At 43.8% G+C, this 57,671-nt stretch carries 49 protein-coding genes (2 of these 49 cut by a window edge); 35 read left to right on the forward strand and 14 right to left on the reverse strand.

Annotated elements, in window-relative coordinates; translation table 11 throughout:
• Together CZ794_RS07570 and CZ794_RS07575 are read left to right on the forward strand one after the other, a co-directional pair.
• Positions 1-423 carry the end of a hypothetical protein gene (locus CZ794_RS07570; RefSeq protein ID WP_087041028.1) on the forward strand. The gene continues 792 nt to the left of window position 1, outside the view, so the window shows 423 of its 1,215 coding nt (coding positions 793-1,215); the start codon falls outside the window, past its left edge; it ends in the stop codon at positions 421-423.
• A 31-nt stretch (positions 424-454) separates the two neighbouring features.
• On the forward strand, positions 455-1,699 hold the full coding sequence (locus CZ794_RS07575; protein WP_087041029.1) for a hypothetical protein: 1,245 nt from the start codon (positions 455-457) through the stop codon (positions 1,697-1,699).
• 3 nt (positions 1,700-1,702) lie between these two features.
• Here the strand turns inward: CZ794_RS07575 and CZ794_RS07580 are convergent, their stop codons facing one another.
• A complete protein-coding gene (locus CZ794_RS07580; protein WP_087041030.1) occupies positions 1,703-2,614 on the reverse strand; it encodes a lysine exporter LysO family protein in 912 nt (303 codons plus the stop codon).
• Positions 2,615-2,815: 201 nt separating this feature from the next.
• On the opposite strand from CZ794_RS07580, the gene CZ794_RS07585 reads away from it, so the two are divergent.
• From CZ794_RS07585 to CZ794_RS07595, 3 genes are all read left to right on the forward strand, one after another.
• The gene (locus CZ794_RS07585) at positions 2,816-5,599 is read left to right on the forward strand and encodes an alpha/beta fold hydrolase (protein ID WP_087041031.1); all 2,784 of its coding nucleotides are present in this window, start codon (positions 2,816-2,818) and stop codon (positions 5,597-5,599) included.
• Entirely contained in the window at positions 5,596-6,783 is a 1,188-nt protein-coding gene (locus tag CZ794_RS07590; RefSeq protein WP_087041032.1) for a patatin-like phospholipase family protein, read from the forward strand. Before CZ794_RS07585 ends, CZ794_RS07590 begins: the two co-directional genes overlap by 4 nt.
• Positions 6,784-6,959: 176 nt before the next feature.
• Entirely contained in the window at positions 6,960-7,799 is an 840-nt protein-coding gene (locus CZ794_RS07595) for an SDR family oxidoreductase (protein WP_087041033.1), read from the forward strand.
• A gap of 113 nt (positions 7,800-7,912) precedes the next feature.
• Here CZ794_RS07595 and CZ794_RS07600 read toward each other — a convergent pair whose 3' ends face one another.
• From CZ794_RS07600 to nadA, 3 genes are all read right to left on the reverse strand, one after another.
• Positions 7,913-8,803, reverse strand: coding sequence for a phosphatidate cytidylyltransferase (locus CZ794_RS07600; RefSeq protein ID WP_087041034.1), 891 nt, complete (start codon positions 8,801-8,803; stop codon positions 7,913-7,915).
• A 302-nt stretch (positions 8,804-9,105) separates the two neighbouring features.
• A complete protein-coding gene (locus CZ794_RS07605) occupies positions 9,106-11,070 on the reverse strand; it encodes an FAD-dependent oxidoreductase (RefSeq protein ID WP_256958948.1) in 1,965 nt (654 codons plus the stop codon).
• 40 nt (positions 11,071-11,110) lie between these two features.
• Complete coding sequence (gene nadA, locus CZ794_RS07610; RefSeq protein WP_087041036.1) at positions 11,111-12,250, reverse strand: quinolinate synthase NadA; 1,140 nt, start codon at positions 12,248-12,250, stop codon at positions 11,111-11,113.
• Between the two features lie 440 nt (positions 12,251-12,690).
• Here nadA and CZ794_RS07615 point away from each other — a divergent pair, with 440 nt between their 5' ends.
• The 3 genes from CZ794_RS07615 to CZ794_RS07625 all read left to right on the forward strand — a co-directional run bounded on the left by CZ794_RS07615 (position 12,691) and on the right by CZ794_RS07625 (position 15,640).
• Positions 12,691-13,728, forward strand: coding sequence for a hypothetical protein (locus tag CZ794_RS07615; protein ID WP_087041037.1), 1,038 nt, complete (start codon positions 12,691-12,693; stop codon positions 13,726-13,728).
• 153 nt (positions 13,729-13,881) lie between these two features.
• Positions 13,882-14,742, forward strand: coding sequence for a carboxylating nicotinate-nucleotide diphosphorylase (nadC, locus tag CZ794_RS07620; RefSeq protein WP_087041038.1), 861 nt, complete (start codon positions 13,882-13,884; stop codon positions 14,740-14,742).
• A gap of 256 nt (positions 14,743-14,998) precedes the next feature.
• Positions 14,999-15,640: a MarC family protein gene (locus CZ794_RS07625; protein ID WP_087041039.1), complete on the forward strand. Its 642-nt coding sequence runs from the start codon at positions 14,999-15,001 to the stop codon at positions 15,638-15,640.
• 110 nt (positions 15,641-15,750) lie between these two features.
• Here CZ794_RS07625 and CZ794_RS07630 read toward each other — a convergent pair whose 3' ends face one another.
• Positions 15,751-16,971, reverse strand: a complete 1,221-nt coding sequence (locus CZ794_RS07630) for an acetamidase/formamidase family protein (RefSeq protein WP_087041040.1) — start codon at positions 16,969-16,971, stop codon at positions 15,751-15,753.
• A gap of 209 nt (positions 16,972-17,180) precedes the next feature.
• Positions 17,181-17,783: a LysE/ArgO family amino acid transporter gene (locus tag CZ794_RS07635; protein WP_087041041.1), complete on the reverse strand. Its 603-nt coding sequence runs from the start codon at positions 17,781-17,783 to the stop codon at positions 17,181-17,183.
• Positions 17,784-17,918: 135 nt separating this feature from the next.
• Between CZ794_RS07635 and CZ794_RS07640 the strand changes: the two genes are divergently transcribed.
• The 3 genes from CZ794_RS07640 to CZ794_RS07650 all read left to right on the forward strand — a co-directional run bounded on the left by CZ794_RS07640 (position 17,919) and on the right by CZ794_RS07650 (position 20,044).
• Entirely contained in the window at positions 17,919-18,677 is a 759-nt protein-coding gene (locus CZ794_RS07640) for a hypothetical protein (protein WP_227681580.1), read from the forward strand.
• A gap of 30 nt (positions 18,678-18,707) precedes the next feature.
• Complete coding sequence (locus CZ794_RS07645; RefSeq protein ID WP_256958914.1) at positions 18,708-19,388, forward strand: hypothetical protein; 681 nt, start codon at positions 18,708-18,710, stop codon at positions 19,386-19,388.
• 98 nt (positions 19,389-19,486) lie between these two features.
• Positions 19,487-20,044 (forward strand): hypothetical protein, encoded by a 558-nt coding sequence (locus CZ794_RS07650; RefSeq protein WP_087041042.1) that lies wholly within the window; start codon positions 19,487-19,489, stop codon positions 20,042-20,044.
• Positions 20,045-20,231: 187 nt separating this feature from the next.
• On the opposite strand, the gene rluB is transcribed toward CZ794_RS07650, so the two are convergent.
• Positions 20,232-21,152 (reverse strand): 23S rRNA pseudouridine(2605) synthase RluB, encoded by a 921-nt coding sequence (rluB, locus tag CZ794_RS07655; RefSeq protein WP_087041043.1) that lies wholly within the window; start codon positions 21,150-21,152, stop codon positions 20,232-20,234.
• A gap of 366 nt (positions 21,153-21,518) precedes the next feature.
• Between rluB and folD the strand changes: the two genes are divergently transcribed.
• Positions 21,519-22,400, forward strand: coding sequence for a bifunctional methylenetetrahydrofolate dehydrogenase/methenyltetrahydrofolate cyclohydrolase FolD (folD, locus tag CZ794_RS07660; protein WP_087041044.1), 882 nt, complete (start codon positions 21,519-21,521; stop codon positions 22,398-22,400).
• Positions 22,401-22,580: 180 nt separating this feature from the next.
• On the opposite strand, the gene CZ794_RS07665 is transcribed toward folD, so the two are convergent.
• The 3 genes from CZ794_RS07665 to CZ794_RS07675 form a co-directional block, all read right to left on the reverse strand.
• On the reverse strand, positions 22,581-24,254 hold the full coding sequence (locus tag CZ794_RS07665) for a chromosome condensation regulator RCC1 (protein ID WP_087041045.1): 1,674 nt from the start codon (positions 24,252-24,254) through the stop codon (positions 22,581-22,583).
• Between the two features lie 228 nt (positions 24,255-24,482).
• Positions 24,483-25,697 carry a magnesium/cobalt transporter CorA gene (gene corA / locus CZ794_RS07670; RefSeq protein WP_087041046.1) on the reverse strand — a complete coding sequence of 405 codons (1,215 nt, stop codon included), beginning with the start codon at positions 25,695-25,697 and terminating at the stop codon, positions 24,483-24,485.
• Positions 25,698-25,755: 58 nt separating this feature from the next.
• Positions 25,756-26,145: a DUF2237 family protein gene (locus CZ794_RS07675; RefSeq protein WP_087041047.1), complete on the reverse strand. Its 390-nt coding sequence runs from the start codon at positions 26,143-26,145 to the stop codon at positions 25,756-25,758.
• A gap of 498 nt (positions 26,146-26,643) precedes the next feature.
• Between CZ794_RS07675 and CZ794_RS07680 the strand changes: the two genes are divergently transcribed.
• The 12 genes from CZ794_RS07680 (at position 26,644) to CZ794_RS07735 (ending at position 42,539) form a co-directional block, all read left to right on the forward strand.
• Positions 26,644-27,951, forward strand: coding sequence for an ATP phosphoribosyltransferase regulatory subunit (locus tag CZ794_RS07680; protein ID WP_087041048.1), 1,308 nt, complete (start codon positions 26,644-26,646; stop codon positions 27,949-27,951).
• A 184-nt stretch (positions 27,952-28,135) separates the two neighbouring features.
• Positions 28,136-29,425, forward strand: coding sequence for an adenylosuccinate synthase (locus tag CZ794_RS07685; RefSeq protein WP_087041049.1), 1,290 nt, complete (start codon positions 28,136-28,138; stop codon positions 29,423-29,425).
• 334 nt (positions 29,426-29,759) lie between these two features.
• On the forward strand, positions 29,760-30,191 hold the full coding sequence (gene ndk, locus CZ794_RS07690; RefSeq protein WP_062844064.1) for a nucleoside-diphosphate kinase: 432 nt from the start codon (positions 29,760-29,762) through the stop codon (positions 30,189-30,191).
• A 326-nt stretch (positions 30,192-30,517) separates the two neighbouring features.
• The gene (gene rlmN, locus CZ794_RS07695) at positions 30,518-31,747 is read left to right on the forward strand and encodes a 23S rRNA (adenine(2503)-C(2))-methyltransferase RlmN (protein ID WP_179207273.1); all 1,230 of its coding nucleotides are present in this window, start codon (positions 30,518-30,520) and stop codon (positions 31,745-31,747) included.
• Between the two features lie 244 nt (positions 31,748-31,991).
• A complete protein-coding gene (gene pilW / locus CZ794_RS07700; RefSeq protein WP_256958915.1) occupies positions 31,992-32,927 on the forward strand; it encodes a type IV pilus biogenesis/stability protein PilW in 936 nt (311 codons plus the stop codon).
• On the forward strand, positions 32,924-33,742 hold the full coding sequence (locus tag CZ794_RS07705; RefSeq protein ID WP_087041051.1) for a RodZ family helix-turn-helix domain-containing protein: 819 nt from the start codon (positions 32,924-32,926) through the stop codon (positions 33,740-33,742). Before pilW ends, CZ794_RS07705 begins: the two co-directional genes overlap by 4 nt.
• A gap of 101 nt (positions 33,743-33,843) precedes the next feature.
• The gene (gene ispG / locus CZ794_RS07710) at positions 33,844-34,959 is read left to right on the forward strand and encodes a flavodoxin-dependent (E)-4-hydroxy-3-methylbut-2-enyl-diphosphate synthase (protein WP_062844068.1); all 1,116 of its coding nucleotides are present in this window, start codon (positions 33,844-33,846) and stop codon (positions 34,957-34,959) included.
• A gap of 135 nt (positions 34,960-35,094) precedes the next feature.
• The gene (gene hisS, locus CZ794_RS07715; RefSeq protein ID WP_087041052.1) at positions 35,095-36,384 is read left to right on the forward strand and encodes a histidine--tRNA ligase; all 1,290 of its coding nucleotides are present in this window, start codon (positions 35,095-35,097) and stop codon (positions 36,382-36,384) included.
• A gap of 95 nt (positions 36,385-36,479) precedes the next feature.
• On the forward strand, positions 36,480-37,277 hold the full coding sequence (locus CZ794_RS07720) for a tetratricopeptide repeat protein (protein ID WP_087041053.1): 798 nt from the start codon (positions 36,480-36,482) through the stop codon (positions 37,275-37,277).
• Positions 37,278-37,362: 85 nt separating this feature from the next.
• On the forward strand, positions 37,363-38,571 hold the full coding sequence (gene bamB, locus CZ794_RS07725) for an outer membrane protein assembly factor BamB (RefSeq protein ID WP_087041054.1): 1,209 nt from the start codon (positions 37,363-37,365) through the stop codon (positions 38,569-38,571).
• 440 nt (positions 38,572-39,011) lie between these two features.
• Positions 39,012-40,433, forward strand: coding sequence for a ribosome biogenesis GTPase Der (gene der / locus CZ794_RS07730; RefSeq protein ID WP_087041055.1), 1,422 nt, complete (start codon positions 39,012-39,014; stop codon positions 40,431-40,433).
• A gap of 189 nt (positions 40,434-40,622) precedes the next feature.
• Entirely contained in the window at positions 40,623-42,539 is a 1,917-nt protein-coding gene (locus tag CZ794_RS07735) for a HAMP domain-containing sensor histidine kinase (protein WP_087041056.1), read from the forward strand.
• 102 nt (positions 42,540-42,641) lie between these two features.
• Here the strand turns inward: CZ794_RS07735 and CZ794_RS07740 are convergent, their stop codons facing one another.
• Together CZ794_RS07740 and CZ794_RS07745 are read right to left on the reverse strand one after the other, a co-directional pair.
• Complete coding sequence (locus CZ794_RS07740; protein WP_087041057.1) at positions 42,642-43,808, reverse strand: D-alanyl-D-alanine carboxypeptidase family protein; 1,167 nt, start codon at positions 43,806-43,808, stop codon at positions 42,642-42,644.
• 605 nt (positions 43,809-44,413) lie between these two features.
• The gene (locus tag CZ794_RS07745; RefSeq protein WP_087041058.1) at positions 44,414-44,851 is read right to left on the reverse strand and encodes an MCR_0457 family protein; all 438 of its coding nucleotides are present in this window, start codon (positions 44,849-44,851) and stop codon (positions 44,414-44,416) included.
• A 619-nt stretch (positions 44,852-45,470) separates the two neighbouring features.
• On the opposite strand from CZ794_RS07745, the gene surE reads away from it, so the two are divergent.
• From surE to modB, 11 genes are all read left to right on the forward strand, one after another.
• Complete coding sequence (surE, locus tag CZ794_RS07750) at positions 45,471-46,319, forward strand: 5'/3'-nucleotidase SurE (protein WP_087041059.1); 849 nt, start codon at positions 45,471-45,473, stop codon at positions 46,317-46,319.
• Between the two features lie 172 nt (positions 46,320-46,491).
• Entirely contained in the window at positions 46,492-47,316 is an 825-nt protein-coding gene (locus CZ794_RS07755; protein ID WP_087041060.1) for a peptidoglycan DD-metalloendopeptidase family protein, read from the forward strand.
• A gap of 124 nt (positions 47,317-47,440) precedes the next feature.
• Positions 47,441-48,748: a lytic murein transglycosylase gene (locus CZ794_RS07760; RefSeq protein ID WP_087041061.1), complete on the forward strand. Its 1,308-nt coding sequence runs from the start codon at positions 47,441-47,443 to the stop codon at positions 48,746-48,748.
• Between the two features lie 378 nt (positions 48,749-49,126).
• Positions 49,127-50,422 carry a gephyrin-like molybdotransferase Glp gene (gene glp, locus CZ794_RS07765; RefSeq protein ID WP_087041062.1) on the forward strand — a complete coding sequence of 432 codons (1,296 nt, stop codon included), beginning with the start codon at positions 49,127-49,129 and terminating at the stop codon, positions 50,420-50,422.
• A gap of 217 nt (positions 50,423-50,639) precedes the next feature.
• Positions 50,640-51,686, forward strand: a complete 1,047-nt coding sequence (moaA, locus tag CZ794_RS07770) for a GTP 3',8-cyclase MoaA (RefSeq protein WP_373407912.1) — start codon at positions 50,640-50,642, stop codon at positions 51,684-51,686.
• Positions 51,687-51,748: 62 nt separating this feature from the next.
• The gene (gene moaB, locus CZ794_RS07775; RefSeq protein ID WP_087041063.1) at positions 51,749-52,300 is read left to right on the forward strand and encodes a molybdenum cofactor biosynthesis protein B; all 552 of its coding nucleotides are present in this window, start codon (positions 51,749-51,751) and stop codon (positions 52,298-52,300) included.
• Positions 52,278-53,021 (forward strand): molybdenum cofactor guanylyltransferase, encoded by a 744-nt coding sequence (locus CZ794_RS07780; RefSeq protein ID WP_087041064.1) that lies wholly within the window; start codon positions 52,278-52,280, stop codon positions 53,019-53,021. Before moaB ends, CZ794_RS07780 begins: the two co-directional genes overlap by 23 nt.
• Positions 53,022-53,027: 6 nt before the next feature.
• Positions 53,028-53,558: a cyclic pyranopterin monophosphate synthase MoaC gene (gene moaC / locus CZ794_RS07785; RefSeq protein ID WP_087041645.1), complete on the forward strand. Its 531-nt coding sequence runs from the start codon at positions 53,028-53,030 to the stop codon at positions 53,556-53,558.
• A 236-nt stretch (positions 53,559-53,794) separates the two neighbouring features.
• The gene (locus CZ794_RS07790) at positions 53,795-54,076 is read left to right on the forward strand and encodes a MoaD/ThiS family protein (protein WP_087041065.1); all 282 of its coding nucleotides are present in this window, start codon (positions 53,795-53,797) and stop codon (positions 54,074-54,076) included.
• 82 nt (positions 54,077-54,158) lie between these two features.
• Positions 54,159-54,650 carry a molybdenum cofactor biosynthesis protein MoaE gene (locus CZ794_RS07795; RefSeq protein ID WP_087041066.1) on the forward strand — a complete coding sequence of 164 codons (492 nt, stop codon included), beginning with the start codon at positions 54,159-54,161 and terminating at the stop codon, positions 54,648-54,650.
• A 159-nt stretch (positions 54,651-54,809) separates the two neighbouring features.
• Positions 54,810-55,517 carry a molybdate ABC transporter permease subunit gene (gene modB, locus CZ794_RS07800; protein ID WP_087041646.1) on the forward strand — a complete coding sequence of 236 codons (708 nt, stop codon included), beginning with the start codon at positions 54,810-54,812 and terminating at the stop codon, positions 55,515-55,517.
• 91 nt (positions 55,518-55,608) lie between these two features.
• On the opposite strand, the gene CZ794_RS07805 is transcribed toward modB, so the two are convergent.
• Both CZ794_RS07805 and CZ794_RS07810 read right to left on the reverse strand, forming a co-directional pair.
• Entirely contained in the window at positions 55,609-56,295 is a 687-nt protein-coding gene (locus CZ794_RS07805; protein ID WP_087041067.1) for a response regulator, read from the reverse strand.
• Positions 56,292-57,671: the 3' portion of a DUF4118 domain-containing protein gene (locus CZ794_RS07810; RefSeq protein ID WP_256958916.1), read on the reverse strand. 1,443 nt of this gene lie beyond the right edge of the window; the window shows 1,380 of its 2,823 coding nt (coding positions 1,444-2,823); its start codon lies beyond the right edge, outside the window; it ends in the stop codon at positions 56,292-56,294. The genes CZ794_RS07805 and CZ794_RS07810 overlap by 4 nt, the downstream gene beginning before the upstream one ends.

Raw genomic sequence — 57,671 nt, forward strand, 5'->3', positions numbered from 1 at the left:
CCAAATGATGATCTGGTCACACAGTGGTTTGCGTGTTTCCATGCCGATGCTAATTATGTACGTCTTTGTCAGGCGCAGCAGTGCTTTCGAGCGCGGCTCACTGCCAAGCCATGGCGCATGAGTGAGGTTGAAAATAATAAGTTGGCTAAAGACATTCCCGCAAAAGACTTTTGGTTCGCTAATGATAACGCTGTTGATAATAAAGATTTGCAACAAAGCAAAGAGCTAGCGTTAGACAAAGAGTCACGCAAGCAATGGATTACCTATTACGATGAGTATGCCAAAAACTACCAAGCCTGTCGGTATATTGAGAGCTTTTCTGGTTTTGATGCGGATTATCAGTTAAAGCATAACGCCATACAGACGTTTATTGATTGGCATGATAAAGCTTGTCAGGCGAATGAAGAGCTACAGTTGGCTTGATGGATTTAAAATTGTGACTTAAGGACTATCTATGAGTGAAAGCAACTTTCAAGAAATTGTGAGAAATGTTGATAAAAGATCTATTACTCTAATAAAAATGGATATTGAAAAATCTATTGCTTTGAAAGAAACTGCAGGTAATCGAGAACATATAACTCTTGCCCTTCGCCATAATTTTTTTGAAAAAACAAGAAAAAATAGTATATGTATTTTAGAGCTAAACTATAAGAATGATTTAAGCGTGACAGAGTATCTATTGGGAGTAGTGACCAACAAGGCAGCAATTACAACCTTTGAAACAAGAGTATCTATTAGTAGTTTAAGTAGAATATACATGTCATCTTTTGTTGATTTATCTTTAAAATTTAAAGATGAAAAAATAGAAAAAACCTTTAGGAATAAGCTGTCTTCAGAGTTAGAAGTAATAAATCTCACTTCTGCCACTAGCAGGGCTACTATTCATGCATTACTTGAAGATAAAAATAATCACTATGCTCTAATTAAAATTTCTAAGATATTAAATATATCTAAGTCAAAAGATTATATAGATCTAGTTCAAGAAGATGCTGAAAATATGGCATTAAAAATCTTCGGGATTAATGTGAATAAAAAGACTAGATATGAAAGTAGACTATATGAAGATAATATAATTCAAACCGATCTTAATAATTTAGAAGGTTTCACTAAGGTTGCAGCAGATTATACAGGTAAAGTTTGTTATATTAAAAATCAAGAGCGGTTAACCATATATCATTCTAATAAATTGCCTTTAGAGAAAATGCTTGGTGTAGATTTAATTTACATCAATGAAACGATGGATTCTGTAGTAATGATTCAGTATAAAATGCTTGAGAGACAGTATGAAGACTGGGTTTTTAGACCTGATCTACAAATGACAAAAGAAATATCAAGAATGAAGCTGCCGGACTCTTCAGGAAATCACGAAGGCTATAGATTGAATAGCAACCCATTCTTTTTTAAATTTATAAAAAGAGAAGCCGAGGGGTTAGGTTCTTCGTTTGTGATTTCCTTACAGCATTATCAGCATTATATTTCTACAGAAAATGCTAAAGGTCCTAGAGGCGGCGAACGAATAGGGTTTGAAACACTTAAACGTAACTATTTAACTTCAAGTGACATTATAAATTTGATTCGTTCTGGTTATGTTGGTACTCATGTTCAAGAAACTAAAGCGATAAAAATTATTGTTGATGAAGTCGCAAAAGGAAATAAAGAAGTAATAATTGCATGGCAAGATAAACTTGAGCAAAGTTAATTCTCAACCCAACGCCGAAAAGAACACCATCAATACTGGCGATACGATGTTAATAATAAAGCCAAAACTGATGGCCAGCGGCACAACTTTGAGACCACCTGATTGCTGGATAATCGGCAAAGTAAAATCCAAGCTGGTCGCGCCCCCAAGCCCAACAGCAGCGGAAGGGTATTTGTGCATAAAAACAGGGATGAATAGTAACGCAAAAAACTCACGTACCAAATCATTAAATAGCGCGACACTACCCCAAACTGCGCCATAAGCATCCGTCATCACAATCGCTGAGAGCGAATACCAGCCAAATCCTGACGCCAACGCTAAGCCTTTCGTCCATGACACATCTGTGAACATTAATGCAAAAATCAGTCCGCCGACCAATACTGACAGCGTAAAGATAATGCTCATCTCCACACCGCGTCTATTCAGTAGCACTTCTTTTAGGGTAATGCCTGACCCTTTTAAACCAATACCGACCAATAAAATCAATATCATCAATAGCACAGTCATGGTGTTTTCAGGTGGCATATAGTCAGCGGGTAATAAATAGCCGATTATCATACCAATCGCCACACAAAACACTTGCGCTAAGCTGCCACGAATACTGACGCGATGCGCTTTTGATTTTACGCTGGGTTTTTTAGCATGCCACGGGCGCACGTGGTCAAACAACATAAGCGCGAGTAAACCCGTGCCAACCGTGAGTATGGATAAAACTGTCACATATAAAGTGATCTCACCAACCTGACTGCCTAAGCCTTCCACTTGTGACAGCTCAATACCAATCAGCCCTAATATCACAAACACCAAATAAGACAAGCCTTTATCTGCAAACTTGGTCATGGTTGGGTTAGAAGGAATGGCAAAACCAACAAACATTGGCATCAATACCAGAACAAGAGTGATTAAGCTTTGCATGGTGATAGGCTCGCAGCATTTTTAATAGGCGTTTTTGACAAGCCGACGATTGTAGCACAATGGGTCATCATGATGGCACATGCGTTAAAGGGTAATGCGCACGCCCCAGTTGATTGATAAAGGAAGAATATAATAATGACAAGCATTTACCTGACAAACATTTGTTGCTACATTAGAGCATTCAGATAGCTGATTTTGATTATGTCACTTTACCAACTCAAGTCTCAATTCCAGAATCAGCTGCGCCCCATTAGCGATATGCTGGTCGAGCATCACTGTACCGCAAATCAAGTGACGATCAGCGCGGTCGTATTAAGTGTGGGTACCGCTTATGTGATTGCGACGCGGGCAGGAGAGAGACCACGTTTATGGTTGTCACTGCCTTTGTCTTTGTTCATGCGTATGGCGCTAAATGCAATCGATGGCATGATGGCGCGTGAGCATGGACAGGCATCGACAATGGGTGCGGTACTCAATGAAGCAGGCGATCTGGTAGCAGATACGGCATTTTTTATCAGCATTTTGCCGCATCTGAATCAGACAACAATATCGACCAATCACACTCATGGCCCTTATCAGCAGCATATTGTCAGTTTATCTTTACTAAGCATCAGTACAGAACTGTTGGCAATCGCTAGCAATGTCAGCTTTCGAGAGCGAGCCAATCAAGGGCCACTAGGAAAAAGTGATCGTGCGTTATTGCTTGGGGTGCTTGGGACGGTAATAGGAATGAAGTTACCGCTCACGCGCTTGAATGCTTGTCTGTTCCCATTGTTCCTCATCTCAGAAGCGTTGCTCATCAAAACATGTCTAAACCGCTTACGGTTTATCGCTGAGCTTTATCTGCGAAGTAATCCACCACAACTTCGGTCAAACTCTTTGGGTCATACTAATGACAATGTATTCGAGCAACTGTCTGCTACAAGAATACAGTTACCTTTAAAGAATGCTTCATCAAGATCAGATAATCTCTCAGAGATAACTCACGCATCGACCCTCCATCATTTGGATATTCAAACCATGTCTAAGTCTTCAACACCTCACTCTTTTCAGCAGTCGGCATGTAATCAGGCGCTGCCTATTAGCGGCGAAAGCTGTTTTAATGCCTACGATGGTACGGCGATTTATTACCGTTATTGGTTGACCATGTCGATAGCTGACATAAAATCACAAGCAGCCACTCAGTCATTACGCCAAGTGATTTTATTACACCGTGGGCATGAACATTCGGGCCGATTGGCAGAGCTTGGTGTGCAGTTTGCAAAGGCAGGTTATCAGGTATTTGCATGGGATGCGCGTGGTAATGGGCGCTCAGGTGGTATCAAAGATCATGCTGATAGCGTCATAGAGCTTGAACGAGATTTGAATGATTTTGTGCAGTTGGTCAGAGCGCAAACGGGCATAGCTATCGAAGACACGTTGATTGTGGCCAGCAGCATAGGGGCTGTGTTAGCAGCAGCATGGGTACATGATTATGCGCCCAATATTCGCGGGATGATATTGGGCACACCTGCGCTCAATATTCGCTTGTATATGCCGTTTGCCATTCCGACGCTAAAAGTGGCACGAACCTTTGGAATGATGTCTCGCGTAAGCAGTTATGTCAAGGCGCAAGTGCTCACTCACGATAAGGACGCGCAGGAAGCATATAATGCCGATCCGCTAATATCGAGTAGTATCTCAACGGATTTATTGATTGACACTCACGCCACAGGGCAGCGTTTGCTCGACGATGCTGCTGCTATCACCGCACCTGTTTTTGTGTTGTGTGCTGGCAAAGATTACGTGGTAGATAAACAAGCTGAGCGTGATTTTTATGAAGCCATTAATACACCTATCAAGCGCTGGCAGCTATATCCAGACAGCTATCATGCGATTTTTCATGAAAACAATAAAGCGGATGTGTTTGCAGATTGTCTTGATTTTGCTGAGCAAGTATTTGCAACGTCAGTACAAATACCAGATTTAAATAATGCGCATCTTACCAGTGCCAGCAAGGACAAAGTCGATCGTTTAGCGATTAAGCCATTTAATCCAAGCTTTGCTATCACACGCTTTGCCATGCAAAAATTTGGTCATGTCAGTCAAGCCATCTCGGCAGGACTTGAACATGGCTTTGATTCTGGTAGCTCATTGGATCAAGTGTACAGTAATACCCCAAGCGGACGTGGTGGAGTTGGACGTGCCATAGATAAGTTCTATTTAAACAATATTGGTTGGCAAGGAATTCGAGTAAGACGCGAGCACTTATTAGAATTAGCAGGAGAGGCGATCATGCATCTACAAATGCAAAAAGAGGCTCAAGACGGTCAGCATGCCTTTATCTCTGAACAGCCAAACCATGTCCCAAGATCATACACCCCAAAACTATTAGATATTGCGAGTGGTCATGGCGCTTATGTATTTGATTTGCTAGAAAAGTTTGACAATTTACATGCTGAGCTGCGTGATTATGAAACCCATAATGTACAGGCACTACAATCCAAAGCAGAGCGTTTGAATATGGGCAATCGCGTGGTAACTTATCAAAAAGATGCGTTTGATAGCAGTAGTTATCATAACAGTGATGCTGATACACTTGCATTTGATATTGCGATTGCGTCAGGAGTGTTTGAGCTGTTTTCTGATAACACATTACTTGCGACGGCGTTGGCAGGGATGTACGCCAGTCTTCAGGCGGGTGGCTATCTTGTTTATACCAATCAACCTTGGCATCCTGAGCAAGAATTTATCAGTAAAACCCTAAACAATCATCGCGGCAGTAGTTGGGTGATGCGTTGCCGCTCACAGGCAGAAATGGATCAATTGGTTGAGCGTGCAGGTTTTGAGAAAGTATCTATGCGTATCGATAAGTTTGGTATTTTTACGGTGTCATTGGCAAAAAAACCGCTCTCTGCTGATACAAGTGCCGCTGACAAAGATAGCGGAGCATCCCTACAAGACGGTAAGACTGAGCCTACTAAGCCTAATGAGAGCCAGCAATGAAAACCGAGCACCCTTATGAGCGTGTTCAGCTTTTTTCTGGTGGTGGTTCGCGCTTTGGGTATTATTTGGGCAGCTATGCCGCGCTGGTTGAGCATGACCTCAAGCCGGACTTAATCATTGGAACTTGCGGTGGTAGTTTGTCCGCTCTTTTGGTACAGCTTGCGCCTGACCCTATTGCCCTCAAACAGCTTATTGAAAGTCAGGCGCTGTATAAAGTAATTGGCAATATCACCCATGTCCCTCCTAATGAGGTTAGCACTCGCCATAAATGGCGTTATGCCAGTCAGGCATTTAACCGTTGGCGTACTTCTCATCTAGGGGTGCGCCAGTCTGCCAATATGCATGCTGATCTTTTAGAAGAGTTACAGCAGCTGGCTATGTTTCGTATCGAAAACGATAATCAATGGCTTGATGCGTTGATACACTTGGCAAATGCAAATGAGCAGACAGCAATTACTCCAATGACGCCTGATATTGCGATTATTGCCAGTCGTCTTTATCAAGGGCAAACCGTACAGGCCGCCCTTGGCCAGCCGCAGCTACAAGAAGTTTTATTTGCGCCGCCACCTTTGGCTCATCGGTATCAGGCTCAGCTAATATCAAGTTCTACTACCGAGCCAACAGCAGGTTCTACGTTTGATAAGCTCATTTCTCCAGTCAATACACTGGCGCGTACGCGTATTCATCAAAAGGTGGCCGTACTACAAAAATGGGACATAGCCACCGCAGTTCGCGCTTCGATGTCGGACATGTATTATTTACCGCCCATTCATATTCAAGAGTTAGGTTGGTGCTTGGGCGGCGTGATTAATTTAACGCCTATCGAATTGGCAGCCGCTTCTGGAAAGATTGTTTTTGCAGAAACTAAAGCAGGGTATGATCGTTGGCTTGCCGCACCTGCTATTCGTCATGTTTTTGGGTTTGACCCAAATGAGCGCTTGGCACAGGTGCATCAGTATCAGCATAAAGATATGGCAAACGGTTTTGCCAGTCAAATACATTGGCTACCTTTTGCTGACAATGCAGCACAATTAGGAGGGCAGCAAGTGCGAAAACGCCTAAATATAAAAACAACCATGATGGAGCTGGTACACAGCTCTCACGATACGTTTGTTCGTCAAATGCACGCGCAGTGGGACTATGGGTACAAGCGTACAGTGAGCTACATTCAGCAGAATTTTTGATGCAATCAGTCCTCAATATAAAAGACTCACGAGCTATCGTGTGCTACTAAAATCAACGTTGCTTGCTGTGTTGCTTTTGATAGAAGCTACGTAAAATCCATTTTAGTAGCGCTGTCATTGTTTTATATGGGCTCAATTATTCTATTTTTAAACATGATGATTTATCGGTAGGCTCTATGATAGATGGTGTTGATTGTTCCTATGCTAATACCAGTAGCATCCCGCATTTGGTTGTGGTTGGTGGTACAAGTGGTATTGGCTTAGCATTAGCGCGTCGCCACCAAATGCATGGCTGGCGAGTGAGTGTGGTTGGTCACAATCCAGAAAAGATAAAAATGTTGAACCAGAGTCATCCTGATATAACCACTTATGCTTGTGATTTAACTGATGCAGTTGAGCTTGAAAAATTACTACAGCAGTTATCAGAAGTGTGTTTTCAGCGTTTGATCTATAGTGCAGGCAGTTATTTTAATGAGCGAATCCATACGCTTGGTCGCGTGCAAAGTGACCAAATGCTGGCGATTAATTTACAAGCGTTTGAGCATATATTTTGTTGGGCAAGTGCGCAGTTAAAGCGACAAGTAGAGAAGCAACCAGTGACTTGTCCTGCTACTTATACGGTGTCCGATGCTACACTCGGCCTTATTTGTATGGCGTCGATAGCGGGAGTGCTGGATTATCCTTATGCCAGTCTCTATGCCAAAAGTAAGCGCGCTATGATTGCCACTGCCAGCGCTTATCGCTGCGCTTTGCAGCCTTATGGTATACAAGTCACTTGCATTGCATCAGGCTATATTGACACACAAGCTTTGCGCGATTTAAATGAAGGTGATGCCAGTCATAAGCCGTTCATTATGTCCACTGAGCACGCAGTTGATCATATAATGCAAGCGATTAGCGAAGATACTGAGCTGGCAATATTCCCATGGACGATGCGTTACATCACTAGAATATTGAATCGACTGCCAAAACCTATATTACATCAAATACTACGCAATAAATTAGATAGGCAATAATGTTCTACTAGTAAGAGTTTTCCTTGCTTGCTGTTCGCAAGCGTGACAGAGGTTAAAAAAAATTCATCTTGGTAGAGCATTCATCTTTTTAAAAAGATAAATTATAGTCGGTCTTAGTAAAACCAATAAACTAAGGTGAATAGCGGTACACCAATCAGTAGGCTGTCAATTCTATCGAGTACACCGCCATGCCCTGCCAGCATAGTGCCCACATCTTTAATCCCATGTTGGCGCTTGAAAGCTGACTCTAGCAAATCCCCTGCAATGCCACCGATGACAAGTCCGTAAGCGGCAAAAAAACATACCCAGCTGCTAAATGGTGTCAACCAAATCCCAAATATCGTAGCCAGTACGGCAGCAGCGACTCCCCCAAATAGGGCACCTTCAATGCTTTTGTTAGGACTGATAGTTGGCGCAAGATTACGTTTGAATAGCTTGTTTTTGAGCCACTTTCCACATAAGTATTGAGCAATATCGTTAAATTGACTCGAAAATAACACGAACAATAATACGCCATACTCGCTACGTTGCCATGCCACATGTTGAAGAACAATAAGACTAACAGTCAAGCTGATAGTAGCGAGTGCTAAAGCGATATCAATGTCGTTAATTTGACGCGTATAGAAAAGCTTATTGGCAGAAGGTAAAGTGAGCGTAGGTTGGTTACTGGCAAGCAATATAGGCGGCTGTAGTCCGCGCTGCTGCAATTTATAGACTAGGCGTGCTTTGCTATGCGGTCGCCACAAACGAATGATTTCGTATAAGGCGCGCAAGCCTACTAACAAAAAAAAGACTGTCAGTAGCCATGCATAAGGATGCTGACCATGGAGGTCTATTTTTGCAATCACATAGCAGCTGCATAAGATGGCCAGCATCCACCACCATGAGCGGGCGATAAAATAAATCTTGGGTAAGCGGATGCGAATGGCTGGATAGGCCAATGCACCCCAGACCGTACTTACAGTCAACATCAGACCAGCCACAAACCAAGTATCAGCAGTCATCGTCCATCGTCTTAGTCATACATCACAAACAAAAGGTAAGAGTGAATTTGGCACATCATACCCAGTATCAATAGAGTACATGCTACTAAATGGAGACAATAGTATTGGGGCCATTTGACTCACTCTTTTGCGCTCTATGGGCTAGTCAAAGCAGATGCAGATATAGTCAGTTCGATATAAAATCGATACGTTGAGGGTTATGTGCGACTGGTATGAATTTTTCGTAGCCTCAGTGTTAGCAGCACGCAAGGAAAATTTATACCTGCCGCACTGTCTCGATTTTAAACTAAATCGGCTATATATTATCCTATGGCAGGCATTTTAGTTGCCACAACAGAGATATTTGCAGTCGAGATACCATGGTATCTGCTTGGCTTATCAATGCTATGACTATCCAAAGCAACGATTGGATAAACGACACTGGTTCGCGGTTTGCTGTCCGTGTCAGGATAATCTAGCCGCGCATGACCACCACGACTTTCACAGCGTTGATACGCAGACTGAATAATAAGAGAGGCTAAGGATAATTGCTGCTTTAACTGAAAATATGCTAGCGAATGAAGTATAGCAGATTCATCAACACAATTTGAGCAATTTAAGTCAGTCCTATTAGGACTATGACTCTCGGTTCTATCTTTTGAAAGAATAGAGGTTTTTTTATCAGACGGTGCGTGCAATGCTTGTTGCCATTGCTGTACTTGTAGGAGCGCTTGCTTTAGTTTGTCAGCATGACGCACGATACCCATGTTGTTTGTCATCAGCAGTTTTAAGGCAGCAGTTATTTCGACAACATCAACATCAACGTCAATATCAATGCCAACATTGCAACGCGTATTGGTTATATCTTCATTGGCATATAAACGAGAGCGAGAAGGCGACAAGGCCACAGACTGAGTGTTTGTAAGGCAGGGTAGTGCCCAAGCAGTAAACACTGGTTTCACTGAACTATTATCGCATAAAGGGCTATTATATTCTGTGACGGCTGTTAAATATTGAGGCAAATGCAGCGCAATATGACGACCGACGACCACGCATTCTAGTAAGGAATTACTGGCCAAGCGATTGGCGCCATGCAATCCAGTATAGGCAACTTCACCAGCCGCATAAAGCCCTATCACATCGGTCAAACCGTCCGCAGACGTCACCACGCCGCCGCAGCTATAATGGGCAATCGGCGCTACGGGAATAGGCTCAGCAGTCATATCAATGCCAAGTGTCTGCAATGTTTGGTAAATCTGCGGAAAATGCGCCTTTAAGAATGCTGCTGGCAAGTGGCTGACATCAAGATGTACGTAACCCAGACCATTACTATCAATTTGTTCAGCGATAGCCCGAGCCACGATATCGCGCGGCGCAAGCTCAGCGCGCGCGTCAATATCTAGCATAAATCGTGTACCAGTTCGTGGACAATATAACCGTCCACCTTCACCGCGCAATGCTTCGGATATCAAAAAGCGACTATCGCCAAGTGCCAAACCTGTCGGATGAAATTGAACAAACTCTAGATTGGCCAAGCGGCAACCTGCTTGCCATGCCATCATGACGCCATCACCCACGCAGACATCAGGCGCACTGGCGCGCTTAAACAGCTGCCCTAAGCCGCCACTGGCCAATACGACAGCGCTACTATGAAAGGTAAATCGGCGCTGATTAGTATGATCAAAAACATGCGCCCCATAACAGTGATTAATGACTGTATTATCCAAGTGACTACTGAATGGTGCGGTCAACAAGGCTAACGCTTCATGGTAGGGAAGGATAGTAATGTTGCTCGCTGCTTGAGCTTTAATAAGCAGCGCTTCCATAATATACCGACCAGTCGCATCATCTGCATGAGCGACGCGGCGACGACCATGACCGCCTTCTTTGGTTAAATGCAAGTTGCTGGTTTGAGCGTTACCGGGACGTAGAGCAGCGGTGTTTCGCTGAGTATCTGAGTCAGGTATTTGGGTAAAAGGCACACCTTGTTGGCATAGCCATTCAACTGCTTGTTGTCCTGCGCTTAAAATACGAGCGGTATTATCAACCTCACACAATCCTGCCCCAGCAACCAAGGTATCAGCGATATGATCGGCAACAGTATCCTCTTCATCTAAGCTTGCGGCGATACCCCCTTGCGCATAGTGACTGGAGCAAATCTCAAGTGCAGATTTGCTCAGTACGGTGATCGTAAGCGATTTTGGTAGAGAGAGCGCTGTGCTCAACCCCGCCAGACCCGCACCAATGATTAAGACATCCGTTTGTCTTATATCCTCTTTGCTATGCATATCACCAATGACGCTACCTAGGTTGATGGCGCTACTCATGTTAAGCAGCTCCTACATTGGCAAACAAAGAGCGGTCTTTTACAATATCGCCACTGCTTGCCACACGTTGTTTTTGTGATTCAGCAAAATCAAGCATACGTTGTAAGGGTTTTTTTGCGGCTGTTGCCAACTCAGGCGTCATCAGCACTTCACCGCTGTGATGGGTCAGGCAGTGCTCGATACCCTGCAAGCCATTCATTGCCATCCATGGACAAAAAGCACAGCTCTTGCAACTGGCGCTTTCACCAGCGGTTGGAGCGGCTAAGAAGCGCTTGGTCGGTGAGCGTTTTTGCATCTCATGCAAGATACCTAAGTCGGTAGCAACAATAAACGTATCGGCGTCCATCTCATGCGTCGATTGCAGCAGCTTACTGGTTGAACCAACCACATCAGCGAGCGCCACGACGCTATCAGGAGATTCAGGATGTACCAATACTTTCGCCTCTGGATAGGCTTCTTTTAACTGTATCAGCTCAGTGGCTTTAAACTCGTTATGTACCAAGCATGAGCCTTGCCACAGCAGCATATCTGCGCCAGTCTCACGCGCGATATATTTGCCCAAATGACGATCAGGCCCCCAAATGATAGGCTCGCCTTTTGCGTGCAGATAACGAACGATATCGATACCAACGGAGGAGGTCACTACCCAGTCTGCGCGCGCCTTTACAGCAGCGCTGGTATTGGCATAAACCACCACGGTACGCTCAGGATGAGCATCACAAAATGCAGCAAAGTCATCGGCAGGGCAGCCCAAATCAAGTGAACATTCCGCCTCCAAATCTGGCATGAGAACGGTTTTGTCCATGCTAAGTATTTTTGCTGACTCCCCCATAAAGCGCACACCCGCGACGACTAACGTCTGCGCACTATGCGCTTGACCAAAGCGCGCCATTTCAAGCGAGTCTCCGACACAGCCGCCCGTTGCCAATGCCAAATCTTGGATAAAGGGATCGACATAATAATGAGCGACCAATACCGCATTTTTATCTTTTAACAGCTGCTTGATGTTTTCTTCGATTATGATGCGTTCTGCGCGTGGCAGATCCTTTGGGATTTTGGCTTTGGCGTAGTCGATATTCATTTGAGTGGCAATGCGAGCATCAGTGCTCATTATTGGCGCATCGTATGGATAGCTTTTCATAATGACAACCCTTGATATTGTGACGACAATCGGTATGTCGTTAAAAGTGAATCGGTCAAATACTATTAAAAACAAGTTAATTTAATTATGCTCATTTTGAGTATAAATACAAGTGGTTTTTAGGGTTGATTATGAAAGGATACGATTCCTATAAACTTCGTTTTTATGTTTGAATAATAAAAGGTCGAGGTAATGGTAGGATAAGATTTTGATTTTAGAGAAATTCGCTTGCGATGGGGAGGAGCGTAAGTATATGTAATCGTAATTTTTTAATTTGAACCAATGCTTCTTTGTTCATTACTGTTTTGACACCGTTTTTAACTTTGTATCGTTACAACCGCAGGCTATGATAAGGGGACATTCAGGCTATACTAGCCATACTGTTTCCCATTCGTTTTATTACCTTTTGGCTCTAAAAATAAAGGATGACCTTTAACGTTATGACATTGTCTTACTCGCACGCCCATCAACAAGGTAGTGGCACAACCGAAGTAGTCGCAGTACTTGTGGCCATCACAGATCATACCGCTCGCGTCTTAACAGTCGATCAGGGTAAATTATTGCCCAATGGGCCACTCATGCCGCTGCATCGGTCTCTACAGGCGGGCGTTCGTCAATGGGTTGAGGAGCAAACGCAGCAGCCACTTGGATATTTAGAGCAGCTGTATACCTTTGTCGATACCAATAGGCGTAACATTGATGGTCATGCATTGGTTTATGTGAGTTATCTAGGATTGGTGCAAGAGACGCAAGCACAGCTACAAAGCCAAGCATCATGGCAAGATTGGTACGATTATTTTCCTTGGGAAAATCACTTACATGGTATGCCAAGCATGATTGTCGAATTTATCGTGCCAGCGTTACTAGATTGGGCAAATACCGCAGAGGATGATGTCAGTCGCCAGCGCCGAATACAACGCATTGGCTTGTGTTGGGGAGTAAGTCAGCCCGTTTTTGCAGATGATGTTCAAAATATAGGAGCGGAAAATCGATTAGATAAAGAGCCTACATACGAGAGTAAAGAGTGGGTAGCCGAGCATGTATTGCTGCGTTATGAGATGCTCTATGAAGCAGGGCTTATACCTGAAGCACCTACTTATCCGCCCACTTACGAGACAAAAATACTACCTGAACAATGGTCACAGCTCATAGGTGCGCCTATGTATTATGACCATCGCCGTGTGATTGCTACGGCTATCTCAAGGCTGCGTGCAAAAATCGAATATCGCCCCCTCATCTTTGGTCTCATGCCAGAAGTGTTTACGTTGTCACAGCTACAGCAAAGCGTAGAAGCATTGTCAGGCGTGCGTTTGCACAAACAAAACTTTCGCCGCCTGCTCGATTCACAGCACCTTGTAACAGAGACAGGAGACAGCAGTAGCGCTCAACGAGGCCGCCCTGCCAAGCTTTATCGCTTTCGTCATGATATTGAACTTCAAAGCTTGTTAATGGATAGCAAGTTGCCCAAGCGTAAATAAGAAGCTATTTTTGCAGTTGATGATGTCCACTTGGTTAAGCATGAAAACAGGTGCTTGGGTTGCGAGAGTGTTAGCTTTACGCTATATTTATGCTCATTTTGAGTTTAATTAAATCACGCTCATATTATCAGTGTATGTATATAAGGGTTAAAAATGACAGTCAAACAAGAACCAGCATTAGATGAAGTATTGCTTAAACCTTTGGTTGAATCCGCCCTAATTGAAGATTTGGGTAGACGCGGTGATGTGACGTCGCAAGCAACCATCCCAGCTGATCTGCAAGCGCAACTAGAGATTAAGACGCGGCAAGCAGGCGTGATATGTGGTATGGATTTGGCGCGTTTATCGTTTGCTTTGGTTGATGAGCAGATTGAATTTAGCGCTCATGTCAATGATGGCGAAACGGTGGCTGCTGGTACAGTGTTGGCGATCGTACGTGGGAATGCCCGTCATCTGTTGACCGCAGAGCGCACGGCACTCAATTTTATGACACATTTAAGTGGCATTGCGACCGCGACAAAAACGATCGTCGATAGTGTTGCTGCCTATCCTGCGCAAATTACTTGCACGCGCAAGACCATTCCAGGTTTGCGTGTGGTACAAAAGTACGCCGTACGCTGCGGCGGCGGGCGCAATCATCGCTTAGGTTTGGATGACGCTATTTTAATTAAAGACAATCATATTGCCATAGCAGGTGATATCAAAACAGCTATCCGCCATGCCCAAGAGTTTGCAGGTCATCTGATTCCAATCGAAGTGGAAGTCGATACATTAGAGCAATTAGAGCAGGCATTAGAGGCGGGAGTGAGCTTGGTCTTATTAGACAACATGTCACCTGACGTCTTATCGCAAGCAGTGGCTATGTGTAAAGGTCGCGCCAAAACAGAAGCGTCAGGGGGTATTACGCCTACCACCGTACAAGCAGTAGCGAAGACAGGTGTTGATTTTATTGCGATGGGATACCTCACGCACAGTACCACCGCCTTAGATATCGGTTTGGACTTTAGGGTATAGTCTGGCTTTTCGGTATTTTTATGGTAGTGGCTATCGCTTCGTACATGAATAGAGCATTGAATAAAAGTATTGTTACTCAATCAAAATCTGACATAAGGCATAAGGCAGATAAGAAGATTTAGGCAAAGTTAATGATTTTATTGGCTTATCTGCCTATGTTACAATGCCATTTTTTAATGCTTATTGGGTCATCTTTGCACTCGCACGATGGCCTTACTTTTTGTACAAGATAGATCAATAGACAAGCGAGCGCTCAGTGAATACTGAAATCATCAAAATAATCTTAGCCTTTATGGTATTGATTAACCCATTTAGCGCTCTGACGTTATTTTTGGATTTAACCCGCGGTTATTCAATGAATAACCGTCGTAAAGTGGCGCGTGTCGCTTGTATGACGATTTTTATTACCATTAGCTTTTTTACGTTAGCGGGCGAGGGGTTACTAAAAATATTGGGTATCTCGATAGGCTCGTTCCAGCTGGCAGGCGGGATACTGGTGTTTTTGATTGCGCTTAATATGATGAACGGTGAGGGCAACCCTGTTAAGCCTGATCAAGAAAACTTTGATGTCGATCATGTACAAGATGCACCGCCAACCATGGCCTCTGCTGTCGTTCCGCTTGCAATTCCGATGATGATTGGTCCAGGTGGTATCTCAACCGTCATTATCTACTCTTCACAAGTCTCGGGCGTGTTGCAAGTCTCTGCTATATTGATCGCTGGATTGTTTATCAGCTTGTTTTGTTATTTGGCCTTGATGGCAGCAGGTCGTATCAGTCGTTTATTGGGCGATACGGGTCTCAACATTATGAGCCGAATCATGGGTATGTTGCTTGCGGCCGTTTCTGTTGAAATTATCGTGAACGCATTACGTACATTGTTTCCAAGCCTGATATAACAACGGCTTCGATATTACAACAATGTGGTGAGCAAGCGCTTAGCATAAAATCTACCTGACATGCGTGTGCTAAGGGCTTGCTACGGTTTTATACAGAAGATTGGTTTGAGTTAGTCTTTACTAAACTCTTTAAAATCCGCCTTACGAATTTTTGCATGAATGCCTTTTGTTTTATCGACGACCTGTGACACTTCAAAATCTGTTGCCGCGCTCAGATAAGCATACGCCAATGCCTCATCAATACCATACTCTCTATTCAAAAAACCAATGGCTTCACGGGTCGATTTTTTCATGGCTTCGTCTAAGTCTTCATCCAATCCGGGCGTGATCCAAAACTCAGCATTTTCACCCAAAGGTTGCGACAGCGACTTGCCAGGGATTTTATCTTTACCCGCTTTTAACAATGTGAACTTAAAGGTTGCACGCGCTGATGCTTCGAGTGCGGTCAGAGCGACTTCACCATCTCCCTGAGCAAAATGACTGTCACCTGTGTAGAAGAGTGCGCCTGGTACTTGTACAGGATAATAGACCGTTGAGCCATCACCCAAATCATTGATGTCCATGTTGCCGCCATACATGGCAGGTGGAACAGAATGTACAGGCTCTGAGGTATTGGCAGCCACGCCCATCAGCCCCATGAATGGATTAAGTGGGAAGCGGATAGATTGACCAGATTTGGTTTTGATGACGCCTTCATAATCACCTTTGGCATTTTTTTCTATAGGCGTAAAGACGGAAACGTTGCCAAAGCGCTCAGGATGATCTTTCGAAGGATTGTTTTGTTGTGCTGTTTTTGGAAACTCTCCAACCAAGGTGCCTTTACCATGACGATTGGAGATAACACCATAAGGCACGCGAGGCTCGATTTTAATCACTTCTACTTTCAAAATATCGCCAGGCATAGCGCCTCGTATTTCAAGTGGTCCTGTCACAATATGTGGTCCATCTTTATGAAAATCATGTGCTAAGTCGGAGCCAGTAATCTTTTTGGCTTCATCCAAAACATAATCGGCTGAGACACCTTTTGATTTAAAGTACTTTTCTGCATCGCGTCCTTGATCTTCAAGTAAGCCTTCATGAGACACGGTATCAAACGTCACTGTACTTCCAGATGGCACGCTCAACACAGGCTTGGCATCTTTATTGGGTAAATAACCCCAGCTGATGGTTTGTAGGGTGGACGGCACGTAGTAGTTGCCTTTATATGGCCCTTGCTTTAGTTGGGTGGGTTTATTTGTGATTTCCTTTAAAACCTGAAAATCTTCTGCGTGAGCCAGTGATAAAGTGAGCGTACTTAAAACAAATAGTGACAAAGCCGTTTTTTTCAACATAGCGCATATCCTTAGTTTTTAAAAGCAATGGTTTTTAAGAGCGATAACTTTTTAACTGCGCTTTGATTAAGGCAAGTTCTATACCATGGTAAAAAAACGCTCATTCAGTCATAGAATCTATGGGTAAATGCTCGGATAAGTTCTAATTTGGTGCTATTAAACCATTTAAGAGCGATTTTGGTGCAGCATATCGCAATATCTTAGCAGTACTAACTGCGATATAAATGCCAAGCAAGGTATAGCATCAATATACCGACCAAGGCATCAAGGATGTTCCAAGCTTTTGGTTTGGCAAACAGCGGTCTAAGCAGACGCGCCCCATAACCCAATGCAAAAAAGAAAAAGAAGGATGCTGTGATGGCACCTGCGGCAAACACGAGCTTGCTACTGGCACCTGTTGAAACCATGCCAACGAGCACCAATGTATCTAGGTAGACGTGTGGATTTAGCCAAGTAAAGCCAAAGCATAGTAATAAGGCTTTTTTAAGACTGGTGACTACTTGTCCCTCAACGGTCATTGCATGTGACACTCGCGCGCTGGCATACAAGCTTTGTAAACCGTAGCATAGTAAGAACAGGACGCCCGCGATCTTTGCAATATTGACCACTTGAGGGTATCGTGCGGTGACTGCGCCAAAACCACCCACGCCTGCTGAGATTAAAAGCGCATCACTCACCGCACAAAAAAGACAGACAAAAAATATGTGCTCACGTTTGAGCCCTTGTTTAAGTACAAAGGCATTTTGTGAACCGATGGCGATAATGAGCGATAGCCCAAGGAAAAAACCAGAGAGATAATCAGGGGCATTCATAGTCGTGTGCTTATAGTTTTTGAGAGTAAGAAAGTTGACAGTTTGCTTACTGGCAGCGCCAAAAAAAGCTGTTAAGATACGCTATTGGATGTACGTATGCAATACAAGCACAATGAATGAGAGGCGAAGTGTGCCATGGTGGTAAGTTTGGCAAGAATGCTACAGTCGTTTGGACAAGCGCAGAATGACTTGCCAACGCTAGCGGCTGAAAATGCTCAAAGAGCGAGTATCAATCGGAATACTGAAGTCAAAGAGGCTGGAGTGACTGAAAAAAGCAATCAAGTAGGTCAGAAGTCCTCCACACTGACACCGCCTGAACGGGCGGATCGTATCTGTGATGCATTAGCACAAGTCACTGATATTGGAACACCCACGCCTTTGACGGATCGTTATTTGTCCAATCGCGCCCAAATGCGCCCCACAAATAGACCTCCTTTTGACCCAGATACGTTATGGTATCTAAGATATGGACGCTGTCCGATTATGACTGAACTGATTGATGTGGTTGATGAGGCCACCTTAAACGCCATGCCGATTGAAGCGGTTGCCATCCTCGATCGCATCAATGGTAAGCTAAAGCGCTATCGTGAGTGGAGCAGTGAGCTCAACGAACAGCAGCAACAGCAGCACAATGAGCGCCAGTTTGTCATCGATAAGCTGGTGTCAGAGAGTATTCCAGAAGCGTTGCATCATTATGAGCAGCTACAGCGCTTTAGCCCACATCGTACTAAGAACAGTACGGTTCAAGGTAAAATGACGGCAGGTGACATGCTGACCGATTTGTTTTTAGAAATTGACTATGAGCTTGATGAATTATTGGATGAGTTGCATCAAACCGTGATGAATCGTCTGGCATCGACGCATCGCTATGTCAAAAGTCGCACCCAAAGCTAGTTTATATAAGACCAATCCCATAAGGACGCTATGATGACCCAAATGACAGCGATGTTCGTGATGTTTGTTTTATACGGGCTGTTACCAGCAGCTGGGTTGTATCTGGGTTATCGCGGTATCAAAAAAGTCACAGCGCCCAAAATGCTGCAATACAAAGCCATGCCGCAACTGGGTTATATTCCCGAAAAAAGCTTGCCTAATGACGTCAAAACAGCGCTTGACCAAATCAACCAAAAAGGCGAAAAGCTGCGTCTGATTTATGGCGATACCAATAACGATGGAAAAATTGACGACAAGGATACGGTCAACGAAACTTATATCATGATTCAAAACCTGATGGACACACATATACCACAAGCAGTGGCAGACTATCGCCGCTTACATGATCTAGATGTGGCGGATGGTGCGCTCGCTGATACGACAAAAATTAAGCACTCTAACGTCACTGGCAAAGAAGCACTATTAGACATACTTAAGACAATTAATACCCAGTTCGACGATTTATTAAACGCCTCTTATCATCAAGATGGACAAAAACTGCTGGTCGCCAATAGATATCTACAAAGTCGCTTTGATAACCCAGCAACCACGGTAGCAGCGCCTTCTTTGAGTGATATTGGCAGTCCTGATACAGTCTCTAAGACTGATAAAAATAGCGATCCTATTGAGACAAGTCCTCAAGCAAAAAGTACTCAAGCAAAAAGTAATTAGGAAAAAATTACTCAGCGATAAAACGATCAGCCAAAGAAAAATGAACGCAAAATAGCATCTGATGACATGTGTGAGTGAAAAACAAATAGCGAGTGTATATGAGTATCATAATAGGCATTGGCATTGTGACGACAATTACTACTTTATATTTGGGAAAAAAGTGCTGGCATGCATTTCATAAAGCGGTCGGCATCTCTCCAGGCGTACTCACGTATCAAGATTACCATGCGCCATCGTCTCTAACGACCCTAAACTGGCAGCAGCTAAATCTGAATAAAAAACATCTGGAGAATTTATCAGAGCGCCAGTTGCGCCAGCTACAGCGCATTGACGAAAAAGTACATCACTACCAAGCATACCAACAAGAGTTACAAGCGCAGCATAAAACACCTGCGATCAATGAATCTCAATTTGTGCTGCACAAGATGTTGCATACTCGATTGCCAGAAGTGTTGGCCAGTTACTATCAGCTCATACATATGCATAAGAACGCGAAAACTATGAATGGTGACAAAAAGGCGGAGGCGAGTGAGTTACTACAAAAGGTACTAAACAATATTGAACAACGTCTGGATACGTTGTTAGAGCAAATGGAGAAGCAGCATTTGCAAGATTTGCGAGTCATGAATCAGTATCTCGATAGCCATGATAATTGAGCCTTTAGGCCAATGAAATAGGCATGAGAGTTAAGCGGTTTTAAAGCTCTAGTCATTATATTTAAGCTGACTACATGTCTATAACGACTTACTAATGCGACATAAAAAAGCTGCCCATGAGTTAGTATCATGGACAGCTTTTTTTGAGTTCATTTTAAGTCTTTAACAGACTTAAAGTAAATACAGATTAACGCTTGTCATTACGGTCACGAGTGTTGCGTGAACCGCGGCTGGCAGGACTTGCGCCACTCTTAGGTTTTGCATTGCTGCTCTCGCCACGACTGTCTGCACGACGTGCTTTTAGTGGCTTGTTGCGGATACGCTCTTGTTTCTCTTTTGCCGCACCATGTAGACCTGTGCCATAACGTGGGCGTAAGCTGACTAGGTCTGTCAATGTATTGATTTCTTTTTTGTCCAGCTCTAAGAAACGGCCCGTACGCAGCTCTTTTGGCAGAGCAATTGTACCGTAACGCGTACGCAACAGACGGCTGACTTTTAGGCCTTGTGACTCAAACAAACGACGCACTTCACGGTTACGTCCTTCTTTTAGCTTGACGTGATACCATTTATTGACGCCTTCACCGCCGCCTTCTTTGATGTCTTCAAATTGTGCCATGCCGTCTTCTAGCATCACACCAGCCGTCAAGTTTCGAGCAATCTCAGGTGTGACTTCGCCCAATACACGGACAGCATATTCGCGTGTCACTTCGCTCGATGGATGCATCAAGCGATGCGCCATTTCGCCATCGTTGGTGAACAAGAGCAGACCAGTTGAATTGATATCCAAACGTCCAACCATGACCCAGCGATCATGAGTCAATTTTGGTAAGCGTTCAAAGACCGTTGGACGACCTTCTGGGTCCTTAGCTGAACAAACTTCGCCTTCAGGCTTATAGTATGCCAACACGCGGCGACGCTTCTCGTTTTCAGCAGTGTACTTAATCTGACGACCATCAACGCGAATCTCATCGCCTTGTGTGACGCGATCACCAATCGTTGCTGGGCCGTTATTGACAGAGACGCGACCTGCTTTGATCACTTCTTCCATTTGACGGCGCGAACCTAGACCCATACGGGCGAGGGCTTTCTGTAATTTTTCATCTTTCATCATGATGTCCTTGAGTCGGTGGGTTTACATTTCTCAATGTATAAAATTTTAGCAAAGTAATTTGCAGTCGCTATTCTACGCTATTTTAAACCTTTTAGCACGTAAACCCTTCATGAATAATTATGGTATTGCATTTATACTCAATGAGATTTTTTAGTCAAACCTCTGCCTTTAACGAGTCAATAACAGCCATTTATCCGCATGCAAATCTTATCCTGCGCTAGGATTATTTGGCTCAGACAGGTACAATACCCCTAGTAAATAAACGTTCAGTTCATTCATACATCACTCAAGCATAAGACAGGCATGCAAATCACTTGCGAGCGCTGTCTTTACTTTTTTTATGCTTCCTATATTGGAGTTATTATGTCTACTGCCCAAGAGTCAGCCATCGTTTTGGACGGCAAAGCACTTGCCAAACAAATAGAACAGCAACTACGTACACGCGTAGATGCCATCAAGGATAAAACTGGACGTACACCGAGCTTGGCGACAGTCTTGGTCGGTGATGATCCAGCATCTGCAACTTATGTCCGTATGAAAGGCAATGCCTGTAAACGAGTTGGGATGGATTCTATCCGAGTCGAGATGCCTAGCGAAACGACGACCGAACAGCTGATGGCAAAGATAGATGAGCTGAACAATAACCCTGATGTACATGGTATTTTGCTTCAGCATCCCGTGCCTGAGCATATTGATGAGCGCGCCTGCTTTGAGCAGATTGATTTGGCAAAAGATGTCGATGGCGTGACTTGTTTGGGCTTTGGTCGTATGGCAATGCAGCAGTCAGCGTATGGCTCATGCACGCCGCAAGGTATCATGCATTTATTGGCACATTACAACATCGAGTTATCAGGCAAAGAAGCGGTTGTCGTTGGGCGCAGTGCCATCTTGGGTAAGCCGATGGCAATGATGCTATTGAATGCCAATTGTACCGTCACGATTTGCCATTCAAGAACTGAGGACCTAGCCGCGCACATTCAACGCGCTGATATTGTGGTTGGCGCAGTGGGCGTGCCAGAGTTGATCAAAGCTGAGTGGATCAAAGCAGGGGCAGTCGTCATCGATGCAGGTTTTCACCCAACAGACAACGGCGGTGTTGGCGATATCGAAATGCAAGGTATGGAAAATATTGCCAGCGCTTATACGCCAGTACCAGGTGGTGTGGGTCCAATGACTATTAACACACTTATTCGCCAAACAGTTGAGGCGGCTGAAAAATCAGCGGGTCTGAGCAATGATAAGTAATATAGCCGATTGTTAATAACGCTAGGTTAAGAATCCATACAAGTCATTAATATAGAAAAAGGCTATCAAAGGTAGCCTTTTTTTGTGGATGATCAAATATCATATGTTGCTATTTGATTTGGTATGGCAAGTAAAGAATCTAGGGTTATTTTTCTTGATTGTCGTAAAATAGGCTGCCTATCAGATTTGGCTCGGTAAATGTACGGGTGTGGGAGTGTTGTACATCCAAATATGAGTGGTGTCTTTATTACCCAATGCACCCTCAAAGCTCCAGCCCCAAGTCAAAAAAGAACCGTTTTTGGAATCACTAATACCGTTTTGAGGGCGCGGTTTTTCATGAGCAATCAGGTGCATGATACCGACTGCCATGGTGTCAATATTTTTTAGATGCAGCAGTTTATTGGTGGGTTCATCCAAATTGTTATAGACAGTTTTGCCAGTGCTATTGGTCTCACCAAATGTGCCCCAAGCGTAGAGAATACCATTGGCTTTTGAGTCGGTACCGACGGATACATTGTCTAATAATGCATAACTGGCATGACCATTGGCATAAATACGGCGAACCTCCTTGTTAGTAAACCAAGGAAGCTTGGTCGGTGTGACAATAATGTCTGTCCATGCATCTTTGGTGCCTTTGAAGGCTTGACCGTTATAGCCCAATTGACTGGTATCATTCAACCCCCAACCATAGACGGATTCTGCATTGGTTAAGGCAAGGACGTGGTCACGACCAGCAGCCAGCTGAATGACTTTTTCTTTATAGTCAGCTGCATTAGAGTTGGCAGGGTTGTTCTCAAGAACCTGAATGCGTGTAGGTGTGGCATGAATATTGAGACAAGAGTGGGTTGCGGTACAAGTGTTACCATCTCCGAGATTGGCGTAAGCATCGCTGCCCCAACCCCAGACTTGACCTTTGTCATCTAGGGCATAAGAACTATTGGCACTGGCGACCACTTGTACAATGTGTCCGATACCATTTGCGTCAGAAAAATCCACTCGAATAGGGGTGCTGCTAGACGCACTTGAGCCTGTACCCAACTGTCCTTGAGTATTGGCACCAAACGACCAAACACTACCATCTTTGGTGAGTACCAAGTTGTGCTTATAACCTGTTGCTACCATGACAGCATCATTAATGCCTGCAATAGGACTGATATCAAGGCGGCAGTCTTGGGTTTCTCTACAATCATCACGGCCTACCTCTCCGCGACCCAATTGACCATACTTATCAGCGCCCCAGCTATAAACCTGACCCTCTTGATCGATCGCCAGTGAATGGTTTTGATTATAGTTAATAGACACTAAATTTTTTGGCGCATGGTTTACAATCACAGGGGTATCTGGATGTCCCATCACATCGGTCGTTTTGGTTGTCAAACCAAGACCGATTTGACCATAATTGTTGCGTCCCCAAGCATAGAGCTGTCCATCGCGTAGCGCGCCAGTATGCGAACCTCCTGCGGCAACCGTATTCCCAAGATAGACCGTCTTAGTTGAACGCATCATATTGCCGGCATTGTCGGTAGCTTCCAACGTTATCTTGTTACTGCCCAAAGACAACAAAATACGATCATCAAAGTATCCTTTAGCATCAACTGTCAATGTTTGCGCGGGTGCTTCATTAAGTGCGTAAGTCAAAGACTTTATACCACTGCTATCCTGTACTTGTCCTGAGACAAAAACAGCTGCGACATTGGTATAGCCATTCACAAACCCACTATCGGTTGTGAGTAGCGGCGGTGTCCTATCAATAACCGTTATGGCGGCAACAGAATCAGAGTCATGGCCACAAGCAGTCAAAAGCAAGGCTATGACAATCGTCGCCATTGCCTGCATGAGAGAGGATGAACGCATAAAAACCTTAATCGAGGTAAAGCACTATCATGTCAAAAAGTAGAGGGCAAGTAAGGCAAAAGGTAAGTCTAATGCCTTATTCTTGAAACAATAGAATGTGAGTAATGGTAAGCCTTTGATAATAGCGATGAATCATATTACAAGTAAGAATAGTTATCAATTAAAAAACAGCCTCTTTAGCAATGCTGCGTGCTAGAAAAATGGTTATAACTTATGTTTGAGCATAAGTTATAACCATTTTAAACGCTTAAAATTATAATATAAGAAGCTACATAGAGCGATGATAATGATCATGATAACAAAGTAAGCGTACTTCCAATGCAGCTCAGGCATAAAGTCAAAGTTCATGCCATAAATACCAGCGATAGCCGTTGGTACCGCCAAGATACCAGCCCACGCAGCAAGCTTACGTACCACCTCGTTTTGTCCCATATTGACCATCGCCATATAGGTATTCATGACCACGCTTAGCATCTCATTAAGACCATTGATGGCATCTAAAGAGTGCAAAAGATGGTCATTCACATCGCGAAAATAAGGTTTGGCGGCTTGGGAAAAACCAGAAACCAGCTCGCTTTTTTTATGATTGATAAAAAAGCTACAGATGTCTTGTACGGGCAAAATAATAGCGCGCATATGGACCAGTTGCGATTTCAACTCATAAAGGTTTTTTAGCGTGCCTTTATCAAACTCGTAAGTAAATACATAGCCTTCCTGCTCACGCAAGTATCGACCCAAGCGATCCGTGATCGGCATATAGTTATCCACGATAAAATCGAGAATAGCATGCAGCACAAAAATTGGTCCCATGCGTAGCTTTTCGGGACGACGGTGGCAGTGCTCGCGAACAGGTGCGTAAGAATTCGATGGACCATTACGGATAGTAATAAGGTAGTTTTTACCCATAAATATCGCTGTGGTGCCATAGCGAATAATGTTGTTTTCAAGCTTTGCAGTACGCAGCACCACAAACACCATGTCATTGTCATAGTTTTCAACTTTGGCGCGTTGATGGTCGGCGAAAGCATCTTCGATAGCCAGCTCATGCAACTCAAAAGCTTCTTTGACTTTGACCATGGTCTCTAAGGTTGGATCATAAAGACCCAGCCAAATAAACTGACCATTATTGCTCAAGGCACGACTGACATCGGTGAGCGCGACTTGATCCAGTTTTTGACCCGTTTTACGCGAATAAGAGTAGCAATTAACGACTTCTCCAGAGCTGGATAAGTCGATATCTTCATAACGCTCTGAGTCTGGATCATAGACGGTCATCGTCTCAATCGTGTCTTCAGTTGTGGCATCTGCATCGCCATAGATATAACTGTCGTCATTATCTAGATAAAGATGTTTGTCATTCATATTGGCGTGGATACGAGTGACATTGGAGTTAGGTGCAATACGCGCTGTTTCTTTAATCAACGAATCGTTATTGTTTTCCATACACCCTCCTTTCATAAAGTAAAAAGTCTGTAATAATTAAAACTTATGATATGAGCTATTAAAGCGCATAGCTTTTTAAGGTTTCAATATCGACTAAGCTCAATAAGCTTTCATGACAAGCTTCGAGCTTTATTTGCGGTGCAATGTCGAAGTCTAGCGCTTCGACCCAGCGTAGGGCACAAATACACCAGTAATCTCCAGGCTTAAGACCAGTGAAACCATATTCTGGCAAAGGCGTAATCAGATCATTACCGCGACTGGCAGAAAAATTCAAAAACTCACTGGTCATTTTGGCACAAACGGTATGCTGACCGACATCATGGTTGCCAGTGTGACAAAAGCCGTTGCGATAATAGCCGGTCAGCGGGTCAAAGCAGCAGCTGGCAAGCGCTGTCCCTAATACATTGGTTTGGTTATTGGCTGGGTTTGGGTGATAATCAGACGACATGAGGCTTCCGAGATAAAAATATGTGCTAGTGTAACATGAGTCTGCGTTGAAGGCGCTGTTCTAAACACTTTGATAATGCTCTTTATAAGCCAGATTGCCCACAGTCAGTCTCGATCAGACTTATGTAATACGAGGCATTTGAATCCTCTGGTCTGTAACACTAAAGAGAATCAATTAGATAGTGATTATGGCGAATTGTCACTAGGCGAACCCAAACTGCTATGCTAAACTAAAGCGTAAAGTGCCTTGGCGTTTTATCAAGATCTATTAGTTTATCGCTACTTATCGGCGTATAAAAATACTCGTCTTATCATTCTAAATTATACTTATTACTCACCCTTTTGCGGCTACCTAGTTTGTTTATAAATAATTGGGTCAATGATGTTGCGTGTTAAAAAATAAAACGTACGACGCATCATTGCCATTATAAAGACAACTTCTAAGTACCGCATTAGCATCGCGTTTTTTGGTAAGCGCTACGCCAAACAAGGATTTATTGTGTCTGTCAGTTCTGATTCTGCAAAACTCGCCCAGTCAAATACTACCAATCAAACGGTGACGCATCCTGCTACAAATGATGCGATATCCAATCAAAACCGCTCTTTTAGCAACTTTACCAAGGATGTTGCTAATAGTTGGTTGTTGCCTGATGGGGTGGTGGACGTGTTGTTTGAAGATGCACACAAGCAAGAGGTGCTTAGGCATCGATTGACTCAGCAGCTCATTACACATGGCTATCAGCTGGTAAATCCGCCAATGATTGAGTTTACTGAGTCACTGTTAAGTGATGCCTCAGAAGACTTGAAGCGTCAAACTTTTAAGATTATCGATCAGCTTACTGGTCGTCTGATGGGCGTACGCGCTGATATCACGCCACAAATTTTGCGTATCGATGCGCATTGGGGCGGTACTGGCATTGCTAGATACTGTTATGCTGGTGATGTGATTCATACCTTGCCTTCTGGGCTTTTTGGCTCGCGTACCCCATTGCAACTGGGTGCTGAGATATTTGGTTGCGCGTCACTTGCAGCAGATATCGAGCTTGTCGATGTGTTATTCACTATGGTGAATATGCTGAACATGAGCGCTGCTCTACATATCGATTTGGGTCATGTGGCAATCTTTAAGCGTTTGGCTCAGCTTGCGCAATTGCAAGACGTTGATACTGAGCAGTTGATGCATCTATATGCCAACAAAAACTTACCAGAGCTCAAAAAAGTCTGTCAGAGCCTACCAATGGGTGATGATTTTTATGTCTTAGCACGCTTTGGTCATGACATTGCCAATCTACTGGCGAAGTTGTCTGCTACGGCGCAACAAGACCACCAGATTGTAACGGCGATTGATGAGCTACAACGATTGAAGGCCCATTTACAAGACCAATGGCAGTGCGCAGTGAGTATCGATGTGACAGAGTTGTCAGGCTATCATTATCACACAGGCATCATCTTTAACGGTTATATCAATAGTGAGACCCAGCCACTGGTGCGTGGTGGTCGTTTTGATGGTATGCAAAGTGGCAGTCAATTAGCAGGACATCAGCCACGTGAAGCGACTGGTTTTAGTATGGATGTCAGCCGCTTACTGGCGCATACTCAGCTTAATGCGCCAACCGTTGTACTGGTGGATTACGAGGCATCACAGAGTATTGACGATGAGCAAAAACAGCTACTGTTACAACAAGTTGAGAGTTTGCGGCAGCAGGGTTATCGCGTCACTGTGCCATTAAACGCAGAAGACCGTCCCACCAATGTGACGCATCAGCTGAATCTTGTAAATCATCAGTGGCAACTACAGACTTTGTAAGTGCAAGATAGACCAGTGCTCAAGGTTTGGTGGCGTCATCGATTGAACAAATATACACCAGATATGATTCATTCATTTTGAAGTTATCATGAGTTTTTGACGTTATAAACGTCACTGTTATTAAAATTATCGTGGTTTTTAAACCACTATTGCACACCTCAATACATAAAGGTAAGGATTGATCATGGGTAAGAATGTCGTAGTTTTGGGTAGCCAATGGGGCGATGAAGGTAAGGGTAAAATCGTTGATTTACTTACCGAAAAAGCCTCAGCAGTTGCTCGCTTTCAAGGCGGTCACAACGCTGGTCATACTTTGGTTGTCGATGGCAAAACCACTGTCCTACATTTAATCCCATCAGGCATTTTGCGTGAAGGCGTCACTTGTTTTATCGGTAATGGCGTGGTGTTAGCACCTGACGCATTACTAAAAGAAATGAGAGAGCTTGAAGACAATAATGTACCAGTTCGTGAGCGTCTACGTATTTCTCCTAACTGTCCACTTATCATGCCGTATCACGTCGCGCTTGACCAAGCACGTGAAGCCAAGCGTGGTACTGGTAAAATCGGTACTACAGGTCGCGGTATTGGCCCTGCGTATGAAGACAAAGTGGCTCGCCGCGCTATCAAGCTGGCTGACTTGTTCCGTGAAGATTTAGAAGAAAAACTACGTAACCTTATCGAATACCATAATTTCCAATTGACGCAGTACTACAAAGTTGACGCAATTGATTTTGATGAGACGTTTAAGCTTTGCCAAGAGTGGAAAGCTGAAATCACTGGCATGGTGACGGATGTTACTGAAGACTTGAATCAGTTACGTCTGGCTGGCAAAAACTTAATGTTTGAAGGTGCTCAGGGCACGCTACTAGATATCGATCATGGTACATATCCGTTTGTTACCAGCTCAAGCGTAACTGCTGGTGGCGTATCAACAGGTACTGGTATTGGTCCATTGTATTTAGATTACGTACTTGGCATTACCAAAGCCTATACCACACGTGTTGGTAGTGGTCCGTTCCCAACCGAACTGTTCGACGATGTTGGCGCACATTTAGCCAAAGTCGGTCATGAGTTTGGGGCAACGACTGGTCGTGCGCGTCGCTGTGGTTGGTTTGATGCCGAAGCACTACGCCGTGCCGTGGTACTAAATTCACTATCTGGCATCTGCTTAACCAAACTTGACGTATTAGATGGTTTAGAAGAGTTGCTCATTGGTGTGGGTTACAACCTACCAGAAACTGAGTGTGCAGGCGCTCATGATGCAGAATTCTATGAGTCAGTCACGCCAAAATATGAGACGCTACAAGGCTGGAGCGAGTCAACGGTTGGTATCACTAACTATGACGACCTTCCAGAAAACGCCAAGACATACATCAAACGTATTGAAGACTTAATCGGCTGTCCTGTTGATATTATCTCAACCGGTCCTGATCGTTCTGAGACAATCGTATTACGTGATCCGTACGACGCGTAATAATATTTGCGTTGAGATCAGTATCTATTGATTCCTAAAACCCCAGTGTTCGGCACTGGGGTTTTCGTTTATGTGAAATATCATGACTTTATGAACAATTTGTATCTACTGAATTTACCTTTATGAAAGATACAATCATAAATTAACCCTATCATTTATAGCCTTAATCATTATAATAGGCAGCAATCCTATATTGGCCAAATTGGCGCTCATGTTTTTGATTGCCAAGCCATAAGTCGATTAAATCGGCACATGCCAATATAGTGGCTACAGACAAAACAAAGCAGTAACTATTTCAGTTATTATTAAGTTTATTATTTATTAGGAGCTTTTCATGGCTAACGAACGTACTCTATCTATCATCAAGCCTGACGCAGTTGCTGGCAACCACATCGGCGCTATCTACAGCCGCTTTGAAGAAGCTGGTCTAAAAATCGTTGCAGCAAAAATGCTACAACTTGATGATGAAAAAGCAGGCGGTTTTTACGCAGAGCACGCAGAGCGTCCGTTTTACAATGATCTAAAATCATTCATGATGTCAGGCCCAGTATTGGTATCAGTATTAGAAGGAGAAAACGCCATCGCTAAGCACCGTGAAATCATGGGTGCAACCAACCCTAAAGAAGCCGCTGAAGGCACTATCCGTGCCGACTTCGCTAGCAGCATCGACGAAAACGCTGTTCATGGTTCAGATTCAGCTGAATCAGCCAAACGTGAAATCAGCTACTTCTTCAATGATGATGAAGTATGTGCACGTACGCGTTAATAGCGGCAATTATTGGTAGGGCTATGGTTTAATTCAGTCCTTATTAATAATTAGTTTCGCAAAACGGCTTATATCTTATGGGTATAAGCCGTTTTAACGATTATAATAATGACTGGTTTCATTGAAATTAGCATTTATCTCCCTCATTATTATATTTCATTAGCGTTATCAATCCCTTAGCAGCATAACTTTATTGAATTTTTATCATTTATGATGCGAATCAATAAAACCTACGCTGATAACGGATTGCTCATGCATCGCATACAGCAACACTCATATCAATAATTGCATCGATTATTCACGCTCATGCAAAAAGGTTATCTATTATGTCAACTGTACAAACACCGACCCAGCATATTCCTGCCAAGCTTACAGATAGCATCAAATTGGTAGATGAGGCGCTGGCAAAAACCAATCTACTCGGTATGACACAAGCACAGCTGGCTGATTACTTCAAAAGTATTGGTGAAAAGCCATTTCGGGCGACTCAGGTCATCAAGTGGATTTATCAACATGGCGTAACAGACTTTGAGCAGATGACCAATTTGAGCAAATCCTTGCGTGATAAGTTGTCACTCAATGCCTGTGTCGTTCCGCCTAAGGTGATTCACCGCCAGTACAGTGATGATGGTACGCGCAAATGGGTGTTTGAAGTGACGGGTGGTTCGTTGGTTGAGACCGTATTGATTCCAGCGGATGACAGTAAGTTGAACGGTCGCAAGACATTGTGTATCTCCTCACAAGTGGGCTGTGCACTAGACTGTAGCTTTTGTAGTACCGGTAAACAAGGGTTTGAGCGTGACTTGAGTGCGGCTGAAATTATCGGTCAGCTTTGGGTGGCCAACGCCTCTTATATGACAGATGAGAATGAAAGTTTAGAAAACGTTGACCACAGTTTATGGGAAAATAATGTGACCAACGTCGTGATGATGGGTATGGGTGAGCCGTTATTGAACTACAAGCCAGTGGTTGGCTCAATGGAAATCATGCTAAGTGACCATGCTTATGGTTTGTCAAAGCGCCGTGTGACGTTATCGACGTCAGGCGTTGTACCCAAAATGTATCAGTTGTCACAAGACATTGATGTGGCTTTGGCAATCTCATTACATGCCCCTAATGATGAGCTGCGTAATGAATTGGTGCCTATTAATAAAAAATATCCGTTAGATGAGCTAATCGCTGCTGCCAAAAACTACGTCTATGACGTCAATCCACGCCACAAAAAACATGTGACGATTGAATATGTGATGCTCGATGGTGTCAACGATAGCAATGAGCATGCAAAGCAGCTGGTTGCCTTGTTGGACGGGTTGCCAAGCAAAATCAATCTGATTCCGTTCAATCCGTTCCCGCATGCGCCTTATGACAAGTCAAGCAATAACCGTATTCATGCGTTTAGCAATATTTTAAGTGACGCTGGTTTTGTTTGTACCATTCGCCAAACCCGCGGTGATGATATCGACGCCGCTTGTGGCCAATTGGTGGGTCAGGTCGCTGATCGTACTCGTCGCTCAGCCGCTTGGCAAAAAAGTATTAAAGATCGTCAAAGTGTTTAAGCGATATTGATACGCTGCATCATCTAAAAGGGTACTTCATATGTCCATGGTGATCGATAGATAGTCAGTACGAGACATTAGCTGTCTTCTATCTATCACAATGGTAATAAAAATGTATCAATAATGACAAGTAATGCCGAGTGCAGCAATTAATGACAACTAAATTGTACTTATAGGGGCTAAATCTATTAAACTGATGCCTCGAGGATCGAACGCACTGAATCACAGTTTTATGATGGCGGCTATGATGACTTCTAAAAATTCTTGTCAGTTCAAATATCAAAAACCATTTTCTCAAGATTATAAAGCGTCACGTATGGCGACTGTTCAAACAGCATTGTCAAAGCGTATGGTGTTGGCGACAACCTTAGTAGGATTACTAGTGGCTGGTTGCCAAAGCACGCCTACTAGCGATTTGACTGCTAGTACTTCCTATCAGACGTCGACGCGTCCCAACGACAATCGCAACTTAGACAAGCAAGAAATTGCCCGCGTGCGTACCTCACTTGCCGCGCAATATATCCGAAAAAACGAGCTTGATACGGCACAGCAGCAGCTTGAAAAAGCCTTTGCTGCCGATAGCCGTTACGCGCCAGCCTATGATATGATGGGCGTTTTGCTGCAACAAGAAGGCAGCAGCATCAATCTCCAAAAAGCCGACCAATATTTCAAAAAAGCCATCATGCTCGATAAAGAGTTTGTGCAAGCCAACAACAATTATGGCGTTTATTTGTCACAGACCAAGCGCTATCGCGAGGCCGCTTCACAGTTTGAGATTGCAGGTGCGGCATTAGGGTATGAAGGTCGTATTGGCGCTTTGGAGAACTTAGGGCGTACCTACCTTCAGCTGGGTGAGCGTGACGCTGCTGCTAAAGCTTTTTTACGTGCGCTTGATGGCAATCGCAATAGTATCATTGCTCATATCGAGCTGGTAGATTTGTTGCTAGAGCAACAACGCGTCCCACAAGCACAAAGGCTTTACGATGAAACATTGATATTGGTACAAGGGCAAGGGATTAGTCCGCGCTTGTTACTACAAGGCATCAAACTGGCTGCTGCGCAAAATAATATAAAGACCCGCCAGCAATTGGCACAGCAACTTTTATCTGCTTATCCACTAAGTGATGAAGCAAAACAACTTAAGATTTGGCTTAACAATCCAGAGGCATCATGGAAATGACCACCCCATCATCAAACACTCAATCTAACGCTCAGGGATCATTTGGTGCTACGTTGCAGCAAGCCCGTAAAAATAAAAAAGTCAGTATAGATGAGGCAGCGGCTGAGCTATTTATCTTGAAGCGTCATTTACAAGCTTTAGAGAATGAGAATTTCTCTGACTTGCCACAACCAGCGTTTGCGCGTGGTTTTGCCATCAATTATGCCAAATATCTGGGCTTGGATCCGATAAAGATCGCCAGTAGCTTTGATGCTGCTTATCCTAATGAGCTAAAGGTGCAAGCATCGAATAGTACAGACACGCCGCTGCGTCCGATGGGTACATTACAGCGTGACACGCACAATCGTATCCGTTTCAATCCTTTACTGATTTTAGCGGTTATTGGGGTTATTGTCTTAGCCGTATTTTTGTTCCGTATGGTCAGTAATGCAAGTAAAGAACACAATGAAGAGCCTGTATCTACATCTACGGTCGAAGACATTTCAGCCAGCGAGCAGGCGCAAGGTGCGGCGATTAGTAGTGCTAGTGGTATTGGCTCGTCAGGCTCTGCACTCAATCTGGGTAATGCCACTGCAAGTGAAGCTGCGTTAGTCGTCACCGTGACTGATACGGCTAACGTGACGATTACGGATGCCGCCGGTAATGATCTTATGACAGGTACCCAAACCTCTGGTAGTTATAATTTGTCAGGTACGCCACCATTTAATGTGCAAATTGACAACATTGATAATGTCAGCTTAATGCTCAATCAAGAAGCAGTCGCTTTGGACACTTATGCCACTGATAAAAAAGCCAGCTTCGAGCTCGCGCCTTAACGGTAGAGCTGTGATTGCCAGCTATTAAAAGCTACTGTTATTAAAAGCTATTATGAATGTGTTTTTTCTTTGTTTTTTCGCTTCAAATAAAGGGTTAGTCTATGTCAACGTCAGCGCCTATTAACCGTCGTCTTACCAAAAAAATATATGTCGGTGATGTCGCGATTGGTGGTGATGCGCCGATTAGTGTACAAAGCATGACCAATACAGATACCTGTGATGTGGCAGCAACGGTCGCACAGATTGAGCGCTGCGTTGAGGCAGGTGCTGATTTGATGCGCGTGTCAACACCAACCATGGATTCTGTCAGAGCTTTTGGTGAGATTCGTAAATTGGTCAGTGTGCCACTAATCGCCGATGTGCATTTCGATCATAAGATCGCATTGGCTGTTGCAGAGGCAGGGGCAGATTGTTTGCGTATCAATCCAGGTAATATCGGTAGCGATGCCAAGGTACGTGAAGTGGTTGCGTGTGCCAAGCACTACAATATTCCTATTCGTATTGGCGTCAATGCAGGTTCGCTCGAAAAAGACATTCAGCGCAAATATACTGAGCCCACTGGCGAAGCAATGCTTGAATCAGCGATGCGCCATATCGATATATTAGAACGTTTGAATTTTGACCAATATAAAGTATCTGTCAAAGCCAGTAATGTGTTTTTGACAATGGATGCGTATCGCCTCATATCTGCAGAAATAGATAATCCACTACACTTGGGTGTCACAGAAGCTGGCGTATATCGTACGGGCGCTGTAAAGTCTGCCATCGCCTTAGGTGGTTTATTGTTAGATGGTATTGGTGATACCATTCGTATCTCGCTTGCCGCAGAGCCAGAAGAAGAAATCAAAATTGGCTTTGATATTTTAAAATCACTGAATATTCGCTCCAATGGCGTCAACTTTATCGCTTGTCCAAGTTGTTCGCGTCAAGAGTTTGATGTCATCAAAGTCATGACTGCATTGGAGTCGCGCTTAGAAGATATTCGTGAGCCGCTGAATTTATCTGTGATTGGCTGTAAGGTTAACGGTCCAGGCGAAGCCAAAGAAGCCGATATTGGTATCGTGGGGGCTGCACCAAAATCGTTGGTATATCGCATGGGTAATAAGAGCCATTTGATCGATACCAATAACTTGGTTGATGAGATAGAGGGCATGGTTCGCGCTCATGCAGAAGACTTGGCCAAAAAACGCGAAAATGAGATTATACGAGTCAAATAGGTCAAGATACTGTGTGGCGGGTAATGATAGCGCCGTAGTATTGACCTAATACTTCATAAAAAATGATGCTCAGTTATGAGCAAAAACAACAATAATAGAGACACTTGTTCGAAATTTTAAGGATATGACCGTACCATGATTAAAGCGATTAAAGGGTTTAATGATATTTTGCCAGAACAGTCTGCAAAGTGGCTGCATTTAGAGGCGATATTGGCGGATGTGCTTGGTAGATATGGTTATGAACATATCCGTTTACCGATCGTTGAGCAGACAGATTTATTTGCCCGTGCAATTGGGGGCGCAACAGACATTGTTGAAAAAGAGATGTACAGCTTTACTGATAAGTCTGAGCCACCAACGCCACTGGCGCTGCGCCCTGAAGGCACGGCAGGAGCAGTACGTGCTGTCATTGAGCACAACTTGCTGCGTGGTGATACGCCCAAACTATGGTATATCGGTCCTATGTTCCGTTACGAGCGTCCACAAAAAGGACGTTATCGTCAGTTTCACCAGCTGGGTGTAGAGAGTTTCGGTAGTGCATTGCCGGACGCGGATGCTGAGCTGATTGCGATGACGCATTTGATGTGGCAAGAGCTGGGTCTACGCGATGAGATGCGTTTGCAACTCAACAGCTTAGGCGAGCTGGATGAGCGTCATGCATACCGCGAAGCGCTGGTTGCTTATTTAACGGATAAAAAAGATCAGTTGGACGAAGACAGTCAACGCCGTTTAACCACCAACCCATTACGTATCTTAGACAGTAAAGAGGCGAGTACGCAGGCAATCTTGGCAGATGCACCAAAGCTTGCTGAGTTCTTAGGAGCAGACAGTCTGGCACATTTTGAGCAAGTGCAAAGCTATCTGAGCGCGCTTGGTATTGAGTTTGACATCAACCCCCACTTGGTACGCGGGCTTGATTACTATAACAAAACGGTTTTTGAGTGGGTCACGGACAAACTTGGTAGCCAAGCCACTGTGTGTGCGGGCGGTCGTTATGATGGTCTGGTAGGACAATTAAAGTCCCTAGGCACAGATGGTAGCAAACCTGTCAAATCCGAGCCAGCCGTTGGCTTTGCTATGGGACTTGAGCGTTTATTACTGCTGATGGAAGCAGTGGCACCCATTGATGATGTGCCAGCTTGTGATGTATTCGTGGTCGCTCACCCAGAAGTATATAGCGCTGGTATCGGTTATGCTCAAGGCCTACGTTATAGCCGTCCAGACGTGCGAGTCAAAATGGCAAGTGCGACAAGTCTAAAAGCGCAGATGAAAAAGGCCGATAAGTCAGGCGCTGCATTGACGGTGATTATCGCTCAGCAAGAGCTTGATGATAATACCATCAGCATTAAAGACATGCAGACAGGTGAGCAAAAAACAGTTGCGCAAGATTGGCTTGTAAACAAAGACAATTTTTCTCGCAGCTGAGTGTTCATTTATCGCGTCAACCGCTAATGCCAATATATTATTGGCGTTGACGTTCGCAGTAGCAATTTAATATAAATTTTATCAGGTAAATACGTATGGCTCTGACACCTAATTCGCCAAATGCAGACAACTCAATGCAAGCGTTAAAGCAATATGGCAGCTACATTGTCACTGCGATTTTATTGGCACTGGCCGCTTATTTCGGCTGGACCTACTGGCAGAATAACCATGCGCGGGTCGATACCGTGGCAGCGGATCACTATGCAGACATACAGCGATTGAACGAAGAGGTCAGCTTGGCCTCGCAAAATCCCGACTTAGAAGCAGAAGCACAAGACGCACTGACACAGAGTCGCACGCAACTTAATAAAGATATTGATGCGCTAGTGAGTAAGCATGGAGATTCTGTCTATGCTTGGCAGGCACTAATGATCAAAGCTCGCCAACAAGTTGATAATGATGAGTTTACAGAAGCAGGCGAAACACTCAAAAAAGCACTGACAATCGATTTGGGTGATGCAGGTTTAGAAGCAATCACGCGTTTGCGTTATGCAGCGACGTTGTTGGCCGCAGGTGATGCAGACGCTGCATTAACAGAAGCCAGTAAAGACATGCCAAGCTCGTTTGAGCCAAGTCAACAAGAATTACTGGGTGATATCTATTTGGCGCAAGACAATAAAGACTCAGCCATTAAGTCTTACAATAATGCTTGGGAGCTGTTACGCAGTCGTCAAGAAACGCGTGCAGTATTGGCGTTAAAGATGGAAAGTTTGGGTATTGTGCCTGAGCCTATCGATGAGCAAACCAGCCTCATTCAAGAGTCAGCGGCACCAGAACAGCCATTGGTACAAGATGGCGCTGCACAAAATGCTGCTGCCGAGGTTACACCGTAATTGTATAGTAATAAGCGTTAATGACTAATAATAGCATTGGCGCTTTACTTAATTATTAATAATTTATTTGTAGTGAGAACCTATAATGACTCAATCTATTCGCTCTAGCAAAATATTTAAAGCCAAAACCCTCAAAACGACGGCTATGCATGTAGCAGTACTGGCAGTAATGAGCACTGCCGTGATTGGGTGTAATCGCGGTATCAAACCCGTGGTCAATGAGCCAGTAAAATTGGTGCAAATTGCGCAACCTATCAGTGTTCTCCAACCTGTATTTAGCACTGATGTTGGTAACAAAAAAGCCAGCAAAAAAGATCCGCTAGACTTACAAGTTGGTTACGCCAATGGACAGATCGTGACTGCTTCGCGTGGTGGTGATTTAACAGGCTTTAACAGTACAGGTGAGCGTGTATGGTCAGTGCAAGTAGGCGATCAGATCACGGGCGGTGTGGCGCTAGATGCATTGAGTCAGACAGCGATTGTTAGTACGCGCAACGGTCAGATTATGGCGTTTGATAGCACGACTGGTGCTAAGCGCTGGCAACAACAGTTGTCAGGTACGGTATTAACGCCAGCACTTATTACCAATAACCGCGTGATTCTTTCTGCAAACGATGGATTTTTGCATGGATTGTCGTTACAAACTGGACAGCCTGTATGGCAGTTTGCCACGCAAGTACCTGCTATCAGTGTACGTGGTAGTGCGGCCCCAACGTTATTAGACAATAAAACGGCACTATTGGCGACTGCGGATGGTCGATTGCATGCAGTAACGACAGATAGTGGTTTGCCGCAGTGGTCAAGACGTGTTGGCGTTGGTTCGGGCAGCAGTGAAGTTGAGCGTATGAGCGATGTCGATGGTAAGCCTATCGTAGACAAAAACCAGTTATTTGCTGTCAGCTACAGTGGTCAGTTGCTCGGTATTGACTTGGCCTCGCGTCAAGTGATGTTCGTCAAAGACATGGCGAGCTTAAAATCACTTGCGGTAAACAATCAACAAGTCATCGCAACAAGCTTGGACGGTAAAGTTGCAGCCTATGATAGAAACACGGGTGAGATGCTATGGGAAAGTGAAGAGTTGGCGTATCGCGACTTAACCAACCCTGTAATGATTGGAAATTATATTGCCGTTGGTGATTTGGATGGGGTTGTGCATTTATTTGACCCTGCTAGCGGAAAAATCGTTAGCCGCGTACAGACTAAAGGTGCTTTGAGTAGCTTGCAAGTACAAGGCAGTCGTTTGATGACGCAAAGCACGTCAGGTCAAGTGGCTATCTGGCAGCTTGCGCGCTAACTTTTTTAATCGGCAATGAGCCAATAAGCTCGTTCTGCCACCCTTAAAAAATCAAGTGATTGATTATAATGTTATGAAATATAGACATAAACGCTGCTTGGTCAGCGTTTAGTGCTTTGTGTAAATTGCTTGTTTAAACGCAGGCTTTCGCGTACTCTATGCGACCGATACGCCGTAGGCGTGATTCATTTATGATAGTTGATTCATTTCAAAACAACGCCACCTCACAAGTAGGCCTTTTATTTTGGACTGGGTAGCGTGTTTATATATAATATAGACAGCCCATATACTATTTGCTAATCGCACTATAACCAACTATCATTTTTGCTACTGTTTTATCTTTATTATTTATTTTAATTTACGGTCAAGTACAGCGCTATCGCTACTGTTATCAGAGCCACTGTACCGCCCGTCATTGTGCCCTTCACTGAGAGTAACCCATGAGTATCAAGCCTGTGGTCGCCTTAATTGGTCGTCCAAACGTCGGTAAATCTACCTTATTTAATCAGTTCACAAAAAGTCGGCAGGCATTGGTTGCTGATTTGTCAGGACTGACTCGTGACCGTCAATACGGCGATGCTACCTATGAAGACAAATCCTTCATCGTGGTTGACACGGGTGGTATTGGTGAAGCAGATGATGGTAGTGGCAACATTGACGATTATATGTCTGAGCAATCGCATACAGCCATTCATGAGGCCGATATTATCGTGTTTGTCGTGGATGCCCGTGCTGGGATGATTGGTGCTGATGCCGAAATCGGTAAGTTCTTACATACCCTAGGCAAACCTGTTTACGTCGTTGCCAACAAAGTTGATGGCGTACATGATGCCGCACCTGCTGAGTTCTACGCGTTAGGACTGGGCGAACCGTATCCAATGGCGGCCAGTCATGGGCGCGGTGTTGGGAACTTGCTCGAAGTATTGACTGCTGATATGCCTGCGCAAGAGAATATCGTAGAGCCTAGAGGCCTAAAGCTTGCCATCATCGGTCGTCCAAACGTTGGAAAATCGACACTGGTCAATCGTCTATTGGGCGAAGACCGAGTGGTGGTTTTTGACATGCCTGGTACCACGCGTGACAGTATCTACATTCCTTATCAGCGCGATGGTAAAGATTACGTACTTATCGATACAGCTGGTGTACGTCGCCGCGGTAAAATCGATGAAAAAGTAGAAAAGTTCTCGGTTATTAAAACCTTACAAGCAATTGAAGACTCAAACGTGACTGTCATTGTGATCGATGCTCATGAAGGTATTGTCGATCAAGATTTGCATATGATTGGCTACGCACTGGATGCGGGTCGCGCTTTGGTGGTTGCAATCAATAAATGGGATGGTCTGACCCAAGAGCAAAGAGACTATATTAAAATCGAGATGGATCGCCGCTTCAACTTTATACCTTATGTGAAGATACATTTAATATCAGCACTACACGGTACAGGCGTTGGCAATTTATATCCGTCTATCTTGCGCGCTTATAAGTCTTCAATGTTTGAAGTATCTACCAATCGCTTGACGCAAATTTTACAAGATGCCGTTACAGCCAATCCGCCACCAACTATTGCTGGTCGCCGTATTAAGCTACGTTATGCTCATATTGGTGGCCATAATCCACCTGTTATCGTGATCCATGGTAATCAGACCAGCGCACTTCCTAAGAGCTATCAGCGTTACCTAGAGAACCAGTTCCGTCAAGTATTTAAGCTTGAAGGTACGCCGCTCAATGTTATCTTTAAACAAAATGACAATCCATACGCTAATAAGAGCGACACGCCAACCAAGGCAAAAACGCAGCAGCTACGTCAACGTGAGCGCAATCGAGCGAAAAAATTCACCACCAAAGATAAAAAACCGCGCTAATTCATAGGTTTTTAATGGTTTATTTACTTTATCGTGCCACAGAGTACGGTAAAGTAAATAAAACGCCCTTTTGCTACCATAGTTTTGTCTGTCGTAAGATGAACTAAGCAAATATCTGCAAGTTTTTCTTATCACGTCTCAAAAATACCTGTAATATACATAAAAGTTGTCTTGACTCAGTTGAGTGATATGAACAACCGTCCTTCCAAAACCATCTCTATACTTATCTGGCGCTCTGTCATAAAAGCCATCATCTTTGCGGTGCTGGCGGGCTTTTTGTTTTCTTTTATTTATGGTTTATTGCAACACTATAAAGAGAAGCGCCATAACATCCAGCAGTTTGCTAATTTATTAACCATAAGCGCTTCAACAGCTGATAGCGCAGATATTGTGGCGCAGCAAGTAACGTTTTTGTTAGAAAGCGAGCCTAGTATCAAAAGCATTTTATTTTATTCAACGCCGCAGCCAATTGATGAGCTTAATCAGTCCAATGGCGATTGGAAAAATGCTTTATTTGCAGACACAGTCAGTTTTAACTATCCAGTGATTAGTAACTACATCAGTAGTGATAGACCGTCTCGAGCAGTAGACACCAATCAGCAATCAAGTGCGGCTTTATCAAATCGAGGTGTTCCATCAGACGACGATAACAGCGCCTTAGTGGGTTACATCAACATCACGTTAGATGTCGATAAAATGCGCTTATATTGGTTTCAAGATATCATACCATATTGGCTGATCACTACCATTCTTACTGTGCTAGGTGCCTTTTATATTCTGCGTAAACTCAATTGGCCCATTAGAGACATAGAGACACTGACGAATGCCTGTGACGTGGTTTTGAAGACCTCAGATCTGAAACAGCTCCCAACCATTTCTCAACAATTTGATTTTCAAGAATTACTAAAGATTAAGCAGACGTTTATTAAATTATTCAGTCGCTTACAAAAGTCGCAACAAGAGTATGAGGAGATTGCGGTTTTTGAGCAGCAACTTCATAAAAAAGACATCTCTCTCGATGTACAGCTACATAACTTTCAGAGCATGATCACACATGAGTTAAAGACGTCACTGAATGCCATTGTAGGCGGCTTACAACTGTTAGACCATGAGACTCTAAATATAGAGCAAAAAGATGCTGTCCAAATCATTAGAAATGGTAGCGACAAACTGGTGCTATCACTTGACCATATTATTCAATTGAATCAAATACAAAGAGGCCAGATGAATGTCACTTTTAGTGAGTTCAAACCTCTACAGTTGCTGGCAGATTTGTTGGCAACGTTTGAGCCCATTGCACAAAAAAGAGGGCTCAAGTTAATCAGTCATATTCATCATATAGACTATAACTTAGAAGGTGACGCGGAGAAAATCCAACAGATATTAGCCATCCTCCTTAGTAATGCGATCAAGTTTACGCCAGCAGGACAAGTGACCATCACCTCACAGCTGACCCATTTTGATAAGAGTAATCGTTGGCAAATTAGCGTCAAAGACACAGGTATTGGCATCGACAGTAATTATATTGATGATATTTTTAATCCATTTTTTCAAGTCGATTCTTCAAAGACTCGTCAATATGAAGGGTCAGGGGTGGGCTTACCAGTCGTCAAGCAAATGGCACAGCTGATGGACGCTACAATAGAAGTAGAGAGTACACTTGGGGTCGGTACAGAGTTTGTGTTAACTGTCGCGATGCCCAGTCAAAGTCAGTCCAGGCAGAAGCATTTTTTGGCTAAAAAGACCATTATTTATTATTACTCTCATGAGATTGGCTCTTTAGGTAAAGAATTAGAGCATTTAGGAGCTACGGTTATTTATCACCAGCAAGAAGAGCTGGTACTAGAGGATATGAATGTAGGAAAAGTCGATATGGTTATGTTTGCAGAGGGCGTTGCGCCAAGTAAAGCTGAGTGGCTAGCAAAGAGAATCCGTCGATCTGAACATGAGCATCGTGCATTATTGATATATTGGTATCCTCAGCATCAAGCAAGACAATTGGATAATTTCGAGCGCTTCTTAAAAGCAGCGGGCGTCGATTATTGCCAAAGCTCGACTTATAAAGATAAAGCATTGAGCGACTTGCTTAAGCGCTGGTTGGTATGAACATAAAAAAGACGCCTCTATAGTGGGCGTCTTTTTTATAAAATAAACATTTTTATCAAACAAATAATGAACCAGATAGCTTTTGATTAAATCAGCAGTCGCTTAAAGCAGATTTTTTATCCAACGTACGACGTGCTCCCACGTGCGGCTCATAAAACCTGATTGTTCGATATCACTCGTCGCTACGATAGGCACTGAAGCCACTGCTTTGCCATCGATAACCGCCATCATCTTACCAATTTCTTGACCTTTTTTGATGGGTGCTTCTAAGCTTTCAGGAATATCGACCACCGTCGTGATTTTATTCTTTTGCGTTTTGGTGGTTAGAACCTGTAAATTGTCACCAGTTGCCAATTCTATTTCGTTCGCTTCACCAAACCATACTGGGATTTTGCTAACAAATTGTCCGGCAGGCGCTTTGGTGACCGTTGTAAAATGGCCGAAACCCCAATTAAGCAGCTCACGTGACTGATCGGCACGAGCTTGTTGGCTCTTTGTACCCATAATGACAGAAATGAGACGCATACCGTCACGTTTACTTGAGGCAGCCAGACAATAGCCAGCAGCATCTGTATGTCCTGTTTTCAAACCATCAACCGTAGAGTCAGTGGCTAATAAGGCATTACGGTTACCTTGCGTGATGCCATTATAGGTGAATTCTTTTTCAGAATAAATGTTGTAGTATTCACCACTATTTTTGATGATGGCACGAGAAAGCTTTGCCAAATCTAAGGCAGATGCTTCGTGACCCTCATCAGGCATACCTGTCGAATTGACAAAATGCGAGTTGGTCATACCGATTTTTTCTGCTTGCTCATTCATTAAGATAGCAAATGAGGCTTCGCTACCAGCGATATGCTCTGCCATCGCTTTTGAAGCATCATTACCAGATTGAATGATGATGCCGCGTAGCATATCGATGACACTCGCCGTTTTATTGACAGGTACATACATACAAGATTGACTGCTACTACCGCGGCACCAAGCATTTTTGCTCATTAATACTTGATCGTCTTCTTTGAGATCACCTGATGCTAAGCGTTGCTCAATGATATAACTGGTCATCATTTTTGTTAAAGACGCTGGCGGGAGCGACTCATTGGCGTTCTTCTGTGCCAAAATCTCGCCAGTATTGAAGTCCATTAATACATAAGCGGTATTATCCATCTCTGGTGGCTGAATGGCTGCGTTTGCCATTACTGCGCTCATAGAGATACTTACACCAACTACCAGTTGTATGAACTGGTTTTTTACACGCTTTACTGTCATATATCGTTACACCGCATCATGAAACCAAATGTATCTATCGCTTACGCACAGCATTGACGCTCAGCCATTATTTTGAACAACAAAAATCAACCATTCTGTTGCAAAGTAAATCATGAAAGAGAGTAGTGATGATTAAACGATAGACATAAAATTAACGCCTTATCTTAGCAAAATGCCAACCGATGGGGAATCAGTTAATGCAAAAAAAAGGGCCAAATTAAAAACAAAGTCCAATAGTTATCAAACGTTTACTCTTACTAGGAGTTTGTCATATTTTAATAGACCAAACCCAACAACCACAAAAAAGCCTGCTGCGTTGTCCGTTGTTGATAACGAACGTACAGCAAGCTTTTGATTCAGACAAACTCAATGAATAAGTATCAAATTTATCTGATCTAACACATTGCTCAGCGCTTAACCAATACATTACTCAGAACTTCAACAGTTATGATGCCGCTGTTTTATTATCGTTGATTCTAGCGGGCATCATTATTGAGAAGCGAGTGTTGATTCTTGTCATGATACATTCTAAGAAAACACCTTAAGAGCAATGCCATTAAGTGTTATCAAGATATATTTTGATAACACTTACTTATAACCTATGGTTACTGGTATTGAGCATCCGCTAGGTCTTCACACAATGCTTTATTCTCTTGCTTTGAGAATCCCATTGTCCAGCCACGAATACCTTGTAAGATTTGACGATAATCTTGTTGGGTCGACAGATATTGAATAGCCGCTTTAGGGTCTTCCAAAGATGGCATCAATTCATGAAGCTGTATGTTGTAAGATTTGTAAAAGCGCTGCTTTTGCTTACCATTTAACATCTGTGGACATATCTCTGAGAGCACTTGCATAACCGCAATTTCGTGTTTGGTGATGTTGATACCAGACATGTCTAATGGGATAGTTGTCGCAGGATTATTTGCGGCAAGAGAAGCTTGAGAAAACATGGCAACAGACGTTATCAGTCCTGCAAAACCGACTTTTGATGCGGTTTTTGCTATCACAGAAGCTATAGATAATATCGATTGATTTTTCATTCAGTATTACACTCACTTATCTTTATTTAATGGTCATATGTTAATGGGTAAAAAAACAAAAGTCACATAAAATATTGATTTATGTGTAGATATCTTGTGAGCCAAAGCCCTGTTTTAGCAACATGCCAGTAGCATATCTGTCTACGTTGCCTCAGTATAAAAGTAACTGTCCACATTGTTGTAGGTTATTGCCTATTGTAACGTTGAGCCTTGTCTTCTCACTGCTGTATGCACATTGCGATTATCAAAACATCACAACTCAGACCCAAAATATCAAAAGATTCTCAATGAAGACAGGGTTCGTGTAAACCGACTATTCAGGTATAATCCGCCTTAATAGAGGTTGCGAGATGATCTTGACAGGCAAATAACAGATTGGGTCATAGGATTTATGCAATTGTCTTTTCTTAGGTTTTAAGCTAATTTATGAGCAAGGTGCCTACTGTCAGCTTACCTATTTTACCTATGGATAGTAGCTGTGTTGACAGAGCGGAATACTAATTATTTATTAAAGCCAGTATCACTCTACTACGACTGCTTGCGGGTGAGATTATAACAATTTTATGATGATAAAACGCACAAGTGGACGAGCGGTCAACTATAAATATATTGAGTACAAATGAGATTTTTAATCAGTAATGATGATGGCGTGTACGCTCCGGGTTTGTTGGCATTATATCAAGCGCTGTCTACAATCGGAGAGGCCGTGGTGGTCGCGCCAATGACGGAGCACAGTGGCTGTGCTAGTGCATTGAGTATTTCAGCGCCATTACATACGCATCAGCTAGACTCAGGTTTTACGGCTGTCAATGGTTCACCTGCTGATTGTATTTATTTGGCATTGCACGAATTATATCGCGATACACCATTTGATTGTGTGATTACAGGTATCAATTCAGGAGCCAATCTTGGTCAGGATGTACTGTTTTCTGGTACGTTTGGCGCTGCATTAACCGCGCAGATTTTTGGCATACCAGCGATTGCAACGTCATTGGTGGGCGGTGGTAATAAAATGAGTCAGCAGGAAGAGACCAGTCGTTATCGAATAGCGGCCGATGAGATTGTTAAGCTACTGGTAGAAACCTCGATATTGAGTGCGTGCAAAAATTTGCCCTATCACGTATTAAACGTTAATATTCCTGATGTTAAGCATGCTGATGATATTAAAGGCCGAAAAGTAACCTCTTTGGGTCACAGGAAAATTGCACGGCCTGTACATCCTGTGATTGATCCACGGGGCCGAGATGCTTACTGGTTGTCTCTACGTAAAGACCCACTTGAAGTGCTCACGGACGAAGAAAATATGTCACTATTGCTCCAAGACAAGCTAGACCAAAAACAGCAGTCACTGGCTATACCATGGACAGATGATCAAGCAGTGGCAGCAGGTTACATCAGTTTGTCACCTGTACGTTTGCATCATACGCCAGATGCCGCTTTGGAGAGACTTTCGGCATTGGTTTTATAGAGTGGTGACAGGAGGTATGCACAGCCTTATTGATAGCGAGTGCTGAGAACAGGTACTGGCGATAAAACGATCATGGTGGTACTTACTCAATACTAAACGGTATAACAGTTAGCAAAAGCCTTTTGAGTCACATTAGGCATTTGTGAGCAACACAAAGAATAGGAAATTTTGTATGAAAAAGCTTATGGCGGGATCGCGCTTTGCAACAGCGGCATTGATTGGTACGATGACAGTGGCGACGCTTGCGATGGTGGGCTGTGCTACAAAACCTACTTACCAAGCAGCCAATCAAGCTGGACCTAAAATTATCACCAATGCCCAAGGCGTCCCCAATTATCATCGCGTACAACGTGGTGATACGGTCAGTCAGATTGCCGAGCGTTATCGCCTCAATTATCGCCAAATTGGTGCAATAAATGGTCTAGACAGTAAGTACACGATTTATAGTGGGCAGTGGCTCAAACTGTGGCAAGGCAATCAAGCAGCAACCAACAACCCTCGTAACAACAATGGCTACAACACCGCTACGCCGACTGTCTCACAACCAACTTATACCTATACGCCACCCGCCACGAGCGTGCCTACAAACAATTCATCAAGTCCTGCCTATGAGGTAACTGCGAACTCAACTTCAGGTTATCAGTATCCAAGTCGCAATCAGGTGACTCGTAACTTTGATGCTGCTGCTGGTAATATGGGTATGTGGTTTGCTGGTAATGTGGGTGATCCGGTGCTTGCCAGTCAAGCTGGCACAGTGCTTTACTCAGGTAGTGGTCTGCCAGAATATGGCAATCTCATTATGATTCGCCATAGCGACAATTATATTACCGCTTATGCTCATAACAGCCAGCTGTTGGTCAAAGAAGGGGATACGGTACAACAAGGTCAGCGTATTGCCAATATGGGCAACAGCGGACAAACCAATCAAGTAGGATTGGAATTCCAAGTACGTTTAAATGGCAATCCTATTGACCCACGTGCAGTATTAGGCCGTTAAGTTCACCCTAATATTTTGAATGGCTTGGTTGATTTTGCAGGGTATTTAAAACGGTTTGATTTTAACGTTTTTGATACGGCTGCTTTATTTGAGTCAGTTTACTTATTCACACCTGAGAATTTTTATGATTATAAAAAAGCATTATATCGCTCTTTTTCCTGCCTTAGTGATGGTCGGGTGTACGAGCCAACAGGCCATGCAAAAACAAAGCAAGCCTGTACGCCAAGGCAATGTTGAGATTACACAGACTCAAACCATTCAGGTAAAACCAACGCCGCGTCCTGTCGTTGTCAAGCCTCAGCCTGTTGCTAAGCCAAGCTACAACAGTTTTTCTGATTGGAAGTCAGATTTCTCAATGCGCGCAATCTCGTCAGGTCATGATGCTGCGACAGTGCGTCGTCTTTTAGACTCTGCTTATTTGAATCAACAAGTCATCTCGTTGGACTCAGGGCAGCCAGAATTTTCCAAAATGCCGTGGGAATATGTAGACTCTGCTGTATCAGACGGTCGCGTCGGTACAGGTAAACGAAAATTTGCTGAACAACGGGCGTTTTTGTCGCAGTTAGAATCACGATATGGCGTTAATGCAGAAATTGTCGCGGCAATCTGGGGGATGGAATCTTCTTATGGCGCGGTGACTGGAAACAGTAGCATACCAAGCTCTCTTGCAAGTCTTGCTTATGATGGTCGTCGTCAAGAGTTTGCCGAAACTCAACTGTTATCACTAGCAACCTTATTGCAGCGTGGCGATGTCTCTTGGTCACAGCTTGATGGTTCTTGGGCAGGCGGTATGGGGCAAACACAGTTCATCCCTGATACATGGCTCAAGCAGGGCGTCGATGGCGACAATGATGGACATCGTAACCCTTGGGCCACATCGGATGCATTGGCCTCTACTGCAAATTATCTTAGTAATTCAGGATGGGTTCGCGGGTTAGCACCGTTTTATGAAGTGACGGTGCCAGCCTCCTTTGATTACTCGGTGGTGGGCACTAAGCAACCAGCGGCAAGATGGGCAGCCATGGGTGTAGATACCATAGCGGATGTTTATTTGGATGCTAACACCCAAATGGAGCTGTGGCTGCCTGCTGGCAAGGATGGTCCAGTATTACTACTCAGCCCGAACTTCGATGTCATCAAGGTCTATAACAACTCTTCTAGCTATGCGTTAGGGGTTAGCTTGCTTGGTAAAGCGCTTGCTGGGCAAGGCGGACTGCGAACTGCTTGGCCGCGTTATGAGCGTCCATTATCAACGGCTCAAGTGCGCAATTTGCAGCAGCGTCTGACCAGCTCAGGGTATGACACCCAAGGCGCTGACGGTATTGTTGGCACCAACACTCGTAAAGCATTCCAGCGCTGGCAGGCTGACAACGGTCAAACCCCAGACGGTTTCATCACGCAGCGTAGTGCTTCTTCATTAGCGTCATGGTGAAGTAGATTGATAGCATGGCTGGCTGGTTATCTTTGGTTTTAACAGTCAGCATTGTCATCGAGGTCAATGGCTAGCGTAAAAATTGCTACCTTGTTAGCGACAACAAAAAAGCACCTTATTTAGGTGCTTTTTTGCTTTACTCTATAACGACTTTTACAGCATTCATTAGAATGATTCATATCGCCATCTAAAAATGTGCTCAAACTGACCAGAATAAAAGTAGATGCGTGAACGGTCATACAAACTTAGAAAAATAATTGGCCTTTTCAAACCCTAAAGACAGTATTGGCACAAGAAAATTTGGTCTGTGAATGCTACACTCTAAACAAGAGTATTTTGATAAATTGATAATGAAAATAACGACAAGAGTATACCTTTATGATTACCATGGAAGCATTACAATCTGCGATAAAGCAGCGCATAGACACTTATAATAATAATGACTTTCCATTACACGTTAGAGCGACCAATACCTACGATATATTAGACAGCGGCAATCAAATTCTAGCCAAAGATATCGTCTCACCGTTTGATGTGCCAAGACAAAATGTGTCTGCTATGGATGGTTATGCGATCAGTCAAGGTAGTGAGCTTACCAAAGACAGCTCGATTGACATCATTGGCGAATCACAGGCGGGTTGTGCGTATACCGGTCATCTCACAGCGGGGCAGGGTGTGCGCATTTTTACGGGTGCGGTTGTACCAGACAGTTGTGACACCGTGATTATGCAAGAAAACACTAACTTTGCAGAAATCAGAGATACCATCGATAAGTCACAACCTTATGCGATCACCCTTAATCATACGGCTCAGGTTGATAGCAATATTCGCAAACAGGGCGAAGAGATTGAGTCAGGAGAAGCGGTGTTATCGGCAGGCAAACGTATCAATCCTGCTGATATTAGCTTACTTGCCAACTTGGGTATCAGTGAAATCAATGTTTTTCAGCCATTAACCGTAGGTGTTTTGGCGACTGGTGATGAGCTTGTTGCTATTGGCAATGAGCTGACAAGCTTGGCGCAAATCTACAACTCCAACACCCCAACGCTTAAGAGCTTATTGTCAGATTTGCCAATCATTATTCAAGATTACGGCATCATTCCTGATGATTTGGCGCAGACGACCGCTGCTGTCAATGCAGCCATGCAGGACTGTGATGTCTTGATATCCACGGCTGGAGTATCGGTTGGCGATTATGATTTTTTGACCAATGTGATTGAAGCGCTGGGGCAAATCAATCATTATAAAGTGGCGATGAAACCAGGCAAGCCGTTTGTGTTTGGCGAATTAAATAAAGGACTGGATAAGCCTGTGCTGTATTTTGGATTGCCAGGCAATCCATTGTCTACGGTCGTTGGCGCACTACAGTTTGTCATACCAGCACTCTGGCAGATGTCAGGTGCAGGTGTGGCAGAGCAGCCTATGATACTGAATGTGAAAGCGACGCTGACCAATGATGTCAAAAAATCACCTGGGCGCAAAGACTTTCAGCGCGGGTTTTTGTCTCAAAATGAAGCAGGTCATTACCAAGTTGAGTGCTTTTCAGGCCAGCAATCACATAGAATCAAACAGCTAAGCCGTGCCAATTGTTTTGTTGTTTTGGATAAAGACAGTGGTAGTGTTTCAGCCAATAATCTAGTGACGGTACAACCTTTTCCATGGCTGCATCGCTAATTGATTGGTTGCTAATTTGCTATAAGGCGATCACTTAAAAACTGATACAGAAAAACTGAAGAAAAAGAGAAAATCAGCCTTACAATGGTAAGCTAAACGCGAATAATAAAGCAATGCTGAAAATCAGCACTGCTAATGGCAATAAAATATGAGTGATGACAGCGTCAAAACAGACAGTACCCAATGGTATTCGCCTACCTCAGTATCTATGATATCTATGACAGATACGGTTGAGCATTATCAGCCGTTGTCTATGGTTGCACCTACCGATAATACAGTTGAATCCTATCCGCCTTTGACCGATGGGTTTTCTCGTCGTTTGACTTACTTGCGCCTATCCATTACGGATTTTTGTAATTTTCGCTGTGAATATTGTTTGCCAAACGGCTATCAAGGCAAGCGTCCTGATGACGAGCTGAGTGTGCCTGAGATTGCCACATTGATACGTGGGTTTGCGCAGGTCGGCACCAAAAAGGTAAGAATCACAGGTGGTGAGCCTTCTATTCGCCGTGACATCGTTGATATTATCAAAACCGTCAAACAAACCAAAGGCATAGAAACCGTCGCGATGACGAGTAATGGTTATAAGCTTGGCAAGCATTTAGCCAGTTGGCAAGCCGCAGGATTGGATCAGCTAAACATCAGCATGGACAGTTTTGATGCGGCGACCTTTCATAAAATGACAGGTTTTAATACGTTGCCACAACTCCTTGCAGACATGGATGAGCTACTAGATACCACAGATATCAAACTTAAAATTAATAGTGTTTTGATGGCAGAAACTGCTTTTGAAAATCTATTGCAAGCCATCGATTATGTCAAAGACAGAGCGGTCACTTATCGTTTTATCGAATTTATGCAAACCAGTGATAATAGTGATTTGTTTTTTGCACAGCATGCTCAGTCTGACATTATTATCGATTATTTATTAGAGCATGGCTGGCAGCCAAATGAGCGAGGCGGTGCTGATGGGCCAGCAGTCGAATATAGCCATCCAGATTATGTTGGTCGTATTGGGATGATTGCGCCCTATGCCGCGCACTTTTGTGACACGTGCAATCGTCTAAGGGTAAGTAGTCAAGGTAAGGTGCATCTGTGTTTATTTGACCAAGGCAATTATGATATTCGCCCATATCTACAGCAGGATGATGTGACAGGATTGGTCAATACGCTGCACAGCTTTATGCCGATCAAACCTGAACATCATCACTTACATGATTCAAATAGTGGCATTATGCACAATCTATCGATCATTGGTGGTTAGGCTGCCTCAAGAGTAAGAATAACTGCCCATTTTTTATTAAAAAAAATTATCAAGGAATATCTATGAGTAAACCCGCTGCACAATTTACCCCACTGAATATCGCGGTATTGACCGTATCTGACAGTCGCACACTCGCGGAGGATACGTCGGGACAGTATTTGGCAGATAGCCTGACAGAAGCGGGACACCATTTGGCAGACCGTCAGCTGATTACGGATGATATTTATCAAATACGAGCGGTTATCAGTGGCTGGATTGCTGATCCAAACGTCCATGCAGTGATAACCACGGGCGGCACAGGATTTTTTATCAGAGACAGTATGCCAGAAGCAGTGCAAGTGCTGTTTGATAAATCTATCGATGGCTTTGGCGAAATGTTTCGTCTAATCTCAAAAGATGAGATTGGCATGTCAACCATACAGTCGCGTGCAGTGGCTGGCATGGCAAATGGCACGGGTATTTTTTGTTTGCCAGGTTCGTCTGGCGCATGCCGTACTGGTTGGACAAAAATTTTGAAAGAGCAATTTGATAGTCGCACTCGTCCTTGCAATTTTGTACCGCACTTCATGGCACAAAATCCTAGCCACGATCATGACAGCCATGATCACGACTGAACCTTCAAACGCTCAAGATAATTTGGCAGGTGTGGTTATTTTGGCTGGTGGCGCGTCTCGGCGGATGGGCACAGCAAAAGCGACGCTGACGCTACCAACCGATGAGCCGCTGCTCAATTATCACGTTCGTCATGCACTGACTCTACGGGTGCCTGTACTGATTGCAGACAACGAACGTGGTTTTGAGATCGACTCAATACTAACGGAAAATGAATCACAGTCGCCTATCATTCATATTGCTGATTATAAAGTCGCTAAAAGCGAGGAGAAGAATAAAACGGGTGGGGCATTGGTTGCGATTGAATCTGCATTGCAAACGCTGATCACTCTAAATAACTTAGTGGCTTTGGAGAACAAGTCGCTATCGCAATCCTCGTGGTTGCTGGTGATCAGCTGTGACAGCTTAATACCTGCGATGGATTTGTGGCAGAATCTACAGTCCTCGCTTGCACAGGCTGAAGACAAAAAAGTCATTTGCTTAGCAAATGACGAGCATTTATATCCACTATTGGGTGTTTACCGAGTCGGTATTGAGCCTGATTTAAAGGCCTACATCGATAGTGGTGAGCGTAGAGTCATGTCATTTATTAATCCCGTTGTTCAAACGGTGCAATTTTTGAAACAGTGGCAGCCTTTAACCAATTTTAATACACCCGCAGAGTTTATACAGGCCTGCGCGGCTTTGAGCGATTTAAATACAGCGTTATCAAGAGAAATATAAATGAATATGGACAGTCAAAAGAACCATCACCAAGAAGCTAGCCATCAGGAAGTCAGGCAATCAGCTTTATCGCATTTAGACAGTGATGGTGACATCACCATGGTTGATGTCAGTGGTAAAACTGCCACGACGCGAGAGGCGACTGCGATCGGGCAAGTTCGCTTTCCTAGTGAGATATATCAGCAAATAAAAGCAGCTGATGGTATGACCAAAAAAGGAAGCATCACTCAAACCGCGCACATTGCGGGAATTATGGCTGCTAAACGTACGCATGATTTGATTCCCCTTTGTCATCCATTGCCACTCGATAAGATTGGCCTAAGTTTTGAATACGATGACGCGCTTGATAGCATCATGGTCAGCGGTGTGGTCAAAGTCACGCATAAGACAGGGGTTGAGATGGAAGCGTTGACAGCTGTTAGTGTTGCCTGCTTGACCATTTATGATATGACAAAAGCGTTATCACATGACATCGTGATCGATAACGTTCGCCTTATCAATAAAACAGGTGGTAAGTCAGACTATAAGCATGCTTAGAGCTGCAAAGCTTGAGAAAAAACATGGTCGTTTGATTGATTAAACGTATGAAGAGTATCAAGCTGGATATAGTTTGTTTAATATAAAAGAGATGCGATGAGCATGGTGCTCTGCTGGTGTAAATTTTCCTCGCTTGCTGTGCGCTTCGCGTGCCAGAGGCATCGAAAAATTCATACCAGCCTCACTGTATTATTTTTAAAGTGAATCGACTATAGATATTTAGAAGGGAAGGGTTTATGAGTAATACTGCCGTGGTAACCATTGCTGATGCGACAATGGATATTAACGTTCTATATTTCGCGAGCCTAGCGGATGAAGCCAATTGCCAACAAGAAACGGTCACTGTACAGCAATCGACGTCACTGATTGAATTGTATGAGCAGCTTTGCCAAAAGCATCGCTTTAGTCGTCCGCAGTCAGAGCTACGAGTGGCCATCAATGATTATTTTGCAAAATGGACAGACGCTATCGCTGATGGGGACAGCGTGGTATTTATCACACCTGTCGCTGGCGGCTAGTTTTTAACAAAATGTATTCCAGCAGCACTGTATCCGTTTTAAAAAATTAATCGACTATAAAAATAAAAAATAGAGATAATCAATGACAGATAATGTCCACAGTCATTCCATGACTATTAAGCGTAGCGTTGATGAAGTTTATAAACTGGCTGAGCGTGATGGTTTTGCCTTGTTAGACACCGCCATTAATGAAGACCGACTGAAAAATACCCTAGACGATGACAGTTGTGGGGCGTTTGTCTGCTTTGAAGGTCGAGTACGCAATCACAATAATGCCACAAGCGTTGAGCGTTTGACGTACTATGGTTATGAAGATTTGGCACTCAATCAAGGCCGTGCGATCATAGAAGAGGCCAAAAAGCGGTTTGAGATTACGCACGCTATTGCCATCCACCGTATCGGTGCTCTAGAGATTGGTGATGTGGCCGTCTGGGTTGGCGTGGTATCGGCGCATCGTTATCCAGCATTTGATGCGTGCCGCTGGATATTGGATACCATCAAGGCAGATATCCCCGTTTGGAAGCAAGAGTATTATGAGAACGACGCTTCTAAATGGCTCAGTAACAATGGCTAAGCAATCGCGGCTAAGCAGATCAAGCACAAAAGCAGATATGAGCTACAATTGCTGCTTGCGGCGGCTATTTAGTTAATCGATGTATCTGGCACGATGTATTTTCTAAAACCATTCTTTATCCGTGATAACACCCCTACCAATGAGACGAGCAGTGACAGTATGATAGATTCGTCGCTTATGTCAGACATGCTGAGTCCATTTTGGGTCAGCATTAAGCTTGCTAGTATCACCACCTTATGTTTATTAGTGTTTGCGACGCCTGTGGCGTATTGGCTGGCGAAACCCAGCCGTAAACAAAGCATGGCACGCTTTAAAGTTTTAATCATGGGCATCATCGCTATGCCGCTTGTCTTGCCACCCACCGTTATTGGTTTTTATTTGTTATTGCTACTCAGTCCTAGTATGGGAGTGGGTAAGTGGCTTGCTACTTATCATATTGGCTCTTTTATCTTCACCTTTGAAGGTCTAGTCATCGGCTCCATTGTCTACTCATTGCCTTTTTACATCCAGCCTGTATATGCCCAGTTTTTGCGCATTCCGCGCAACGTTATGGACGTGGCGCATCTGCTTGAACCCAGCGCGCTGAAGCGTTTTATCAGAGTGGTTTTGCCACAAGCGCGCACAGGTATTGTGCTTGGGAGCTTGATTAGCTTTGCTCATACGATTGGTGAGTTTGGTGTGGTGTTGATGATCGGCGGCAGTATCTCAGGGGAGACCAAAGTGGTATCGATTGCGATATATGAGCAAGTCGAGGCGCTTAATTATGAGGCCGCGCACATGATGTCAGGTATTCTGATTATTATTGGAATCATTATGGTGGTCTTGATTGCAAGTGTGAGCCGTATGAATCAGCGTTCGTTAAGATAACGTGATGAGAAATGGGAGTCGCAATTCTTTTATGTTAGACGTTATTAAGACAATTATTTTTATCATATCACGTCGTAAAGATAGCAAATTATCAAGGCTTTGGTATATGAAGCTTATAGCCCACACCAATTTCAGTTAAAAAATAATTTGGCCTAGAGGGGTTGTCTTCAAGTTTTTGCCGTAAGTTGGACATAAATATCCGCACATAGTGCTCTTGGTGATTGTGACCCTTGCCCCATACTTCTGTCAGTAGCTGCTGATGTGTCATGACTTTTTCAGCATTTTTGATCAATACCGTCAGTAGCCGATATTCGATCGGGGTGAGATGAATGTTGTCACCATTTTTACTGACTTGTCTTTGCGCCAAATCAATATTGACGTTGCCGAGTGTCAACTCAACTGGGGTCTCATATCCTACTTGCCAGCGCCGCATGTGAGCGTTTACTCTAGCGATCAACTCACCCATGCTAAAGGGTTTTACCAAATAATCATCTGCGCCCAGATTTAACGCTTTGATTTTATCTTGCTCATCACTGCGCGCCGACAATACCAAAATAGGGAGCGATGACCAAGTTCGAATGTCTAAGATCACATCGCAACCATCTGCATCCGGTAAACCCAAATCTAAGATAAGTAAATCGGGGCGTCGAGAGGCTGCTTCTATCAACCCTCTATTTGAGCTGTCTGCTGTAAAGACTTGATAGCCTTCTTGCTCCATGGCAGATTTTATAAATCGGGTAATATGAGCTTCGTCTTCGATAATTAGAATGGTTTTCATAGTGCCTTATTTTCTGAATGTATTGTCATCTCTGACGCGCCGAGTACAAACTTTTCATCAAACATATCTTGTTCTGATAACGGTTCCCACGGTAGCACTATAACAAATTGTGCGCCGTGCGGCTGGATATTGTGTGCGCTTAGCGTGCCGCCTAAATGTTTAACCAAATCTCGACTCAATGCCAGACCCAATCCCAGTCCTGTGGTACTACTTTCCGTATCGCCGCGCGTGAAGCGTTCAAATATTTTTTCCTCCATCCCTATCGGCAAACCTTGGCCACTGTCTGTTACCGTTATTTGATAGTGGGGCAGGTTTTGGTTATGTGGAGGGCTTTGGTGACGTTGCGAGTTTTGGTTTCTTTGAATATATGATGGTTCATCGAGTGTGGCTTGAATTTCAATAGTCGCACTATCTGGGGTGTAGTTAATCGCATTGGTCAATAGATTGTTTAAAATCCGCGACAAAATAAGCTCATCCGTATAGATAAAATCTACCGCATGAGGAATGTCTATTTTAATCTGTCGATTTTGTAGATAAGGGTCAAGCTGGCGGATATTGCTACCGATGATTTCCTCCAAACTGACCCACTGCTTGTTTAGTTTCATCCCGCCAGACTGGAGTGCCACATAATCTAAAATATTGATAACCAAACGCTGAATCACACGAGCTTGTTGTTCGATGTCGATTGCCAACTGCTTTTGTTCATCGAGTTCTAAAGGTTGGGTGGCAAGCGAGGTGGCAAGTCCTGACAGTACGGTAATGGGCGTACGAATATCATGAGATAAGGCTGATAGTAGTGAGCCACGCAGGCGCTCTGATTCCACTCTAATAAGAGCGTTTTGAGCAACTTTTGCGTAATGCACGCGCTCTAATGCGAGCGTAATTTGCGCGAGCGCCACATCAAGCGTTCGCTGCTGCTCGGGCTGATTAAAATTATCGTTATCTGTCGGTTTCAGTGCCAATACTGCCAGCACACGACTAGAGGTTGTAAGCGCTCGATAATGCATAGCGTTGGCAGGTAGGGTATTGGTTGCCAGACCTGCGCTTTCGTTGTGATCGAACACCCACTGCGCTACCGTCCAATTAAAATCCGCTGGCGCGTTTGGCTCACAAACAAGAAGCAGCTTACCATCGGCATTTGGCATCACCATGAGAGCTGTGCTCGCGATATGCGTGTTCAGCCATACAATTGACTGACTGATGATTTCGTCATTTTTGCGCGCAGCACTTAAATTTTGCGCCAAGTGACTCATCGAGATGGCTTGTTGCTCACGTTTGCGTGCATTTTGCGCCTGAAAGCGTAAGCCTACGGCTAGGTTATTAATGATTAAAGAGACAATGAGCATGACGGCAAAGGTGACAAGATACTGCACATC

This window comes from Psychrobacter sp. JB385 (assembly GCF_900163785.1).
In the GTDB taxonomy this organism is placed as follows: Bacteria; Pseudomonadota; Gammaproteobacteria; order Pseudomonadales; family Moraxellaceae; genus Psychrobacter.

What these genes read in the sequence shown, in the direction of transcription:
- CZ794_RS07650 (WP_087041042.1), top strand. Translation starts at nt 19,487, where the DNA reads ATGAGTATCATAATAGGCATTGGCATTGTGACGACAATTACTACTTTA.
- CZ794_RS07790 (WP_087041065.1), top strand. Translation starts at nt 53,795, where the DNA reads ATGAGTAATACTGCCGTGGTAACCATTGCTGATGCGACAATGGATATT.
- modB (WP_087041646.1), top strand. Translation starts at nt 54,810, where the DNA reads ATGATAGATTCGTCGCTTATGTCAGACATGCTGAGTCCATTTTGGGTC.
- CZ794_RS07705 (WP_087041051.1), top strand. Translation starts at nt 32,924, where the DNA reads ATGACCACCCCATCATCAAACACTCAATCTAACGCTCAGGGATCATTT.
- CZ794_RS07780 (WP_087041064.1), top strand. Translation starts at nt 52,278, where the DNA reads ATGACAGCCATGATCACGACTGAACCTTCAAACGCTCAAGATAATTTG.
- CZ794_RS07675 (WP_087041047.1), bottom strand. Translation starts at nt 26,145, where the DNA reads ATGTCGTCTGATTATCACCCAAACCCAGCCAATAACCAAACCAATGTA.
- CZ794_RS07665 (WP_087041045.1), bottom strand. Translation starts at nt 24,254, where the DNA reads ATGCGTTCATCCTCTCTCATGCAGGCAATGGCGACGATTGTCATAGCC.
- CZ794_RS07630 (WP_087041040.1), bottom strand. Translation starts at nt 16,971, where the DNA reads ATGTTGAAAAAAACGGCTTTGTCACTATTTGTTTTAAGTACGCTCACT.
- CZ794_RS07720 (WP_087041053.1), top strand. Translation starts at nt 36,480, where the DNA reads ATGGCTCTGACACCTAATTCGCCAAATGCAGACAACTCAATGCAAGCG.
- CZ794_RS07600 (WP_087041034.1), bottom strand. Translation starts at nt 8,803, where the DNA reads ATGACTGCTGATACTTGGTTTGTGGCTGGTCTGATGTTGACTGTAAGT.
- moaB (WP_087041063.1), top strand. Translation starts at nt 51,749, where the DNA reads ATGAGTAAACCCGCTGCACAATTTACCCCACTGAATATCGCGGTATTG.
- CZ794_RS07595 (WP_087041033.1), top strand. Translation starts at nt 6,960, where the DNA reads ATGATAGATGGTGTTGATTGTTCCTATGCTAATACCAGTAGCATCCCG.
- CZ794_RS07590 (WP_087041032.1), top strand. Translation starts at nt 5,596, where the DNA reads ATGAAAACCGAGCACCCTTATGAGCGTGTTCAGCTTTTTTCTGGTGGT.
- CZ794_RS07755 (WP_087041060.1), top strand. Translation starts at nt 46,492, where the DNA reads ATGAAAAAGCTTATGGCGGGATCGCGCTTTGCAACAGCGGCATTGATT.
- ispG (WP_062844068.1), top strand. Translation starts at nt 33,844, where the DNA reads ATGTCAACGTCAGCGCCTATTAACCGTCGTCTTACCAAAAAAATATAT.
- ndk (WP_062844064.1), top strand. Translation starts at nt 29,760, where the DNA reads ATGGCTAACGAACGTACTCTATCTATCATCAAGCCTGACGCAGTTGCT.
- folD (WP_087041044.1), top strand. Translation starts at nt 21,519, where the DNA reads ATGTCTACTGCCCAAGAGTCAGCCATCGTTTTGGACGGCAAAGCACTT.
- CZ794_RS07580 (WP_087041030.1), bottom strand. Translation starts at nt 2,614, where the DNA reads ATGCAAAGCTTAATCACTCTTGTTCTGGTATTGATGCCAATGTTTGTT.
- CZ794_RS07575 (WP_087041029.1), top strand. Translation starts at nt 455, where the DNA reads ATGAGTGAAAGCAACTTTCAAGAAATTGTGAGAAATGTTGATAAAAGA.
- rlmN (WP_179207273.1), top strand. Translation starts at nt 30,518, where the DNA reads ATGTCAACTGTACAAACACCGACCCAGCATATTCCTGCCAAGCTTACA.
- CZ794_RS07605 (WP_256958948.1), bottom strand. Translation starts at nt 11,070, where the DNA reads ATGCATAGCAAAGAGGATATAAGACAAACGGATGTCTTAATCATTGGT.
- nadA (WP_087041036.1), bottom strand. Translation starts at nt 12,250, where the DNA reads ATGAAAAGCTATCCATACGATGCGCCAATAATGAGCACTGATGCTCGC.
- pilW (WP_256958915.1), top strand. Translation starts at nt 31,992, where the DNA reads ATGATGACTTCTAAAAATTCTTGTCAGTTCAAATATCAAAAACCATTT.
- CZ794_RS07805 (WP_087041067.1), bottom strand. Translation starts at nt 56,295, where the DNA reads ATGAAAACCATTCTAATTATCGAAGACGAAGCTCATATTACCCGATTT.
- nadC (WP_087041038.1), top strand. Translation starts at nt 13,882, where the DNA reads ATGACAGTCAAACAAGAACCAGCATTAGATGAAGTATTGCTTAAACCT.
- CZ794_RS07635 (WP_087041041.1), bottom strand. Translation starts at nt 17,783, where the DNA reads ATGAATGCCCCTGATTATCTCTCTGGTTTTTTCCTTGGGCTATCGCTC.
- CZ794_RS07740 (WP_087041057.1), bottom strand. Translation starts at nt 43,808, where the DNA reads ATGACAGTAAAGCGTGTAAAAAACCAGTTCATACAACTGGTAGTTGGT.
- CZ794_RS07795 (WP_087041066.1), top strand. Translation starts at nt 54,159, where the DNA reads ATGACAGATAATGTCCACAGTCATTCCATGACTATTAAGCGTAGCGTT.
- CZ794_RS07585 (WP_087041031.1), top strand. Translation starts at nt 2,816, where the DNA reads ATGTCACTTTACCAACTCAAGTCTCAATTCCAGAATCAGCTGCGCCCC.
- moaA (WP_373407912.1), top strand. Translation starts at nt 50,640, where the DNA reads ATGACAGATACGGTTGAGCATTATCAGCCGTTGTCTATGGTTGCACCT.
- corA (WP_087041046.1), bottom strand. Translation starts at nt 25,697, where the DNA reads ATGGAAAACAATAACGATTCGTTGATTAAAGAAACAGCGCGTATTGCA.
- CZ794_RS07760 (WP_087041061.1), top strand. Translation starts at nt 47,441, where the DNA reads ATGATTATAAAAAAGCATTATATCGCTCTTTTTCCTGCCTTAGTGATG.
- rluB (WP_087041043.1), bottom strand. Translation starts at nt 21,152, where the DNA reads ATGAAAGATGAAAAATTACAGAAAGCCCTCGCCCGTATGGGTCTAGGT.
- CZ794_RS07745 (WP_087041058.1), bottom strand. Translation starts at nt 44,851, where the DNA reads ATGAAAAATCAATCGATATTATCTATAGCTTCTGTGATAGCAAAAACC.
- hisS (WP_087041052.1), top strand. Translation starts at nt 35,095, where the DNA reads ATGATTAAAGCGATTAAAGGGTTTAATGATATTTTGCCAGAACAGTCT.
- CZ794_RS07685 (WP_087041049.1), top strand. Translation starts at nt 28,136, where the DNA reads ATGGGTAAGAATGTCGTAGTTTTGGGTAGCCAATGGGGCGATGAAGGT.
- CZ794_RS07645 (WP_256958914.1), top strand. Translation starts at nt 18,708, where the DNA reads ATGATGACCCAAATGACAGCGATGTTCGTGATGTTTGTTTTATACGGG.
- CZ794_RS07735 (WP_087041056.1), top strand. Translation starts at nt 40,623, where the DNA reads ATGAACAACCGTCCTTCCAAAACCATCTCTATACTTATCTGGCGCTCT.
- der (WP_087041055.1), top strand. Translation starts at nt 39,012, where the DNA reads ATGAGTATCAAGCCTGTGGTCGCCTTAATTGGTCGTCCAAACGTCGGT.
- surE (WP_087041059.1), top strand. Translation starts at nt 45,471, where the DNA reads ATGAGATTTTTAATCAGTAATGATGATGGCGTGTACGCTCCGGGTTTG.
- moaC (WP_087041645.1), top strand. Translation starts at nt 53,028, where the DNA reads ATGGACAGTCAAAAGAACCATCACCAAGAAGCTAGCCATCAGGAAGTC.
- CZ794_RS07640 (WP_227681580.1), top strand. Translation starts at nt 17,919, where the DNA reads ATGGTGGTAAGTTTGGCAAGAATGCTACAGTCGTTTGGACAAGCGCAG.
- bamB (WP_087041054.1), top strand. Translation starts at nt 37,363, where the DNA reads ATGACTCAATCTATTCGCTCTAGCAAAATATTTAAAGCCAAAACCCTC.
- CZ794_RS07615 (WP_087041037.1), top strand. Translation starts at nt 12,691, where the DNA reads ATGACATTGTCTTACTCGCACGCCCATCAACAAGGTAGTGGCACAACC.
- glp (WP_087041062.1), top strand. Translation starts at nt 49,127, where the DNA reads ATGATTACCATGGAAGCATTACAATCTGCGATAAAGCAGCGCATAGAC.